This window comes from Nocardia sp. bgisy134, from assembly GCF_965341865.1.
Taxonomy (GTDB): Bacteria; Actinomycetota; Actinomycetes; order Mycobacteriales; family Mycobacteriaceae; genus Nocardia.
In genome coordinates, this window is the sequence record NZ_CBDQZP010000018.1 from 115,344 (window position 1) to 173,014 (window position 57,671).

51 protein-coding genes and 1 other RNA gene (2 of these 52 cut by a window edge) are annotated in these 57,671 nt (G+C 68.2%); 23 read left to right on the plus strand and 29 right to left on the minus strand.

What is annotated here, in order from left to right; genetic code table 11:
• A protein-coding gene (locus ACRWNM_RS27885; protein ID WP_431971073.1) for an alpha/beta fold hydrolase crosses the window boundary here: on the plus strand, nucleotides 1-272 show its 3' end. Its footprint begins 673 nt before the window's first position; 272 of the gene's 945 nt are visible here — the last part of the coding sequence; the start codon falls outside the window, past its left edge; the stop codon is at nucleotides 270-272.
• A gap of 40 nt (nucleotides 273-312) precedes the next feature.
• Entirely contained in the window at nucleotides 313-1,179 is an 867-nt protein-coding gene (locus ACRWNM_RS27890) for a fumarylacetoacetate hydrolase family protein (protein ID WP_431971074.1), read from the plus strand.
• A 53-nt stretch (nucleotides 1,180-1,232) separates the two neighbouring features.
• Here ACRWNM_RS27890 and ACRWNM_RS27895 read toward each other — a convergent pair whose 3' ends face one another.
• The 5 genes from ACRWNM_RS27895 to ACRWNM_RS27915 all read right to left on the minus strand — a co-directional run bounded on the left by ACRWNM_RS27895 (nucleotide 1,233) and on the right by ACRWNM_RS27915 (nucleotide 8,020).
• Nucleotides 1,233-1,454 carry a hypothetical protein gene (locus tag ACRWNM_RS27895; RefSeq protein ID WP_431971075.1) on the minus strand — a complete coding sequence of 74 codons (222 nt, stop codon included), beginning with the start codon at nucleotides 1,452-1,454 and terminating at the stop codon, nucleotides 1,233-1,235.
• Between the two features lie 82 nt (nucleotides 1,455-1,536).
• Nucleotides 1,537-5,052 (minus strand): indolepyruvate ferredoxin oxidoreductase family protein, encoded by a 3,516-nt coding sequence (locus ACRWNM_RS27900; RefSeq protein ID WP_431971138.1) that lies wholly within the window; start codon nucleotides 5,050-5,052, stop codon nucleotides 1,537-1,539.
• Nucleotides 5,053-5,080: 28 nt separating this feature from the next.
• On the minus strand, nucleotides 5,081-6,739 hold the full coding sequence (locus ACRWNM_RS27905) for an FAD-dependent monooxygenase (RefSeq protein WP_431971076.1): 1,659 nt from the start codon (nucleotides 6,737-6,739) through the stop codon (nucleotides 5,081-5,083).
• Entirely contained in the window at nucleotides 6,736-7,251 is a 516-nt protein-coding gene (locus ACRWNM_RS27910; RefSeq protein WP_431971077.1) for a VOC family protein, read from the minus strand. The genes ACRWNM_RS27905 and ACRWNM_RS27910 overlap by 4 nt, the downstream gene beginning before the upstream one ends.
• 256 nt (nucleotides 7,252-7,507) lie before the next feature.
• Nucleotides 7,508-8,020, minus strand: coding sequence for a TetR/AcrR family transcriptional regulator (locus ACRWNM_RS27915; RefSeq protein WP_431971139.1), 513 nt, complete (start codon nucleotides 8,018-8,020; stop codon nucleotides 7,508-7,510).
• A 171-nt stretch (nucleotides 8,021-8,191) separates the two neighbouring features.
• On the opposite strand from ACRWNM_RS27915, the gene ACRWNM_RS27920 reads away from it, so the two are divergent.
• Genes ACRWNM_RS27920 through ACRWNM_RS27930 form a run of 3 tightly spaced genes read left to right on the plus strand, consistent with a single transcriptional unit; the run spans nucleotide 8,192 to nucleotide 11,699 of the window.
• A complete protein-coding gene (locus ACRWNM_RS27920; RefSeq protein ID WP_431971078.1) occupies nucleotides 8,192-9,058 on the plus strand; it encodes a fumarylacetoacetate hydrolase family protein in 867 nt (288 codons plus the stop codon).
• Nucleotides 9,055-10,920: an acyl-CoA synthetase gene (locus ACRWNM_RS27925; protein ID WP_431971079.1), complete on the plus strand. Its 1,866-nt coding sequence runs from the start codon at nucleotides 9,055-9,057 to the stop codon at nucleotides 10,918-10,920. The genes ACRWNM_RS27920 and ACRWNM_RS27925 overlap by 4 nt, the downstream gene beginning before the upstream one ends.
• Nucleotides 10,917-11,699: an IclR family transcriptional regulator gene (locus ACRWNM_RS27930; protein ID WP_431971080.1), complete on the plus strand. Its 783-nt coding sequence runs from the start codon at nucleotides 10,917-10,919 to the stop codon at nucleotides 11,697-11,699. Before ACRWNM_RS27925 ends, ACRWNM_RS27930 begins: the two co-directional genes overlap by 4 nt.
• A 176-nt stretch (nucleotides 11,700-11,875) precedes the next feature.
• Here the strand turns inward: ACRWNM_RS27930 and ACRWNM_RS27935 are convergent, their stop codons facing one another.
• Entirely contained in the window at nucleotides 11,876-12,277 is a 402-nt protein-coding gene (locus ACRWNM_RS27935) for a hypothetical protein (protein ID WP_431971081.1), read from the minus strand.
• 417 nt (nucleotides 12,278-12,694) lie between these two features.
• Here ACRWNM_RS27935 and ACRWNM_RS27940 point away from each other — a divergent pair, with 417 nt between their 5' ends.
• Nucleotides 12,695-13,642 (plus strand): 3-carboxyethylcatechol 2,3-dioxygenase, encoded by a 948-nt coding sequence (locus ACRWNM_RS27940; RefSeq protein WP_431971082.1) that lies wholly within the window; start codon nucleotides 12,695-12,697, stop codon nucleotides 13,640-13,642.
• Between the two features lie 308 nt (nucleotides 13,643-13,950).
• Here the strand turns inward: ACRWNM_RS27940 and ACRWNM_RS27945 are convergent, their stop codons facing one another.
• From ACRWNM_RS27945 to ssrA, 3 genes are all read right to left on the minus strand, one after another.
• A complete protein-coding gene (locus ACRWNM_RS27945) occupies nucleotides 13,951-14,535 on the minus strand; it encodes an RloB family protein (protein ID WP_431971083.1) in 585 nt (194 codons plus the stop codon).
• Nucleotides 14,519-15,871, minus strand: a complete 1,353-nt coding sequence (locus ACRWNM_RS27950; protein WP_431971084.1) for an AAA family ATPase — start codon at nucleotides 15,869-15,871, stop codon at nucleotides 14,519-14,521. The genes ACRWNM_RS27945 and ACRWNM_RS27950 overlap by 17 nt, the downstream gene beginning before the upstream one ends.
• A gap of 414 nt (nucleotides 15,872-16,285) precedes the next feature.
• Nucleotides 16,286-16,654: a transfer-messenger RNA gene (gene ssrA / locus ACRWNM_RS27955) on the minus strand.
• Nucleotides 16,655-17,115: 461 nt separating this feature from the next.
• Here ssrA and ACRWNM_RS27960 point away from each other — a divergent pair.
• A complete protein-coding gene (locus tag ACRWNM_RS27960; protein ID WP_431971085.1) occupies nucleotides 17,116-18,420 on the plus strand; it encodes an ABC transporter substrate-binding protein in 1,305 nt (434 codons plus the stop codon).
• Between the two features lie 52 nt (nucleotides 18,421-18,472).
• Nucleotides 18,473-19,771: an ABC transporter substrate-binding protein gene (locus tag ACRWNM_RS27965; RefSeq protein ID WP_431971086.1), complete on the plus strand. Its 1,299-nt coding sequence runs from the start codon at nucleotides 18,473-18,475 to the stop codon at nucleotides 19,769-19,771.
• Nucleotides 19,772-19,845: 74 nt separating this feature from the next.
• Here ACRWNM_RS27965 and smpB read toward each other — a convergent pair whose 3' ends face one another.
• From smpB to ACRWNM_RS28010, 9 genes are all read right to left on the minus strand, one after another.
• Nucleotides 19,846-20,319, minus strand: a complete 474-nt coding sequence (gene smpB, locus ACRWNM_RS27970) for an SsrA-binding protein SmpB (protein WP_379051876.1) — start codon at nucleotides 20,317-20,319, stop codon at nucleotides 19,846-19,848.
• Between the two features lie 68 nt (nucleotides 20,320-20,387).
• Nucleotides 20,388-20,624, minus strand: coding sequence for a hypothetical protein (locus ACRWNM_RS27975; protein WP_431971087.1), 237 nt, complete (start codon nucleotides 20,622-20,624; stop codon nucleotides 20,388-20,390).
• A gap of 92 nt (nucleotides 20,625-20,716) precedes the next feature.
• A complete protein-coding gene (locus tag ACRWNM_RS27980; protein ID WP_431971088.1) occupies nucleotides 20,717-21,799 on the minus strand; it encodes a metallophosphoesterase in 1,083 nt (360 codons plus the stop codon).
• Nucleotides 21,800-21,909: 110 nt separating this feature from the next.
• Nucleotides 21,910-23,787: a DNA helicase RecQ gene (recQ, locus tag ACRWNM_RS27985; protein ID WP_431971089.1), complete on the minus strand. Its 1,878-nt coding sequence runs from the start codon at nucleotides 23,785-23,787 to the stop codon at nucleotides 21,910-21,912.
• A 118-nt stretch (nucleotides 23,788-23,905) separates the two neighbouring features.
• A complete protein-coding gene (gene ftsX / locus ACRWNM_RS27990) occupies nucleotides 23,906-24,808 on the minus strand; it encodes a permease-like cell division protein FtsX (protein WP_431971090.1) in 903 nt (300 codons plus the stop codon).
• Nucleotides 24,808-25,497: a cell division ATP-binding protein FtsE gene (ftsE, locus tag ACRWNM_RS27995; protein ID WP_431971091.1), complete on the minus strand. Its 690-nt coding sequence runs from the start codon at nucleotides 25,495-25,497 to the stop codon at nucleotides 24,808-24,810. Before ftsE ends, ftsX begins: the two co-directional genes overlap by 1 nt.
• 195 nt (nucleotides 25,498-25,692) lie before the next feature.
• A complete protein-coding gene (locus tag ACRWNM_RS28000; RefSeq protein ID WP_431971092.1) occupies nucleotides 25,693-26,550 on the minus strand; it encodes a mechanosensitive ion channel family protein in 858 nt (285 codons plus the stop codon).
• Between the two features lie 220 nt (nucleotides 26,551-26,770).
• On the minus strand, nucleotides 26,771-27,889 hold the full coding sequence (prfB, locus tag ACRWNM_RS28005) for a peptide chain release factor 2 (RefSeq protein ID WP_431971093.1): 1,119 nt from the start codon (nucleotides 27,887-27,889) through the stop codon (nucleotides 26,771-26,773).
• Between the two features lie 65 nt (nucleotides 27,890-27,954).
• Complete coding sequence (locus tag ACRWNM_RS28010) at nucleotides 27,955-28,812, minus strand: helix-turn-helix transcriptional regulator (RefSeq protein WP_431971094.1); 858 nt, start codon at nucleotides 28,810-28,812, stop codon at nucleotides 27,955-27,957.
• Between the two features lie 143 nt (nucleotides 28,813-28,955).
• On the opposite strand from ACRWNM_RS28010, the gene ACRWNM_RS28015 reads away from it, so the two are divergent.
• Both ACRWNM_RS28015 and hisN read left to right on the plus strand, forming a co-directional pair.
• Nucleotides 28,956-29,546, plus strand: a complete 591-nt coding sequence (locus ACRWNM_RS28015; RefSeq protein ID WP_431971095.1) for an NADPH-dependent FMN reductase — start codon at nucleotides 28,956-28,958, stop codon at nucleotides 29,544-29,546.
• Nucleotides 29,547-29,844: 298 nt separating this feature from the next.
• Nucleotides 29,845-30,630, plus strand: a complete 786-nt coding sequence (gene hisN, locus ACRWNM_RS28020) for a histidinol-phosphatase (protein WP_431971096.1) — start codon at nucleotides 29,845-29,847, stop codon at nucleotides 30,628-30,630.
• Between the two features lie 9 nt (nucleotides 30,631-30,639).
• Here the strand turns inward: hisN and ACRWNM_RS28025 are convergent, their stop codons facing one another.
• The 3 genes from ACRWNM_RS28025 to ACRWNM_RS28035 are packed head-to-tail and all read right to left on the minus strand — an operon-like array spanning nucleotide 30,640 to nucleotide 32,597.
• A complete protein-coding gene (locus ACRWNM_RS28025; protein WP_431971097.1) occupies nucleotides 30,640-31,167 on the minus strand; it encodes a GNAT family N-acetyltransferase in 528 nt (175 codons plus the stop codon).
• Between the two features lie 38 nt (nucleotides 31,168-31,205).
• Nucleotides 31,206-32,171: a Vgb family protein gene (locus ACRWNM_RS28030; protein WP_431971098.1), complete on the minus strand. Its 966-nt coding sequence runs from the start codon at nucleotides 32,169-32,171 to the stop codon at nucleotides 31,206-31,208.
• A gap of 60 nt (nucleotides 32,172-32,231) precedes the next feature.
• The gene (locus ACRWNM_RS28035) at nucleotides 32,232-32,597 is read right to left on the minus strand and encodes a MerR family transcriptional regulator (RefSeq protein ID WP_431971099.1); all 366 of its coding nucleotides are present in this window, start codon (nucleotides 32,595-32,597) and stop codon (nucleotides 32,232-32,234) included.
• A gap of 59 nt (nucleotides 32,598-32,656) precedes the next feature.
• Between ACRWNM_RS28035 and ACRWNM_RS28040 the strand changes: the two genes are divergently transcribed.
• Nucleotides 32,657-33,418, plus strand: coding sequence for an alpha/beta fold hydrolase (locus ACRWNM_RS28040; RefSeq protein WP_431971100.1), 762 nt, complete (start codon nucleotides 32,657-32,659; stop codon nucleotides 33,416-33,418).
• A gap of 2 nt (nucleotides 33,419-33,420) precedes the next feature.
• Here the strand turns inward: ACRWNM_RS28040 and ACRWNM_RS28045 are convergent, their stop codons facing one another.
• A complete protein-coding gene (locus ACRWNM_RS28045; protein ID WP_431971101.1) occupies nucleotides 33,421-34,995 on the minus strand; it encodes a glycosyltransferase family 39 protein in 1,575 nt (524 codons plus the stop codon).
• A gap of 256 nt (nucleotides 34,996-35,251) precedes the next feature.
• The gene (locus tag ACRWNM_RS28050; RefSeq protein WP_431971102.1) at nucleotides 35,252-35,542 is read right to left on the minus strand and encodes a hypothetical protein; all 291 of its coding nucleotides are present in this window, start codon (nucleotides 35,540-35,542) and stop codon (nucleotides 35,252-35,254) included.
• Between the two features lie 289 nt (nucleotides 35,543-35,831).
• On the opposite strand from ACRWNM_RS28050, the gene ACRWNM_RS28055 reads away from it, so the two are divergent.
• From ACRWNM_RS28055 to ACRWNM_RS28065, 3 genes are all read left to right on the plus strand, one after another.
• A complete protein-coding gene (locus ACRWNM_RS28055; RefSeq protein ID WP_431971103.1) occupies nucleotides 35,832-37,226 on the plus strand; it encodes an acyl-CoA dehydrogenase family protein in 1,395 nt (464 codons plus the stop codon).
• Between the two features lie 34 nt (nucleotides 37,227-37,260).
• A complete protein-coding gene (locus tag ACRWNM_RS28060; protein ID WP_431971104.1) occupies nucleotides 37,261-38,484 on the plus strand; it encodes an acyl-CoA dehydrogenase family protein in 1,224 nt (407 codons plus the stop codon).
• Nucleotides 38,485-38,664: 180 nt separating this feature from the next.
• A complete protein-coding gene (locus tag ACRWNM_RS28065; protein ID WP_431971105.1) occupies nucleotides 38,665-39,306 on the plus strand; it encodes a hypothetical protein in 642 nt (213 codons plus the stop codon).
• Between the two features lie 93 nt (nucleotides 39,307-39,399).
• Here ACRWNM_RS28065 and ACRWNM_RS28070 read toward each other — a convergent pair whose 3' ends face one another.
• Nucleotides 39,400-40,377 carry an acyl-ACP desaturase gene (locus ACRWNM_RS28070; RefSeq protein WP_431971106.1) on the minus strand — a complete coding sequence of 326 codons (978 nt, stop codon included), beginning with the start codon at nucleotides 40,375-40,377 and terminating at the stop codon, nucleotides 39,400-39,402.
• Nucleotides 40,378-40,616: 239 nt separating this feature from the next.
• On the opposite strand from ACRWNM_RS28070, the gene ACRWNM_RS28075 reads away from it, so the two are divergent.
• The 6 genes from ACRWNM_RS28075 to ACRWNM_RS28100 all read left to right on the plus strand — a co-directional run bounded on the left by ACRWNM_RS28075 (nucleotide 40,617) and on the right by ACRWNM_RS28100 (nucleotide 49,160).
• Entirely contained in the window at nucleotides 40,617-42,242 is a 1,626-nt protein-coding gene (locus ACRWNM_RS28075) for an acyl-CoA synthetase (protein WP_431971107.1), read from the plus strand.
• Between the two features lie 206 nt (nucleotides 42,243-42,448).
• Nucleotides 42,449-44,104, plus strand: a complete 1,656-nt coding sequence (locus ACRWNM_RS28080; RefSeq protein ID WP_431971108.1) for an acyl-CoA synthetase — start codon at nucleotides 42,449-42,451, stop codon at nucleotides 44,102-44,104.
• A gap of 134 nt (nucleotides 44,105-44,238) precedes the next feature.
• On the plus strand, nucleotides 44,239-45,963 hold the full coding sequence (locus ACRWNM_RS28085; protein WP_431971109.1) for a TerD family protein: 1,725 nt from the start codon (nucleotides 44,239-44,241) through the stop codon (nucleotides 45,961-45,963).
• 101 nt (nucleotides 45,964-46,064) lie between these two features.
• Complete coding sequence (locus tag ACRWNM_RS28090; protein ID WP_431971110.1) at nucleotides 46,065-46,628, plus strand: hypothetical protein; 564 nt, start codon at nucleotides 46,065-46,067, stop codon at nucleotides 46,626-46,628.
• Nucleotides 46,629-46,847: 219 nt separating this feature from the next.
• Nucleotides 46,848-48,317 carry a PepSY-associated TM helix domain-containing protein gene (locus ACRWNM_RS28095; protein ID WP_431971111.1) on the plus strand — a complete coding sequence of 490 codons (1,470 nt, stop codon included), beginning with the start codon at nucleotides 46,848-46,850 and terminating at the stop codon, nucleotides 48,315-48,317.
• A gap of 132 nt (nucleotides 48,318-48,449) precedes the next feature.
• The gene (locus tag ACRWNM_RS28100) at nucleotides 48,450-49,160 is read left to right on the plus strand and encodes a hypothetical protein (protein ID WP_431971112.1); all 711 of its coding nucleotides are present in this window, start codon (nucleotides 48,450-48,452) and stop codon (nucleotides 49,158-49,160) included.
• 116 nt (nucleotides 49,161-49,276) lie between these two features.
• Here the strand turns inward: ACRWNM_RS28100 and ACRWNM_RS28105 are convergent, their stop codons facing one another.
• The 3 genes from ACRWNM_RS28105 to galK form a co-directional block, all read right to left on the minus strand.
• On the minus strand, nucleotides 49,277-49,522 hold the full coding sequence (locus ACRWNM_RS28105) for a hypothetical protein (protein WP_431971113.1): 246 nt from the start codon (nucleotides 49,520-49,522) through the stop codon (nucleotides 49,277-49,279).
• A 12-nt stretch (nucleotides 49,523-49,534) separates the two neighbouring features.
• Nucleotides 49,535-51,232, minus strand: coding sequence for a sodium:solute symporter family protein (locus tag ACRWNM_RS28110; protein ID WP_431971140.1), 1,698 nt, complete (start codon nucleotides 51,230-51,232; stop codon nucleotides 49,535-49,537).
• 259 nt (nucleotides 51,233-51,491) lie between these two features.
• Entirely contained in the window at nucleotides 51,492-52,604 is a 1,113-nt protein-coding gene (gene galK, locus ACRWNM_RS28115) for a galactokinase (RefSeq protein WP_431971114.1), read from the minus strand.
• A 289-nt stretch (nucleotides 52,605-52,893) separates the two neighbouring features.
• Between galK and ACRWNM_RS28120 the strand changes: the two genes are divergently transcribed.
• Complete coding sequence (locus ACRWNM_RS28120) at nucleotides 52,894-53,367, plus strand: pyruvoyl-dependent arginine decarboxylase (protein WP_431971141.1); 474 nt, start codon at nucleotides 52,894-52,896, stop codon at nucleotides 53,365-53,367.
• Nucleotides 53,367-54,914 carry a diguanylate cyclase domain-containing protein gene (locus ACRWNM_RS28125; RefSeq protein ID WP_431971115.1) on the plus strand — a complete coding sequence of 516 codons (1,548 nt, stop codon included), beginning with the start codon at nucleotides 53,367-53,369 and terminating at the stop codon, nucleotides 54,912-54,914. The genes ACRWNM_RS28120 and ACRWNM_RS28125 overlap by 1 nt, the downstream gene beginning before the upstream one ends.
• Nucleotides 54,915-55,045: 131 nt before the next feature.
• Here ACRWNM_RS28125 and ACRWNM_RS28130 read toward each other — a convergent pair whose 3' ends face one another.
• Nucleotides 55,046-55,795: a DUF6319 family protein gene (locus ACRWNM_RS28130; protein ID WP_431971116.1), complete on the minus strand. Its 750-nt coding sequence runs from the start codon at nucleotides 55,793-55,795 to the stop codon at nucleotides 55,046-55,048.
• Between the two features lie 141 nt (nucleotides 55,796-55,936).
• A complete protein-coding gene (locus ACRWNM_RS28135; protein WP_431971142.1) occupies nucleotides 55,937-56,575 on the minus strand; it encodes a TetR/AcrR family transcriptional regulator in 639 nt (212 codons plus the stop codon).
• Nucleotides 56,576-56,756: 181 nt separating this feature from the next.
• On the opposite strand from ACRWNM_RS28135, the gene ACRWNM_RS28140 reads away from it, so the two are divergent.
• Nucleotides 56,757-57,671: the 5' portion of a flavin-containing monooxygenase gene (locus ACRWNM_RS28140; RefSeq protein WP_431971117.1), read on the plus strand. The gene runs 453 nt beyond the window's last position; only the first 915 of its 1,368 coding nucleotides appear in the window; its start codon is at nucleotides 56,757-56,759; its stop codon lies off the right edge, out of view.

Consider the following 57,671-nt stretch of genomic DNA (forward strand, 5'->3'; position numbering starts at 1 on the left):
GCAGCGGATTCCGCGGCGGCCTCAACGGCTACCGGGTGTTCCATCGCAACTGGGAGCTCACCGCCCCTTGGCACGCCGCCGCACTGCCCGTGCCCTGCGGCTATATCGGCGGCACCGCCGACACGGTGTTGCACTTCCCCGGCTTCCGTGCCGCGGCGGAGGCAATGGGGACGGCCACCTTCCTCGACGGGGCCGGTCATTGGATTCAGGCGGAGCGACCGGACGAGGTCAACACCGCACTGCTGTCGTTCCTCCAATCGCTCCCGAGCTGACCGACCCGCACTCACCGCAAAGCTTCGCCGAGGAGACATCATGCGTCTTTACACCACAGACCAGGGCATCGCCCGAGAGGACAGCACCGGTGTACTCACCGTGCTCGACCTCCCGTTCGCGGATGTGGGCGAACTTGTGCGCGGACCGGGGATCGAGCTCGCCGCGGCGGCACGGCCGAGACAGGTCGTGCCGCTGCACCGAGCGAACCTCCGCCCCGTTCTGCCGCGCCCAGGCAAGATTCTGGCGGTCGGCCTCAACTACCCCAGTCACGCCGAGGAAGCGCTGGAGAAGTTCGCCGAAGCCGGACGCCACGACGTGACGCTGCCGACCGAGCCCAATGTCCAAGTCACGGCCGGATCCGCGGCGGCCGCGCACGACGGGCCGATCGTTCTGCCCGCGGTGGCGCCCGGCCACGTCGACTACGAGGGCGAGGTCGGCGTGGTGATCGGCCACCGTGCCACCGATGTCGGCGCACACGAAGCATGGCGATACGTCGCCGGGCTGACCGTGGTCAACGACATCACCGCCCGCGACATCCAGCGCCGCGCGTACGCGGGCGACCCCATCGCCTCGATCGCGATCGCCAAGAGCTTCGATACGTTCAAGCCCATCGGCCCCTGCCTGGCAACGACCGACGAGTTCACCGAACCCCTCGACCTGCGTATCCGCACCTGGGTGAACAGTGAACTGCGCCAGGACGATCGGACGAGCAACTTCCTCCATCGGATCCCGGAGCTGGTCGCGTACCTGTCGCGCTATCAGACATTGGAAGCTGGAGACGTCATCGCCACCGGGAGCCCGCGCGGCGCGGGTCAGTTCACCGAGCGATTCCTCCGGAACGGAGATGTCGTGGACGTGGAAGTCGAAGGCGTCGGGATGCTCAGCAATCGCGTCCTGACAGCTTGACCGCGCCAACCAGACGGCCCGCCCGGCGTTTTGCCGTGGCGGGCCGCAGCCGATCAGGGCCCGAGAAACAACCGTTCACACGGCAGGCGCGGCAAGAGCCGACAGTCGTCGATAGCGTGCTGGATCAATTCGATCGTGCACCAACGCTTTTTCCGCCAATCACGGACCAAGTTGGGTATCGCCGCGACATCGGCCCAATAGTCGAATGCGATGTCGGCCAGCCAAATCCGCAGGTACACATCACTCTCGGATCGGAATCGCACTTCGGCGGTCATGCCTCACCGGCCATTCCGCCACTTCCACCGGCAACACCGGTGGAAGTGGCGCAACACCGCCAGGTCGACTCCGGACGAGGCACTACGCCACACCAACCACCGGTTGGGCGGCGCGGTAGGTGTCCAACAGTTCAGCCACTCGGGCGCGATAGCGATCGACATTCGCCAGCTTGATGGATTCGTATCCGCGAATCATGTCCGGCAGATCGGCGATTTCGACAGCCAGAGCATGGTTTTCGGGTCGCAGCTCCGCCAGCAGTTCCTCGACCAGCGCACGGTACTCGGCGATCAGCGCGCGTTCCTGCTTGCGCACTTCGGCCATTCCGAACGGATCGAACCTGGTGCCCCGGACCCGGCGCATGGCCGTCAGCAGCCGGTACACCGGCCGGAACCACGGACCGAGTTCGATCTTGTTCCGCAGGCCCATCGCCCGCAGGATCGGCGGGTGCAGGCGGTACGACATGCGGGCGCCGGGCCCGAACTCCGCTTCGATGGCCGCACGCAGGGCGGGGTCGACCGACAGCCGGGCGACCTCGTACTCGTCCTTGTAGGCCATGAGCTTGTAGAGGTACCTGGCAACCGACTCGGTGAGCGCGGTCGAACCGGGAATCCGCTCGTCTTCACGCCGCCGCACGTGCTCGATGAACCGACTGTATTCCCTTGCGTACGAAAGGCTCTGGTAACCGACGAGGTCGGGGATACGGACGGTGACCAATCGCGTCAACTCGGTCTCCCGACCGGACGTCACCTGGGCGATCACCTGCCGAACTCCGTGCGACAGTGCATGATTCGTGCGATCGACGGGTGACTTCTCCGCCACCGCGGCCTCGAAAGCCGCGGCATCCGCGACGGACAGACGGCCGTAACGGAACGCTTGAACGTTGGCCTCGACCTGCACGCCATTGAGGGTGATGGCGTGCTCGACATCCGAGGGTGACAGTGGCAACGAACCGGATTGCACTGCCGCGCCGACAAGCAGGAAGTTGGCGTACTGGTCCTCGCCGACCAAGGCGTGTGCCGCGTGACGGGCGTCGAGGAAGATCGCCTCGCGCGTCGTCGCACGCAAGGCGTCCCGGATGGGTCCGACGTCGGGGAAACCCACGGCGGTGTCGATGACCATCTGCCCGGTCGGCACCTCGCTGGTGGAGATCACCGCGGTGGTCCGTTCGGCGCTCGCCGCCGCCAGATGCCGTTCCTCGGCGGCGACCAGGATGTCGCATCCGAGATACAGATCGCACTCCTCGGCCGCCGCCTTCCCGGCCTGGTCGGTCGGGTCGGCGGAGATCTTGAGGTCCGAGACGACGGCTCCGCCCTTCTGCGCGAGGCCGGTCTGGTCCAAGGTGCGGACATGGCGACCGGCCAGCGACGCGGCGGTGCTGAGCACCTGCGCCAGCGTGACCACACCGGTCCCGCCCACGCCTGTGATGCGCGTGGTGTGGGTTCCGACGAGCGCGTATACCGGCTCCGGCAGGGCGTCGGCGTCGAGCAGCGGCGCCCCGGTCCGACCGGCGCGCTTCCCCGCGGGCGCCACGGTGATGAACGACGGGCAATCGCCCGACAAGCACGAGAGGTCCTTGTTGCACGAGGACTGGTCGATTCGCGTCTTGCGCCCGAACTCGGTGGCGACCGGTTGCACCGACAGGCAGTTCGACTTCTCGCCGCAGTCTCCGCAGCCCTCGCACACTCGTTCGTTGATCACGACTCGCTGCGCCGGCTCTGGCGCGAGCCCGCGCTTGCGTTTGCGCCGCAGTTCGGTCGCGCATTCCTGGTCGTGGACGAGCAAGGTGACACCGGGCGTGCCCGCGAGGACCTCTTGGGCTTCGATCAGCCGGTCACGATGCCAGACTTCCACTCTGCTTGGGAGTTTCGTTCTGCGATAGCTCTTGACATCGTCGGTGGTGACGATGATGCGGGCGACTCCTTCGGCGACCATGGCCTCGCAGATGGCCGGTACCGTCATCAGCCCGACGGCCTGCTGCCCACCGGTCATGGCCACGGCCGAGTTGTAGAGCAGCTTGTAGGTGATGTCGACTCCGGCCGCGATCGCGGCCCGGATCGCCAGGCTGCCGGAGTGGTGGAAGGTGCCGTCGCCGAGGTTCTGGATGAGGTGGTCGCGCTCCAGAAACGGCGCCATGCCGATCCATTGGGCGCCCTCGCCGCCCATCTGGGTCATCCCGGCCACCTCGCCCACCTGTTTGGCATCCATCAGCGTCACCATGGCGTGGCAGCCGATTCCCGCGCCGACGGTGGCCCCGGCGGGGACCTTCGTCGAGATATTGTGCGGGCAGCCCGAGCAGAAGTACGGTGTCCGGGTGACGAGCGGCAGCGCGATCGGACCACGACGGCGGCGCGACTTCCCCAGCCAGTCGTCGACCGTGGGAAAGCCACCGATTTCGGAGAGCCGCGCGGCCACATGGGTCGCGACGATGTCGGGATCGAATTCTCCGTCGGCCGGGAAAAGCGCTGCGCCACCGGGCATCTGCTTGCCCGAGATCGCGGGCGCGTCGGGCCTGCCGTAGAGCAGACTCTTCACCGCCGTCTCGATGAGTGCGCGCTTCTCCTCGACGACGATGATCTCGGACAGTCCGTCGGCGAACTCGTCGACGACGGTCGGCTCGAGCGGGTGGATCATGCCGAGCTGGAGCAGTCGCACGCCTCGCAGCGCCAGCTCGTCGTCGTCGAATCCCAAGGCGCGCAGGGCCTGCCGGACATCCAGGAAGGTCTTTCCGGCGGCGACGATGCCGACCCGGTCCGATGGACCGGACTGCGTGATGCGATTGAGCCCGTTCGCCGCGGCGTATCGGCGGGCGATCTCCAGGCGCGCGCCGTCCCGGCTCCGTTCCAGCACACCCAGCGCCGGTTGCAGGACCTGGCCGGTCACCTCGTGCCGGTACTCGGCGCCGTCCACGGTCAGGTCGGGAACGATCGGACGGACCCGGTCCGGGTCCACATCCACCGTTCCCGAACCGTCCGCGACGTTGGTCACCACCTTCATGGCCACCCACAACCCGCAGGCGCGTGACATGGCGATGCCGTGCAGGCCGAAGTCGAGCGCCTCCTGCGGATCGGCCGGATAGAGCACCGGCAGTCCGAGATCGGCCAGGAGCAGTTCGGAGGCTCCCGGCACGGACGACGACTTCGCCGCCGGATCGTCGCCGACCAGGGCAAGCACCCCGCCCTCGGGATGGGTGCCCATGAGGTTGCCGTGCCGAACGGCATCGGCCGCGCGGTCCAGCCCGGGGGATTTTCCGTACCAGATCGCGCTGACGCCGTCGACGCGCTTGTCGGATTGCATGGCGGCGAGCTGAGTTCCTTGCACGGCGGTCGCCGCGAGTTCCTCGTTCACGCCCGGTCGGAACACGATGTCGTGCCGGTCGAGCAACGCGGCATGGCGTTCGAGTTCGGTGTCGTATCCGGCGAGCGGTGAGCCCTCGTATCCGGAGATGAAACAGGCGGTGCGGCGCCCTGCTCGTTCGTCCGCACGGCGCAGATCCACGGGAATCCTTGCCAGCGCTTGGATTCCGGTGAGATGAACTCGCCCGTGTTGCACGGTATATCGGTCACGGGGTGACGCCACCGGCGCTGATTGATTCGTCACGACAGAGGAATTCCTAACGGAGAGACGGTCAAGAGACGGAGTGGGTCGCCCCGCACGCGGCGTCGAGCGCGACCACCAGGTCCCGGACGGGCGTGGCGGACATGCGATCCGCCCGCCAGGCGATGTGCCCGTCGGGGCGAACCAGGATCGCGCCGTCGTCGGGGATCCCACACAGGCCGGGTCCGGCGATCTCGAAGTCACGACGCGGAACGCATGCCTGGACAGGGACGTTCGTGTCGATTTCGCCGAGAGCGTCGCCCCAGGCAGCGCCGTCACGCCCGGTGATGAGCGTGAACCCCGGCACCAGGAGATCGTGCGTCGAGATCGTGACGCCGTCCTTGTTGATCCACGCGTGCGGGAGCCTGCCACCCTGAACCGCCACGGTGAGCGGGTCCGCCTGCGCCTCCGAGGGACAGCCGACGCCGTACACGTAGCCGATCTCGAGCTCGAGATAGTCGAAGTGGGGACGCTGCGCAGGGACGGACTCCGCCAATCGCTTTCGCTCGGCCGCGGCCACCGCCGGATCCCAGCTCTCGAGCCGGGCGGCGACGTCGATGGTGTTGGGCCCGATACCGGCATCGGCCATTTTCACCGCGTTGGCGATGCTGCTTTCCGCGTTGGCCACCGCGATGGGCCTGCGCTCGGATTCATAGGTGTCGAGCAAGGTTTCGGACGCCCAGCCGTTGAGCACCGCGGCCAGCTTCCACCCGAGGTTGTCCGCGTCGACCAGTCCCGTGTTCATGCCGAGACCGCCGGTCGGCGGAAATCGGTGCGCCGCATCGCCCGCGAGGAATATTCGCCCCTTGCGGTACTGCCGCGCCGTGCTCGCACCGAGGGTCCAGGTGCCGACCGAGCGGACCTCGACGTCGAGGTCGGGCGCGCCGATCCCGCCCCGGATCAGGTCGGCACAGCGCTCCGCGGTGTAGTCGGCCACCGACTCCCGAGCCGGGTCGTATCCGAGGTGGAACGTCCAGCGATCGCCGCCCATGCGGATGAACACGCCCGGGGAGGCGGTGTTCAGCACCCAGAACAGCAGGGCGGGATCTTTGTCCGTCCAGCGCGACAGATCGGCGTGAAAGTACACGTTGATCAGATGCCCGAACTCGGGAACGCCCTCGATCTCGATGCCGAGGCCGCGCCGGATCTTTCCGGACGCTCCTTCGGCGGCCACGACGTAGTCGACGCCGAATCGCTCTTCCCCCTCGCGGGTTTCGACGCGTACATCGACCGACTCGCCGAGATCGTGCACGGATGTGACGCGCGCGCCGTAGCGGACGTCGGCCATGCCCTGCCGGTGCACCGCTTCGAGCAGCCGCCGCTGCACCCGATCCTGCGCGCACGAGCCGACGGTGACCGGTGACGACCCGAGCCGTCTCGCGAGATGCTCCTCGGGTGCGTCCGCGAGGTCGATCCGCCCGAACTCCTCACCGGCGACGGTGTGCTTCCAGACGAAGCTGAGCCCGCAGTTCAGATCGACCGCGTCCTCGATGATCTCGTCGTAGATGCCCCAAAGGCGCAGCAGCTCCATCGATCTCGTGTTCACCACATGCGCGCGCGGGTGCGGATTGATGTCGTCGAACTGGTCGCAGACGATGCTGCGCACGCCGTGCCTGCCGAGCACGTACGCGGTCGCGAGCCCGACCGGGCCCGCGCCGACGATCAGGACCGGAATGTGTTCGTCGCTCACGGCCGGCTCACCAGCTCCGCGAACGGTTCGCCGGCCTCGAATCGGGCGATCAGCTCTTCCGGAACGAAGTCGACGCCGATCGGATTGGTGACGAAGGCGTCGGACTCGAAGAACGCCTGCGTCTCCTCGTCGGTGGCGAAACTGTCGATCTGCAACTCGATCTGGTTGCCGTCCGGGTCCTGGTAGTACATCGACATCGTCGGACCGTGGTTGACGGTCCAGAACGGCTGCACGCCATCGGCTTTCAGCCGCTTGTAGTTGTCGAGCAGGTCCCCGAGGGAGGCGTAGGTGAAGGCCATGTGGTGCATGCCGGTGTGCGCGTCGGTGGGCTGCTCCGACGCACCGGTCGCGATGAAGGCGACCCGATGGTGTTCGTCGTCGTAGGTCATGAACGCCAACATGTCGTTGGCGAAGGCCACGCGGCCTTCGAGCACGTGCAGGTACCAGTCGGTCATCTCCTGCAGCCGATTGGTTCGCAGCACGATGTGGGCGAGTTTGACGGGTGACGCCATCGTTGGCACCTCCGGACGGTGTGGCGAGAAGAGCTCTCTTGAATGTGACTCGAGACACGCTAGCGTGCTCATGAATGGCAGTCAAGAGCTGTCGCGGACCGATGCCCGCGCAGGACGGACACACCTAGGCGAACAGCCGGACGAACAAGTGCGGTCGACAAGATCGACGCCCCGGACAGCGGCGTCACACAGGCCCGGAACGCCTCGCGCCCGGGTGAATCACCGAACTAGATGGCCGCGACCAGCGGCGACAACATCAGCGAGCGGCTTTGGCGGTCGCGGAAGCGACCAGCGCGTCGGTCACCAGGTCGATCAGATCGCCGACCGGTCGATCCAGGCGGCGCGTGCTGACCAGGACCCCCTCGAACAACACGTGCCCCGCATCGGCGATCAGCGCCACGTCGGCGCCCTTGGGCAGCCGGTTCGTGATCGCGGCGAACAGGCGTTCCTCGAGCCATCGCTGGATCTGCTCGTAGGCGACCCGAACCGACTCCGAGTCCGCCATCCGCTCGTACGCCTCGCGATGCAGCGCCCGGTACGGCTGCACCGCGGCCAGCAGCCCGACGAGCTCGTTGCGCGGATCGCCGCCGAGCTCCGAATCGGCCTCCACGCTCTCCCTTGCGCTGGCGAAGATCGAGGTCAGCGCCGCGGCGAACAGGTCGTCCTTGGTCGGGAAGTACCAATGCACCGCCGCGGGCGCGATACCGGCGGCGCGGCCGACCGCGGCCACGCTCGTCCCCCGGTAACCGTTGGCGGCGAACAGTTCCACAGCGTGTTCGACGACCGCCGCTTCACGCTCGGCCTTCGGGATCTGCTGTCGATTCCTGGGCATGACGTGAGCTTACTGCCCCGCGAACACCTCTTGACTGCGCGTCATGACTGCTCTTAACTGTCAGACAAGAGCGGTGAGGTTGCCGCCATCGATCGCGGAGGTACCGAGATGCGTCTGTACACAACCAACGATGGAATCGCGCGCGAGGACCGGGCGGGCGTGCTCTCCCTGCTCGACCTGCCGCAACGCGATCTCGGCGAGTTGCTCGACGGCCCCGGCCTGGACGCCGCGCGAGCGGCCGGAACACTCCGCGACATCCCCTTGGACACCGCGACGCTCCATGCTCCGGTGCGCAGACCGGGCAAGGTCGTGATCGTCGGACTCAACTACCCCAGCCACGCCGAGGAAGCCTTGGCGGCGTTCGCCGCCATCGGCCGCACCGACATCGAGATGCCCACCGAACCCAACCTCCAGATCACCGCGGGGTCGGCCGTGACCGGACCGATGAACCCCATCGTCCTGCCCGGGGTCGCCGCCGCCGAAGTGGACTACGAGGGCGAGCTCGCCGTCGTCATCGGACGCGCGGCCACCGCTGTGCCGGTCGAGGACGCCTGGGATCACGTGGCGGGACTGACCGTCGCGAACGACGTCTCGGCGCGCGACATCCAGCGCCGCGCCATGACCGGCGACGCGGTCGCGTCGATCGGCGTCGCCAAGAGCTTCGACACCTTCAAACCGCTCGGCCCGTGCCTGGTCACCGCGGACGAGTTCACCGACCGGATCGACCTGCGTATCCAGACCCGAGTGAACGGCGAACTGCGCCAAGACGATCGAACGAGCAGTTTCATCCACTCGATTCCCGAGATCGTCTCGCATCTGTCGAAGTACCAGACGCTGCTGCCCGGCGACGTGATCTGCACCGGGACCCCGCGCGGCGCCGGACTGTTCTCCGGGAGTTTCCTGCGACATGGCGACATCGTCGAGGTCGAGGTCGAGCGGATCGGCGTCCTGACCAACTCGGTGGTCTCCGCGTGAACGCCGTAACCAACGACCTCGCGCAGGCCGGCCCCGGCATCGATCGACTCGGCGATGTGCCGCTCGCCGACCGCGATCTGCCCGCCACCACCTACGACTTGCTGGAACGATCCGCGCGACGGCACGGCGAGAAGCCCGCTCTCCATCTGCTACCCGGCGGAAACCGCTGGGACGAACCGGAGACCTGGAGCTACACCGAACTGCTTCGACGGACGACTCGGGCCGCGAATCTGTATGCCGCACTGGGACTCGAGCCCGGCGGCGTCGTCGGCCTCATGCTCCCGAACACCGGGACGACCTACGCGGCGCTGCTCGGGGCACAGGCCATCGGCATCGCCAACCCGGTGAATCCGATGCTCGCCACCGAACACATCATCGAGATCCTGCGTCTCACCGAGGCACACATACTCGTCGCGCCCGCGCCCGCGCTCGATCCCGTGAGCTGGGACAAGGCGTGCGCGGTGGCCGAGGCGCTGCCCTCGCTGCGAGCGCTGGTCTCCGTCGGCGGGCCGGTGCGCACCGCGCCGGGCAACTGGGTCGGCGATTTCGAACAACTGGCCGCCTCCCGGCCCGCGGACGCCCTCACCTTCGAGTACCGGCCGGGCGCATCCGACATCGCCGCCTACTTCCATACCGGCGGCACGACCGGAGTGCCCAAAGTGGCCCCGCACACCCACGCGAGCGAGGTCTACATCGCCTGGGCGCTCGGGCAGCACGGCGCATTCGGCGGTGACACCGTCGTGCTGACGGGTCTGCCGCTGTTCCACGTCAACGCCATCCTCATCTCCACCCTCGCACCCTTCCTGAAGGGCGGCACCGTGGTATCGCTCGGCAGCCTCGGGTTCCGGGATCGCGCGGCAGTGGCGGATTTCTGGCGAATCGTGGACCGCTACCGGGTCACGACCTTCTCGGCGGTTCCGACGGTGTACGCCTCCCTGCCCCCGGTCCCCAACGATGTCGACGTCTCCAGCTTGCGCGCCGGAATCGTCGGTGCGGCTCCGCTGCCGGGCCGGGTCCGGGCCGAATTCGAGTCCGCCACCGGTGTTTCGATGATCGAAGGCTACGGGCTCACCGAGGCGACCTGCGCGAACACCATCGGCCCGATGGTCGGCGGCAAACCGGGGTCCATCGGGCTTCCCCTGCCCTACCAGCAGGTCAAGGCCGTCCGAATCGGGACGGACGGACTTCCGTCCGGCGACTGCGGTCCCGGTGAGGTCGGCGTACTGGCGATCGAGGGCCCCAGCGTCTTTCCCGGATATCTCCGGCCGGGGCCGGACGGTCCCGCCCCGGATCCCACGGGTGTGATCGTCGACGGTTGGTTGATCACCGGCGATCTCGGCAGGGTCGACGCGGACGGCTTCGTCTATCTCACGGGGCGCGCCAAGGACATCATCATCCGCGGCGGCCACAACATCGACCCGCGCCTGGTCGAGGACGCGATGCTGGCTCATCCGGATGTCGTTGCGGCCGCAGTGGTTCCGTGTCCCGACGCGCATTCGGGCGAAGTCCCGGCCGCCTACCTCGTGCTTCGATCGGGCGCCGATCCGGATCACCGCGAGCTCAGCGACTGGGCCGCGCAGCACGCACCCGAACCGGCCGCCGTCCCGAAGTTCATCCACACCATCCCGGCCATACCGGTCACCGCGGTCGGCAAGGTGAACAAAGTCGCCCTTGCGCACGACTCGGTCAATCATGTTGTGCTGCGGGAACTCCGGGACGCGCGCCTGTCCGGCGAGGTGACGGTGACCGATCGCGGCGGCCGCGCACACGCACTGATCGACCTGAACGATGCCGTCCCGGACCGCCTCGGCGAACTCCGCGAACGCTTGAACGCCTACTCCTTCACGCACGAGATCGTATGACGACGAAGCCGCTCACCCACGCCGTCCGCGACGATCGAGCCGCGATCGACAAGGCGATCAGCCTGCTGGTCTCGTTTCGCGACCAGGCGAACACCGGGGTCGGCGTCAGCGAACTCGCTCGACGCGCCGACCTCAACAAGTCGACCGCGTTCCGGGTGCTGAGCATCCTCGAGCGCAACGGCGTGGTGGAGCGGGTCGGGACGAGCTACCGACTGGGGCCGCGGCTGCACGAACTCGGTCGCGGCGCCTACACGCCCGATCACGAAGCACTGCGAGATCGGTTGATCCCGTTCGTCACCGACGTCTACGAACGCACCCACGAAACCACGCATCTCGCGGTGCTCGTCGGCGCCGACGTGCTGTATCTGGCGAAACTGTACGGATACCGCCAGATACGGTCCCCCTCCCGGATCGGCGGCCGCGCGCCCGCCTACTGCACGGCGGTCGGCAAGGTCCTGCTGGCCTACGACAGCGACGCGGCAGCGACCGCGGCCGCCACGCTGCGTCCCTTCACCTCACACACCGTGACCGACGAGGCCGCGCTGTCATTGCAACTCGCACGCGTGCGTCGCGACGGAATCGCGTTCGACGACGAGGAAATTCAACGCGGGCTCAGCTGTGTGGCGGTGCCGATGTTCGGTTCCGCAGGCCGTCCAGTCGCCGCGCTGTCGATTGCGGGGGCTACCGGGCGCATCGATACCCGCCGGCATGTTCCGACCCTGCGCCGCGTCGCCGCCGCCGCGGGACAGATGTTCGCGAAGTCGAGCGGCGAGCTCTGAGTATCCTCCGTGACCGCCGCCGGAGCGCTCGCCCTGCCGGTAGCGCCACTGCGCCGAATCGGGGGCGGCGAGCAGCTCGCCGAGGCAGCCATGGAGCTTGCGCAGTAGGGCGCGCTCGGCGGCGGTGAGGGTCGGGTCAGGCAACCCCCGCGACGCCGCCACGGGCCGCTCGACGATCATGTGCCCGGAACGTGCTCGTTGTCGATATCGGCCGCGGTGACCCACGCCGGTTCCACCACGAGCAAGCCCAGCGACTGCCCTGGTACGTCGACGTCGACCACGTGCCGGTAACCGGCGAGCTCGGCGGCGGCCAGGCCGGCTTCGTCGCCCTTCGGAACCGCGAAAACCACACGCCGACAGTGCGGGTCGGCATCGAGGATCGCCGACGTCGCCGCGGCGAGCGCGTCGGTGAGAACCTGCGCGCTCGGCGCCCCGGTGATCCGAACCTCCACATCATGGGCGCCGACCGGGTACGCGACCCGCAGCCTGCCGTCGGCGCAACGCGCGACATCGACGGTCACCGGTGTGTTCGCCGGACCGGCCCACAATTCGTATGTCCCCCGTTGTTCCTGCGTCACCCTCGGCCCCTCCGGTCAGGGGTGGTCACCATCTGCGGATCCGGACGGGTCAACGAACCCCTGGGCGGACCGAGGGCGGTGCGCGGGGATTCGCCCGCTGCGCCGCAGGCATCGGAGGCGGCGGGTCGCATGGTGGTGGTCATGGTGTCAGACAACCGCCTGCGAGCGTGCTCATCCACAGCACGTTCCGCTGTAGGGAACGCGCGCTGTGGTCCGGCTGGGCTATCAGGGCAGGGTTGCGACCATGCTCGCTGCCACCGCAATTTCGCAGAGCGCCGACGACCCGCCGTCCGGTCTAGTGCTCGGCGAGATACCTGGAACGCCCGGATGGTTCGCGGTGATTCTTAAGGGTTTCATGATCGACGGCGCGAGGACCGGAAAATTCGTCGTCCATCCGGACCGGGAAGGAGCATGCTCATGACCGCCGCTCTCGTGGGACTCTCGCATTCACCCCTCATCGGGAAGAACGATCCGGCCCCGGACATTCTGCAACGTGTCTATGCGGAGATCTCCGCCACGCGCGCTTTCGTCGCCGAGTTCGCGCCGGATCTGGTCGTCCTGTACGCACCGGATCACTACAACGGCTTCTTCTACCGTCAGATGCCGCCGTTCTGCCTCGGGACCGAGGCGTATTCGATCGGCGACTTCGGTTCCCGAGTCGGCTCGCTCTCGGTCGACTCGGCCGCGGCGAAACAACTGGCCCGCGGTGCACTGGAGCGCGGCATCGATCTGCCCGTCTCCGCGCGTATGGCGGTGGACCACGGATTCGTCCAGCCGCTGGAGATACTGTTCGGCGGGATGGACCGCATTCCGGTCGTCCCGGTCTTCGTCAACGGAGTCGCCGCGCCGTTCGGTCCCCTTCATCGCATCCGCTCTCTCGGAACAGCTCTCGGTGCGGCCGCGCGGGAACTCGGCATGCGGGTCATGTTCGTGGCATCCGGTGGACTGTCCCACGACCCGCCGGTTCCCGTTCTCGAGAACGCACCGCGCCGCGTCGCGGACGCCCTCATCGATGGCCACCCGCCGACTCCCGAACAGCGGGCTCGCAGCGAGCATCGAATGTTGCAGGCCGGCCACTCCTACGCGGCGGGATCGACCACGATGATGCCGATCAACCCACGCTGGGACAACCTTGTCCTCGACACCTTCGAAGACGGCAGGCTCGCCGATATCGACGAGTGGACCCCCGAGTGGATGGGCGCCGAGGGCGGCGGCTCCGCGCACGAGGTGCGCACCTGGATCGCGGCATACGCCTCGCTGGCCGCGACCGGCCCTTACCGGATGACGTCACGCTTCTACGTGCCCATTCCCGAGTGGATCGCAGGCTTCGCCATCACCACCGCGATGACCCACGGATCGCGCTGAGAGCGACCTCCACCGTCGTCCGATCGGCAATCGGACATCCGAAAGACTCTGCACCACCACTCTCGCTTGGCCCGTGCGCGGTCTGGATATAGGCCGGACACCCACCCGGGCCCGTGGAACCCTGCAGCCAACCTGCTGACCGGCCACCCCAATTTGCCCGAAATCCGCTGATCAACGGCCAACAACCAATCCGAACCCGATCGCAGGGGCCGAAGGCCCGACGAAATATCGAGGCTGAATCCTTCCGCCCCGCCGTGAGACGAAGCCTCTCCCTCCGCGCCCGTCGAATCCGGCTCCGCCCGAGGTCGCTACCGCTCCGACGATTCAGGCAGCATAAGTTCCACCAGCTTCCACACACCCGTCGACGGATTGGCGCGATGCTCATCGCCGGCGTCCACGCTCCGCGACTTCGCGCGGCGCACGGCTTCCTCGACACCCTCGATGTAGTCCGCGAAACGGAGCGCAGACTTGTCATAGGCCGGGAGGTGCTTTTTGAGCCGCTTCTCGACGTCTCGAAAACCTGTCAGGGTGGCATCGCAATTCTCGAAATGAAGTAGCAGCCAGTACTCGAAACACGGATTCGACACCGCCAGATCAATTTTCGACGTCCGTGCCATTCGGATCGTTTCGGAGTAGTCGAACTCGTCGACGTCGAGAACGCACCAGATCTGGTCGTAGTCTGCGCGTTGCCTGGCCGCGAAGGCAACGACGCGCTTGGGATCCTCGGGGCGCACCGTCACCGCGGACTTGGTTGCCGGATTGCGCAGGTGTCGACGTAGACCGTGGAAGTACGCGGGCTCGGTGACTTCGCCGCCACACACGATCAGAATCAGCGTCACCGGATCGCGGAACGGCGCTCGTCGACGGCGCGAGTTCTCACGCCGGGTGGGCATGCCGCAAAGCCTCTGCGAGTCGATGGAAGTCGACCCGCGGGATCGCACCGAAACTTCCTCCGAGATAGCGACGTTCGAGATTGTGCTCGCTGCGCGGCTTGTAATCGGTCAACGGATACAGTGAGCTGGCCCCGTTCGCGTCCTTCTCGACGAACCACACCTGGTCGCGGCGCAGCAATCCATCGGGACGAACGACCGTACCGAGAAGGGAGGAGTCGTGCGTCGTCAGGATCAATTGCGCGCCATGAGGATTGGTCTCATCCGACTGGAACAGTTCGATCAGCGACGCGGTGAGCAGCGGATGAAGACTGGTGTCGATCTCATCGATGACCAGAACCCGCCCGTGATCGAGCGCGTCCAGAACTCCGGGCAGGATCTCGAGCCAGGCGATGGTGCCCGCGGACTCTTGCTCCAGCGGCAGCACGGCCCCTTCGCTGCCGTGATGAACGAATACCAGCGGAGGCAACGCGCGAGCAACTCTATCCCCGTACACGTCGTGCACCGCAGGAATCCTATCCGTCGAGTCATCGACTTGCGCTTCACTTCTCGAAGCGAACTCATCGAACATTTTCAGCCCTGTGATGTCGAGCCGTTGCCCGGGCGGGATGGAATCGAGCAGAGCCTCCGGAACAACAGGTGTATCGATGGCGGCAATTCCGAAGTCTGCTTCTTGAACCAGCTCCACCAGACGAGCCCCCTCCGCCGCCGTCCCACGAAGTAGAACGCCACGCAGGCGACGTGCGATCGCATCTGTCGAAGCACGTTGCCCGTCCGGAAGAATCAGCGTTTCACGGAACCAGCGGTGTACCGGCTGGAACATATCCGGCCTGGCCTGGGCAACAGCACTCAGGAACAGGGAATTCGGTCGGGTGAGCTCCTGCATGATTTTGAGCTGAGCCCGATGCTCGGCCATCACCGACCCCGAGCTGTACTCGTCCCCGGTCCGCTGGAACAGCACCCGCCTACGCTTCTCCGGATAGCTGAAAAGCCATTCCTCGAGCACCCGCTCGTTATCGACCGTGAACCCATACGTCCACGGAATTCCGTCGGCCACGATCTCGACGACGTAAGTCGACGCGACAGAGAATATGTGACTCGTCCGAAAGCTGTAAGGAGCGCGCGGAACACCTGCGAAGGGCTCCCACCGGGAGAACGACTGGGTCACCGCCCGCTGCATGAACCGGAGCCCATCCAACAGGTTGGACTTCCCAGAGGCGTTCGCCCCGTACACCGCGGCAACCGGAACCGCAGGCCGATCGTCAGCGGCAGGCATCAGCAGCAGCTCGTTCTCGTCCGCGAACGAACGATGGTTGCCGACCCTGAAGCTACGAAGCATCTGCCACCTCCCGACACCGAGTTGAAAGGCATTTTGGACAGTATACCTGCAAGATCTGCCCCGAAATGCCTCAGATATCATACTCAAGGCGATCCGATCGGCGGGGGAACGGCATCGACTAGGCAGCCCTGGAGTAGAGGCCCGCAGGGCGCGCAGCATTTGGATCGGCAGCCCTGGGGGTCATGGCGCGACATGCCAGTGGGTAGGCGGCCATGAGCTGGGGATCCGAGGCGGCATGGCACTGGGTAGGCAGCCCATCGGGTGGGGGCCCGGGGGTGGCGCGCCATTGGGTAGGCAGCCATGGGACGGGGGTCCGGGGGCGAAGCCCGCCGGGCGGGGTGTGGGGGTTGCACCCCCACAAACACTCAGCGGAACGAGCAAGGCCCATGCCCTCCATGGGCATGGGCCTTGCACTCGTGGAGCTGCCGGGAATCGAACCCGGGTCCTCCGCCGTGTCTTCAGGACTTCTCCGTGTGCAGTTCGCTGTGTCTCTGCTCGGATCTCTCGGTCACGCGAACAAGCCGAGATGACGATCCCAGTCGCTGTTAGATGTCCCGTCCGGCTCCGCGACCGAGTCGGACGGTGAGCCCTCTAGCTGATGCCGGCACCGGGACCGAGGGCATATCCCGGGCCGACAGAGACGCTATCGCTTAGGCAGCGAGAGCGTACTCGCGCTGATGAGAATCGGCGCTTAATTGGTTGCAACGACGCTTACGGTGGTCTCTTGCCTGCACCGACACGCTTCCCCTGAATCAACGTACGCAGTCGAAACCGTTCAGCCCCGTACGCGCCCGCACCTTGCGGGCTAGTAATGCTAACACTCACCAGACGTCGGATCATCCCGATTATTTGCGCGCCTAGCGGCTCATATCGATCAGGTGCGATCACGCTCGAGCCTGACCGGCCGGTTCGCGGCACGCTGTCGGGCAGGTGTCAACAAGTCCAACGGCCGCATCGACGGAACAGTTCCAAGAGATCGGCGCACCGCAGCGAGAGCCCCACCGCAGGAGGATGCACCGCTGGTGGACACCACCTCCGACCAGCCACGATTTGCCCCCCCACCTACCGAAACGGGCACCCGATCCACCCCGCCTCATACTGGTCAGTCGTCCGATTTGTTCACCCCGCGCCAGACGACGCCACGGCAACTGCGAAACCGCCTTCTTGCCGACCCCCTGACCGGTACTGTTCCTGTTCGGCCGTACCGGAATCGAGAGCGTCCGGTGGCTGCGACAGGAGCAATAATGGGCAACACCAGCAGGCGGCGTCGTCGTCTGTTCCACGCCGCGGCGGTTCCGATGATCGTCGGGCTCGTCTTGGCCGCGGCGTGTTCCACGCCGAGCGAAACCATTGGACCCGGCGTCACCAGCGCGCCGTGCCCGAACGCAATCGACAGAGACAAAGGCTGCATCTACCTCGGCGTGCTGTCCGATCTCGGCGGCGGGCCGTTCGCCGTGATCGGCAGGGCGATGCAGGACGGGCAGACCGCATTCTGGACCGAGGTCAACAAGGCAGGCGGCATCGGCGGCTACGAGGTCGACATCTCGACCTACGCCAGGGACACCGCCTACGATCCGCACCGACATCTGGAGGCGTTCCGCGAGATCCGGCCGAACGTGCTGGCGCTGGCCATGAGCCTCGGCACCGCGCAGACCCTCGCCCTACTGCAGGAGATGGACGCGGCCGACATCGTGACCTCGGCGGGCACACTGTGGTCGGGCTGGGAGTACCCCGAAGCCGACCTGAATCTGGTTCTGGACACCGGGTATTCGTACTGCACCGAGGCGATCATGGGTCTGGACTGGTTCGCCGAGCACCAGTACCGGCCGCACAATCTGGCCGTCATCGGGTTCCGGGGCAACTACGGCGGTGACTACTCGAACGGCGCGCTGCGCTGGGCGGCGCACAACAACGTGCTGGTCACGTCGCGGATCGACACCGGACCGAACGCCGAGGTCGGCAACCAGGACCGGCCGGTCGCCGAAATCCTCGCCAACCCACCGGACCTCGTGCTGCTGGCCACCGGGCCCGCCGAAAACGCCGAGATCGTAGGCAAACTCGTCGCGGCGGGATACAAGGGACGATTCCTCGGCTCGGCGCCGACCTGGAGCGGCGCGCTGCTGAAAACACCCGCCGGGCCGGCGCTCTCGGCGCTCTACAACTTCACTTCGCCGGTCGACGGCTGGGGCGGGGACAGCACGGGTGCGCGCAGGGCCCGCGCCGCCGCGCCACAGGAGCCGTCGAACTGGGGCTACAGCCTCGGTTGGGCGGTCTCCTACACGATGCGGGCGCTGCTCACGAAGGCGGCGGCGAACGGCCCGCTGAACCGGGTCGGCGTGCGCGCGGCGCAGACCGCGCTGACGGTCGATTTCGAGGGAATGGCGGCGCCGCACACCTACAACACAGGCGCACCGGATTACACCGCCCAGCGTGCCGTGATCGGCGCCCCCGATCCGTCCGCGCCGCTAGGCTCGCGCACGGTGGCCACCGACTACCGCGGACCGACCCTGCCGCAACTGCCGATGCACGGGCCGTGCGTCCGGCTGTGAACCGACCGACCACCGGGCAACGCATTTCCGTCTCCATCGAAGGAAGAGAACTTTGGGACCAATCCGCCGTCGCCGCAGGCTGTTCCGCGCCGCTGCGGCCGCGATCGCCTTCGGCTTCGCACTGGCGGCCTGTTCGACGGAGTCGACCGAGACGGGGCAAGGCGTCACCAGCGCGCCCTGCCCGCAGGCGGTCGACAAGAGCAAGGGCTGTATCTATCTCGGCGTGCTGTCCGACCTGGAGGCCGGACCGTTCGCCCCGCTCGGCAAGGCGCTCAACGACGGTCAGCTGGCCTTCTGGCGTGAGGTCAACAAATCGGGCGGCATCGGCAACTACGAGGTCGACATCACGACCTACGCCAGGGACACCGCCTACGATCCGCACCGGCACCGTGAGCAGTTCCGTCAGATCGAACCGCACGTTCTGGCATTGGCGATGAGTTTCGGTACGGCGCAGACGCTTTCGGTGCTGCCGGAGATGGACGCGGTGGACCTGCTGACCGGCGCGGGCACCCTCTGGTCGGGCTGGCAGTATCGCGAGACCGACCGGAATCTGGTGCTGGACACGGGATATTCGTACTGCACCGAGGCGATCATGGGCCTGGACTGGTTCGCCCAGTTCCAGTCCAGGCCGCGCACGCTCGCCGTCGTCGCCTTCCGCGGCAACTACGGCGGCGACTACGCCAACGGCGCACTGCGGTGGGCGTCGGAGAACAACGCGATCGTCACCGCCCGCGTGGACACCGGCCCGAATGCCGAGGTGGGCAACCAGGACGGGCCGGTCGCCGAGATCCTGGCCAACCCGCCGGATGTCGTGCTGCTGGCCACCGGTCCCGCCGAAACCGCCGAGATCATCGGCAAACTCGTCGCCGGCGGCTACGACGGCCGATTCCTCGGTTCCACCCCGACCTGGAACGGGGCCCTGCTGAAGACGCCCGTCGCGGCGGCGATCACCTCGCTGTACAACTACACCTCGCCCTACGACGGCTGGGACGGACGCAGCGTCGGCGCCCAGCATGCCCGCGCGGCGGCACTACAGCCGCCGACGAACTGGGGTTACAACCTCGGCTGGGCGATCTCCTACCCGATGAAGGCGGTGCTGAGCCGCGCCGAGGCGGAGGGCGATCTCACCCGCGCCGGTGTGCGCGGCGCGCTGGACGGGCTCTCGGTGGATTCGGAGGGCATGGCCGCCGTGCACAACTACGGCTCCGGCGAACCGGACCTCACCGCGCAGCGGGCGGTCATCGGCGTGCCCGACGCGAACGCGCCGATGGGGTCGCGGACTCTGTTGCCCGACTTCCGCGGGCCGACGCTGCAACGCGTGACGCTGCACGGACCGTGCGCGCGATTGTGAGACCGAACTGACGGAACCCCCGGCGCGATCCGCTCGATCGCACCCGGGGGTTCCCGTGTTCCAGGTCTACGATCTCAGCTCATGCCCTTGACGCGGCGGCCGAGCTCGCGAGTCACTTCGCGTTCGGCGGTCCGCCGAGCCAGATCCTGGCGCTTGTCGTAGTCCTGCTTACCCTTGGCCAGCGCGAGCTCGACTTTGACCTTGCCGTCGGAGAAGTACATCGACAGCGGCACCAGCGTCTGGTTGCCCTCGCGCGACTTGCCCACCAAGCGCTCGATCTCTCGCTTGTGCAGCAGCAGCTTGCGCACCCGGCGTGGTGCGTGGTTGGTCCAAGTGCCGTGGCTGAACTCCGGAATGTGCAGCCCGCGCAGCCACACCTCGCCGTTGTCGACCGTCGCGAAGGCGTCCACCAGCGAGGCCTTGCCCTCGCGCAGGCTCTTGACTTCGGTACCGACCAGCGCGATCCCGGCCTCGTAGACGTCCAGGATCGTGTAGTTGTGCCGCGCCCGGCGGTTGGTCGCGATGACCTTGCGCCCTTTTTCCTTCATAACGGTCAACTCTAAGTGACGCGGCAATCGTTTTATTCCAGCGCTGTGGCCGGTGCAACGCTGTGCGCTCAGCCGCCGGGCCGCAGCGCGATGTAGATCACGAGGACCGCGACGAAGGCGGCGAGCATGAGCAGGGTGGACACGCGCGGACGGCCGAGGTGCACGGGTGTGCGCCGACGACCCAGCCACACCGATTCCACCGCGGGATCCATCGGGCCGTGCGGCGCGGGGGCGGGAGTGTCGGGTGGCGGCGATCCACCGGACGTGTCGGAGCCGCCCTCGGGCGGGTCATCACCGGGTGCCATGCCTGCACGGTAACCGCCGGGGCGGAAATTTACCGGCGCAGCCCTCGGGGTGTTGTGATTCGGTGATGTGGGCTGTGCCGTCGGGCGGCGGTCTACGCCAGGCGACGGCCGAAGACCTCGGAGCCCACGCCCGTCGCCGGGTCCACAGCGACCACCCGCAGATCCACCGCGCTCGGGCTGAGGTCCATGACCATGAAGCCCAGTTGGTGGTAGTTCTCGTAGAGGGCGGGCGTCCCGGCGCCGCCTGGCGTCCGGCGCGGCTCGGCGCCAACGGTTTTCGCTGCCGCGCCGGACACCAGCTGGCGCGTGCCCTTGGCCGCCGCGGTGGGCTCGAGCACCTGGAGCGAGTGGTCGTGGCCGGAGAGGATGAAATGGCACTTGCCCACCACGTGGTCCTCGAAGAACCGCTTCACGTGCACGCCGTTGAGGGGTTCTATGGACAGGCCCTCGTAGTTGCCCGCGTCGCCGTGCGGGCCGTTGTTCAGGTACGGGTGGTGCGTGCAGGCGATCTTCCACGGTGCGGGTGATTCGGCGATCGCCCGGTCCAGCCAGGCGCGCTGCGCGTTCATGAATTCGCCGTCGACCGCCCAGTACGGCGCGAACAGCGGCGGCAGGTAGGCGGCCAGCGGGTTGAGGTCGAGCACGAAGAACTCGACCACCGGCCGTTCCTCCGGCACCCGGACGGAGTAGTAGCGGCTCGGCATCCACCAGCGTGGCGAGTTCGCGTGGTACTCGACCTCGTGATTTCCGCGCAGCAGCCAGCCGCCGTCGCCGCCGATGACCGAGCTGGTGTCGTGGTTGCCGAGCACCATCGCCCACGGGAAGTCCAGCCCGGTGTTCGGGTTCTCGAATTTCGTCGCGAACTGGACGTCGTCGCCGCTGTTCGGGCCGCTCTCGTAGATGTTGTCACCGAGGCCGAGCGCCAGCGAGAACGGTTCACGGGCGTGGAACGCCCGGGCGGCGTCCGCGACCGCCCACTGGGTGCGCGTGCCAGTGCCCGCGTCGCCGGTGACGAGCGCGCGCACGGCGCGATCGGCCGGGAGCCCGAACTTGGCGATCCCAGCGGCGACCGGAACCGCCTGGGCCGGCGTGAGACCGACCAGGGTGGCTCCCGCCGCGATCCCCGCGGCCCCCGCCAGCAATTCCCGACGACCGATCCCCTGCGCACCACTCATGCCGACCTCCGCGACTCCGATTTCCCGGACCATCCTGGCCCACGGCGGCGCGACAGTCGATCTGAGGGGTCAATATTTCACAGTCCGTGCACCCGGACGTGCGCATCAGGTCACTCGGCGGCGAGCACCTCGAGCACCTGCTCGCCGTACTTGGCGAGCTTGTTCTCACCGATGCCGCCGATCGCGCCCAGCTGCGCGAGGCTCGCCGGCTTGCGGGTGGCGATCTCGCGCAGCGTCGCGTCGTGGAACACGACGTAGGCGGGCACGCCCTGCTCCTTGGCCGTGGCGCCGCGCCACTCGCGCAACTTCTCGAACAGTGGCACATCGGCGGCGGCGAGGTCGGCCGCGGCGGCCGCCTTGCCCGGCTTGGCGGACCTCGACGGTTTGGTGACCCGCTCCGGCTCGCGACGCAACCGCACCTGGCGGCCGTCGAACAGCACCTCCTGGCTGGCCTCGGTCAGGGTCAGCACGCCGTAGTCACCGTGCACCGTGAGCAGCCCCTGCGCGAGCAGCTGCCGGACCACGCCGCGCCACTCGGTATCGCGCAGATCGGTGCCGATGCCGAAGACCTTCAGCTCGTGGTGGTCGTACTGAACGACCTTGGGGTTCGTCTTGCCGAGCAGAATGTCGACGACATGGCCCGCGCCGAAGCTCTGACCGCGCTCACGCTTGAGGCGCAAGACGGCCGACAGCAGCTTCTGCGCGGCGACGGTGCCGTCCCAGGATTCGGGCGGGGTGAGGCAGGTGTCGCAGTTGCCGCACGGCAGACCGGCCTGCCCGAAGTAGGCGAGCAGCTGGGTGCGACGGCAGGCCACGGTCTCGCACAGGGCCAGCATGGCGTCGAGGTGCAGTTGCAGCTGCCGACGGTGCGCGGCGTCCCCCTCGGAGGAGTCGATCAGCCTGCGCTGCTGCACCACGTCGTTGAGTCCGTAGACCATCCACGCGGTGGACGGCTGTCCGTCGCGTCCCGCGCGACCGGTCTCCTGGTAGTAACCCTCCACCGACTTCGGCAGATCCAGGTGGGCGACGAATCGGACGTCGGGCTTGTCGATGCCCATGCCGAAGGCGATGGTGGCGACCACGACCAATCCGTCCTCGCGCAGGAACCGAGCCTGGTTCGCGGCGCGGGTGCGGTGGTCGAGTCCGGCGTGGTACGGCACCGCGCCGACGCCGTTCTCGTTGAGGAAGGCCGCCGTCTTCTCCACCGAATTGCGCGACAAGCAGTAGACGATGCCCGCGTCACCGGCGTGCTCGGCGCGGATGAACTCCAGCAGCTGCCGGTCCGGGCGGTTCTTCGGCTCGATCCGGTATTGGATGTTGGGCCGGTCGAAACTGGCCACGAACCGGCGCGCCCCGCCCAGATCGAGGCGCTCGATGATCTCGTCACGGGTCTTCTCGGTGGCGGTCGCGGTCAACGCGATGCGCGGCACGTCGGGCCAGCGCTCGTGCAGCATCGACAGCCCCAGATAGTCGGGCCGGAAGTCGTGGCCCCACTGCGATACGCAGTGCGCCTCGTCGATGGCGAACAGCGCGACCTTGCCGCGATCGAGCAACTCGGCCGTCGACTCCAGCCGCAGCCGCTCCGGCGCCAGATACAGCAGGTCGAGCTCACCCGCGAGGAACTGGGCCTCCACCGTGCGCCGCTCGTCCGGGAACTGCGTCGAGTTGAGGAAGCCCGCGCGCACACCGAGCGCGCTGAGCGCGTCCACCTGGTCCTGCATCAACGCGATCAGCGGCGAGACCACCACGCCGACGCCGGGCCGCACCAGGGCGGGCACCTGATAGCACAGCGACTTGCCGCCGCCGGTCGGCATCAGCACCAGCGCGTCCCCGCCGGAGATCACGTGCCCGACGATCTCGGCCTGGTCGCCGCGGAAACTGTCGTACCCGAAGACCCTGCGTAGAACCTCTTGCGCCGCAGCGCTTTCGGCGCCCGCGGGGGCGACGGAGACGGTCACGTCGGCAGGGAGGGGTTCGGGGGGATTCACGGGGCCCATCCTACGAGCGACCCCCGACCACCACGCCGCTACATCGCGGTGGATCGGGCCGTATCGGCCGAGTTCTCCCCATGGGGATGAACGACTTTCCGCCTCACTCGTGGACCCGTCACTCGCGGACGTAGTACCGCAGGGTGCCGTAGGCCGCGACGGCCGCGACCAGGATGCCGACCGGCGCGATGGTCAACGCGACCGTGGCGATGTCGTCACCGGTGATCCGCGGGAACACATTGCTGTCGAACAGCGGTCCGAGCGCCCGGTCGATGACAAGCGGCCGGGCGAGGAGCAGCCCGAGGATCGCCAACACCGAACCCGCCAAGGCCGCGACCACGGCCTCCAGCAGGAACGGCAGCTGGGTGTACCAGCGCGTCGCACCGACCAACCGCATGATGCCCACTTCGGTGCGCCTGGTGAACGCCGCGATCTGCATCATGTTGGCGATCAGCAGCAGCGCCGCGAGCGCCATCACCACGGCCAGACCGAACGCCGCGTTGCGCAGGCCGTCGAACAGCCGAAGCAGCCGGTCGACGAACTCGCGGTCGTTGGCGACGGTGCGCACGCCGTTGCGGGCGTGGTAGGTGTCGTAGATGCGCTCGTACTGGTCGCCGTCGGTCATCTTGACCCGCATCGAGGCGGGCAGCGGCGTCTCCGAGATGTACTGCACCATCTCCGGCTGATCGGCGAAGAGCTTCTTCGCCTCGTCCAGCGCGGCGGCGCGATTGAGGAACTGGACGCTGACCACGCCCGAGGTGTTCTTCATGTCGGCCAGCAGCGAGCGGCACGGATCGGTAGCACAGTCCGGGTCGTTGGCGGAGATGTTCTCGTCGAGGTAGAAGCGCACCTCGAGGCGGCCGGTGAAGTACTGCTCGGTCTTGTCGGCCATCCGGACCGAGAGCAGGCCGCCGCCGAGCATGGCGAGCGACACCGCGGTGGTCAGGATCATCGCGACGGTCATCGTCACATTGCGACGCAGACCGGTGGCCACCTCGCTGAAAAGGAAACTCGCGCGCATTACCGATCTACTCCGTACACGCCGATCGCGTCGTCGCGCACCAGGCGGCCGTGGTCGAGCTCGACCACCCTCCTGCGCATCGAGTCGACGATGTGGTTGTCGTGGGTGGCCATCACCACCGTGGTTCCGGTGCGGTTGATGCGCTCGAGCAGCACCATGATGTCGAAGCTGGTGTCGGGGTCGAGATTGCCGGTGGGCTCGTCGGCCAGCAGCACCAGCGGCCGGTTCACGAACGCGCGGGCGATGGCCACCCGCTGCTGCTCGCCGCCGGACAACTCGCTGGGCAACCGGTCACCCTTGCCGCCGAGACCGACCATGTCCAGCACCTCGGGCACCGTGCGGTCGATGACCTGGCGACGCTTGCCGATCACCTCCAGGGCGAACGCGACGTTCTCCTGGACCGTCTTCTGCTGCAACAGCCGGAAGTCCTGGAAGACGCAGCCGATGCGCTGGCGCAGCTTCGGCACCTTGCGCCCGGGGAGCCGATCGACGCGGAAGTCCGCGACGCGGATCTCCCCGGCGGTCGGCGCCTCCTCTTTCAAGAGCAGACGCATGAAGGTCGACTTGCCGGAGCCGGACGGTCCGATGATGAAGACGAACTCGCCCTTGCTCACATCGACCGTGATGTTGTCCAGCGCGGGTCGCGTCGACGTCTTGTACGACTTGGTGACGTTCCGCATGGTGATCACGGGGAGCCAGTCTAACCAGCTAAACCCGCGCATCCACCCCAGAGTTGCAGCTACTGTCCGGCCTGCTCCGTATTCACCAGCGCCGGTATGGTGTTCACGACCTGAGTGATCCCGGTCGCAGCCGGTTGATCGGGCTTGACGAACAGGTACAACACGAATGTCGCGACCCAGGTCGCCCCCAGGATCGCGGTCGACTTACGTGGTTTCACTGATACCTTCCCGGCGCAAGGCCGCGGCCACTCGGACCCGCAGCTCACGTCCGACCTCGAACTGCTTACCCGGCAATGTTCGAGCAACCATTCGGATGTTCATCTGATCCATCGTGAGGTCGTCCACGCCCATCACGGTGGGTTCGTCGAGCAGCAGCGGCTCGAGCCTGCGGTCGCGGAACGCTTCGGCTCCTACCTTGTGCAAAATCTCGTTCACCCTGGTGATGTCGGCGCTGGCCGCCACCGGAACGTCGATCGCGGCGCGAGCCCAATCCTTGGACAGATTGGTCACTTTCACGATCTGCCCGTTCGGCACGGTGATCACCTCGCCGTCGGCGTTGCGCAGCGTGGTGATCCGCAACGTGACGTCCTCGACCGTACCCTCGGCCATCTCCGCGGATCCAGCCACGGCGATGCGAACTACGTCACCGAATCCGTATTGGCGCTCGGTGATCAGGAAGAATCCGGCCAGAATGTCCTGCACGATGCGCTGCGCGCCGAAACCGAGCGCGGCGCCGAGCACCGCGGCGGGCGCCACGAGCCCGGTCACCTGGAAGCCGAGCCGCTGCAACACCTCCATGCCGACCAGCACGTAGACGACGGTCAGCACGACCCAGGTGAGCACCTGGGCCAGCGCGTGCCGATGTTTGGCCGCCTCGGTCCGCACCAGCGCGTCGCTGCTGCGGAAACCCGCGTCGATCTTGCTGGTGACCCGGTCGCGCACGAACGTGGCGAACCGGCTGAACAGCATCACGCCCAGGATCAGCAGCACGATCTCCAGGCCGCTGGATCGCAGCCAGGCCGTGGAGTCCGCGGCGGACGCCGCCGCGATCACCTCGCCCATCCCGGTTGCCGTTTCACACCATCCGCAACACGCACGCCAGACAGGCTACAACGGAGTAACGACCGGGGCCGCGCGTCGCACCGGAATGCCACGCACCGCAAACTGATTCGCCTGCTCCCGTGTGCGCCAGCGGATGCCGCAACTTCTGAGCGGGTTCCGAGAACCAATTCGGCTCAGCCTTCGCGCATCCGCCGGCGGATGCTGCGACTTCTGAAACAGCTCACTGGTTCTGGCTTTCTCGCATGCGCCACCTGATGCCGGACTCGATGAAACCGTCGATGTCGCCGTCCAGCACCGCGGTCGGGTTGTTGACCTCGTAGCTGGTGCGCAGGTCCTTGACCATCTGGTACGGGTGCAGCACGTAGGAGCGCATCTGGTTGCCCCAGGACGCGCCCTCGTTGGTCTTCAGCGCGTCCATCTCGGCGCGCTCCTCCTGCCGCTTGCGCTCCAGCAGCTTGGCCTGCAGCACGCGCATGGCCGAGATCTTGTTCTGCAGCTGGGATTTCTCGTTCTGGCAGGTCACGACGATGCCGGTCGGGATGTGCGTGATGCGCACCGCGGAGTCGGTGGTGTTGACGCTCTGGCCACCGGGACCCGAGGAGCGGTACACGTCGACGCGGATCTCGGTCTCGGGCACCTCGATGTGGTCGGTGGTCTCGACCACGGGAAGCACCTCGACCTCGGCGAAGGAGGTCTGGCGGCGGCCCTGGTTGTCGAACGGGCTGATCCGCACCAGGCGGTGGGTGCCCATCTCGACCGACAGGGTGCCGTACGCGTAAGGCGTCTTCACGGCGAAGGTGGCGCTCTTGATGCCCTGGCCTTCGGCGTAGGACGTGTCGTACACCTCGACGGCGTACTTGTGCCGGTCCGCCCAGCGGATGTACATGCGCATCAGCATCTCGGCCCAGTCGGCGGCGTCGTCGCCACCGGCGCCGGAGCGGATGTTGACCAGCGCCTCGCGCTTGTCGTACTCGCCCGAGAGCAGGGTGCGGACCTCCATCGCCTCCACGTCGGCGTGTAGCGCGGCGCGTTCGGTGTCGGCCTCGGTGAGCGCCTGGGTGCGGGCCTCGCCCTCCTCGCCCTCGGCGAGTTCGTAGAGCACCGGCAGATCCTCGAGCCGCTGGCGCAGCTCCTCGACCCGGCGCAGCTCGCCCTGCGCGTGGGACAGCTGGCTGGTCACCTGCTGCGCGTGATCCTGGTTGTTCCACAGGTCGGGATCGGCCGCCTGGTGCTCGAGCTCATCGATGCGGCGGCGCAGTTCCTCGATGTCGAGGACCGACTCGACCGTCTTCAGCGTGGCGTCGAGTTCGGCGAGATCAGCGGAAACGTCAGGATGCACGATGTATTAGACTACCGGCCCCGCCGAGGCGGGAAAAAGCGCGCCCGCCGTTTGCGGGGGATGTCTCAGCCGGAGACCGCGCGCAGCTGCCTGGGGCGGCGGCCCGCCAGCGCGTCCAGCGCCGCGGCCGTGGCGTCGTCGGCGGGCAGGTGGACGATGAGCTGCTGGTCGTCGTCGGCGAACAGGTCGAGGGTTTCGTAGGCCAGGCGCAGCGAGCCCGCCACCGGGTGGGCGAGCCGGGTGATGCCGGTGGCGGCGGGCAGGCTGGGCACGTTCTCCACGCGCCGGGTGAACTCGTCGCCCGCGATCACCGTGAGTTCGTCGGCGAGCGCCGCGATGGCCGGGTCGGCGCGGAACGGACCCTGCTTGAGGGCCGCGACCCGCTGGTCGGCCACGTCGTCCCAGTCGGGGTAGACGAGACGGGCGCGCGGGTCGGCGAAGACGAAACGCGCCAGGTTGGCCAGCGGGTCGTCGTCGAGCAGGCCGGTCGGGCCCATCAACCTGCGGTAGCCCTCGGTGCACGCGAGCACCTCGCCGAGCCGGTTGACCACGACCGCGGCCGCCGGGTCCAGGTGATCGAGAACGGCGCGCACGGTCGGGCGCACCTGCCGCGTCGGCTGCGCGCCGCCCGTGCAGCTGAACCCGGGGTCGGCGGATTTGGTCAGGCGATGCAGGTGGACGCGTTCGCTCGGTGTGAGCTGGAGCGCGTCGGCCAGCGCCGAGAGCACCGGCGGCGAGGGATGACGGTCGCGCCCCTGCTCCAGCCGGGTGATGTATTCGACGCTCACCCCGGCCACGGTGGCCAGTTCGGCGCGGCGGAGTCCGGGGGTACGCCTGCGCGGACCCGCGGGCAGGCCGACCCGCGCCGGACTTACTGCCTCGCGCCTGCTCCGGAGAAACAAGCCAAGCTCGTTGTCGCTCACCCTCCGAACGGTACAAGCACGGCCCGCCGCAAGGGTGGCCCTGCCACTACCACTCTCCGCGCGGTCTACCAGTCCCACGCGGTCCGGCAGCAGATTGAGACGCGGCGGTCGCACCGACCGCACTCGATCGAAGGAGAGCAAACATGTCCGCTCTGAAGCTCGCGGTGATCATCGGCAGCGTCCGCGAGGGCCGGTTCGGTTCGACGGTGGCCGCCTGGTTCGCCGAACAGGCTGCCAGCCACGGCGGCTTCGAGGTCGACGTGATCGACCTCGCCGACGCCGACCTGCCGCTCGCGCTGCCCGCGGTCCCGCCCGCCATGGAACCGAACCCGCCGCGCCCCGAGGGCATGGTCGACCTCAGCGCCCGGCTGGCCGCCGCCGACGCGTTCGTCATCGTCACCCCCGACTACAACCGCAGCTACCCGGCCGCGCTGAAAGCCGCCATCGACTGGCACTTCACCCAGTGGGACGCCAAGACGATCGGATTCGTCGGCTACAGCGGAGCCAGCGGCGGCCTGCTCGCGATCGAGCACCTGCGGCAGGTCTTCAACGAACTGAACGCGCACACCGTCCGCGAGTACGTCTCGTTCCCGCGCTACTACCTGCTCTTCGACGAGGAAGGCCGGCTGCGCGAACCGAACGAACCCGCCGCCGCGGCGCAGACGATGCTCGACCGGCTGCACTGGTGGGCCGCCGCGCTCGCCGCCGCCCGGACGGCGTCGGTCGCCGCCTGAGGCGCTCGATCGAGTGCAGTGGGCGTGCAGGGTCTCCGGTCCGGTCGTGCGCATGCTGCCGACGGCGTCCGTCCGACAGTTCTCAGTAGGCGTACTTCCGCCTCCGGCCCGGCTGTGCGCGAGCCGACGACGCGCTCCGTCCGGCCGCGTCCGGCAGGCGCGCCCCGCCTCAGCCCGGCCATACGCGAGCCTGCGACGAACTCCGCGGCACAGTCCGTCGGGCGTGCCACGCTTCGGTCCGGCCGGACGCGGGCTGTCGACGGCCCGCGTCCGGCCGCGTCCATTAGGGTTTGCTGACGTGGCTGCTCACTCCTCTGACCTCGAACTCGCGTTGCGGCTGGCCGACGCGGCCGACACGATCACCAGGGCGCGGTTCGGCGCGCTGGATCTGAAGGTGGACGCGAAGCCGGATCTGACGCCGGTCTCGGACGCCGACCTCGCGGTGGAGCGGGCGATCCGCCAGATGCTGACGCACGAGCGGCCGGAGGACTCGGTGCTCGGCGAGGAGTTCGGCGGCGACGCGGAATTCCGCGGGCGCCAGTGGGTGGTCGACCCGATCGACGGCACCAAGAACTTCGTGCGGGGCGTGCCGATCTGGGCCAGCCTGATCGCTCTGCTGGAGGACGGCGTGCCGGTGGTGGGCGTGGTGAGCGCGCCCGCGCTGGCGCGGCGCTGGTGGGCGGCGGCGGGTTCGGGCGCTTGGACCACCTTCCATCCCGGTGCGCCCCACCCGATTTCGGTGTCGGCCGTCGCCGGGCTCGACTCGGCGAGCCTGGCCTTCTCCAGCCTGTCCGGCTGGCGCGAGCGCGGGATGCGCGAGGACTTCCTCGCACTCACCGACGACGTGTGGCGGGTGCGAGGATACGGCGATTTCTTCAGCTACTGCCTGCTCGCCGAGGGCGCGGTCGACATCGCGACCGAACCCGAAGTGTCGCTGTGGGATCTGGCCGCCCTCGACATCCTGGTCCGCGAGGCGGGCGGCGTCTTCACGTCGCTGTCCGGCACGCCGGGCCCGCACGGCGGCGACGCCGTCGCGACCAACGGACTCCTGCACGAGGCGGTGCTGTCCCGCTTCGCGCGCTAGACAGGGCGCCTAGGTCAGCAGCTTCTCCATCAACACGACGCGGTCGGTGCCGTGGAACTGCGGCGGCAGCGTCGTCTCCCGCAGCTCGGTGAAACCCTGTGCGGCGTAATACTTCCGCAGCCCGGGGTTGTCCGCGGCGGTATCCAGGCGCTGCCGGTCGAGCCCGCGCGCACGGGTGCGTTCGGCGCAGAACGCGAGCACCCGCGCGCCCATTCCGCGGCCGCGGTGGCCGGGCGCGACCATGAGTCCGTGCACGTACCCGGCCTCGAGCTCGCCTGCGCCCCAGAAGTCGGGGTCGTGCCAGACCAGCCGCACGGCCGCCACCACCTCACCGGTCGGCTCGCGCCGCACGTACCACTCGCCGCGGGTCGCCTCCCGCGCGAGGATCGCGACGGGGTATTCACCGGGTAGCCACTGCCTGATGCCGTTGGCGACCATCCAGCGCGCCAGGCGGTCGCGGAGGGCGATGAGCGGGGCGGCGTCGGCCGTGGTCGCCGGAACCATGTCGAGGGGTTCGAGCGTGTGGGAATCCACCATGCCAGCCAACCTACTGGCTGCGCGGGCGTCCGTTCCGGCTATCGCCGCCGTTCGTCGGCTGGAGTGAGGTCGAGCCCGGCCGGTGGACGCAATCGGCGCAGGGCGCCGTCCATGCTCGTCACGTACAGCGCCCAGCCGTCGCCCTCGCGCACGATGCGCACCGATGTCGCACCGTCCGGCGGATTGCGGAGCGGGCCAGGCTTGATCAGTCCGGTGATGATGGCGCAGGCCGCGCCGGTCGCGGTGTCGATCTTGTAGACGGCGCCCAGCGCGTGATCGGCGACGAACAGCTGACCGTCGCGGGTGGCCTCCATGTCGTCGGGCAGCGCGAGCAGCTGCGGAATGCCCGAGACGACGGTCGAGGTGCCCGGGGCGTCCAGCGGAATGCGGAAGATCTTCAGCTCCAAGCTGTCCGTGAACACGGATCGGCCGTCGGGCGCGAGCGCGAGTCCGTTGGTCAGCGGCAGCGGGGACCAGGTTTTGGTGTACTCGCCGGTGGACGGGCGATAGCGCGAGATGCCGGTCGGGGCGGACTTGATGCCGAGGGTGGTGAACAGCAGGTCCCCGTCGGGAAGCACCAGCAGGCCGTTCGGTCCGTTCAAGTCGGTCAGCAACACCTCGACCGCGCCTGTGTCGAGGTCGTAGCGCTGCAACGTGCCCGGCGGGGCGTCCAGGCCGTCGCCGGTCAGGTAGTACACCGAGCGTCCGACCACCCGCACGCCCGCGGGGTGATCGAGTCCGGTGAGCAGCGGTTCGAAGCGGCCGGAGGCGTCGACGTGGGCGAGGAATCCATCGAGGATGCCGGTGACGTAGAACCCGCCCGCGCCGTCGCTGTCGAGATTCTCCAGATTGCCCACGCCCGCGACCACGGTCTCCGCGATCCACCCCTGCGCGCACGACGCGGGCACGAAATCCGCTCGCACCGTGGGTGATCCGATCGTCAGTCCAGCCACGATCGTCAAGACCGCGGCGCCGAAGCGCTTACTCCCCATCCGTGATGGCATGCGGCATACGCTAACACCGCCGCACACCGAACGACCTGGTCGAAGACTCCTGCGCTGGAGTCACTCTCGGTCGAGCCAGTCCCGGATGGCGTCGCGCTGCACCTCGAGCAGGGCGCGCTGCCTGGTGAGTTCGGCGATCTTGCTGCCGAGCTCGGCGTAGCGCTGTTCGACGATGTCGAGCGACTCGTCACAGGGCAGCACCCACCGCGTCGGATCCGACATACAGGGCAGCAGACCGCGGCTGTCCTCGGTCGACATTCCGGCCGCGAGCAATTCGCGAATGCGGGCGACCCGCGCGGGCGCGTCCGCGCCGTAGGTGCGGTAGCCCTTCGCGTCCCGGCCGGGCACCAGCAACTCTTGTTCCTCGTAGTAGCGCAGCAGTCGCGGGGCCACGCCGCTGACGCGCGAGAGGTCTCCGATCAGCATGTGACTCCGCTCACTCCGGGTTGGCCTTCACATCCATGTGAATACCTAACTTCGGCGGCATGACAGCGATTCCCCTGACCACCACCGTCTCCGGCGCCGGGTCCGGCATCGTTCTCGCGCACGGGGCGAGCGGCTCGATCGCGAGCAATTTCGGCGGCATCATCCCGGCGCTGGCCGCGACGCACACCGTGGTGGCCTCCGATTACCCCGGCGACGACACCCGGCTCGACCTCGACGCACTCGCCGACGCACTGGTCGCGGCCGCGGTGGACGCGCGCGTCGAGACCTTCACCGTCCTCGGGTTCTCGCTCGGCACCGCGGTGGCGGTGCGGGCCGCCGTCCGGCATCCCGACCGGGTCCGCGGATTACTGCTGGCCGCGGGCTTCGCGAAGCCGGACAACCGCGCCAGGATTGCCGTCCAGGCGTGGCAGGATCTGCTGGATCTCGGCGACACCGAGACGTTCGCGCGGCTGTCGGCCCTGGTCGGTTTCTCGGCGGACCATCTCGGCTCGCTGCCCACCGCCGCTGTCGACGCGCTGATCCGGCAGACCGCCGCCGCCGTGCCCGGCGGGACGAGGCAGCAAGCAGCCCTCGTCGAAAACGTGGACACCACAGCCGATCTGGCGCGCATCACGGTGCCGACGCTGGTACTGAACGCCACCGCCGACCTGCTGATCGACCCGGCCAATTCGCGCATGCTCGCCGCGGCCATTCCGGGCGCGGAGTACGTCGAGATCGACGCCGGGCATGCGCTCATGGTCGAGCGGCCCGCGCAATGGTGGAAGGTCATCGACGAGTTCCTGCGCAGGCATCGGCTCTAGATTCAGCCGAGATGCTTTGCGCGCGGCCAGAGTTCGTGCCACGGCGCGCGCGGCTCGCGGCAGACGAACAGCGGCTCGCCCTGTTCGTCGTTGTCGATGCCGAGGCCGTTGTCGATGCGGCCCGCCGGTTCGACGACGGCGCACAGTTCGGCGAGTCGATCACGCTCGATGCCGACCATGAGCACCTCCGTGGCGGTGCCGGGCGGTGGGCCCCACCACCAGTAGGCGTTGTGGCCGGAGTGCGGTGCCGGCAGGTCATAGGGCGCGCCGAAGCGCTCGATCGCGCCCGCCTCGCCGTAGTTGGCGGTGAGCACGGCGACGTCACCACCCAAACCGGCACGGACAGCGCCGATTCGACGGACGAACTCCGGCCATCCGATGGTCTCCCCCGCGTCGTAGTTCACCGCGAGCACCGGCGACCCGGGCAGCGCCGAGACCGGGAGGATCGGAAGGAACAACACGGCCGAGCCGATCGCATTCACCGTCACGACCGAGCAGGCCGCCGCCCAACGCCAACGCCGCAGGCCGAGCATGCCTGCCAACGGCACCGCGCCCGCGGCGAGCAGGATCGGATACATCCCGCCCAGGTAATACGCCTTCCCGCCGGTCAGCAGGAAGACGACGAACAGCAGACCGTAGGCGACCGGGATAGCGCGATAGCGCGGCTCCCGCCAGAGCCGCCACAGTCCGTAGATCCACAGCGGCGTCAGCAGCGGACCCATCAGCCCGAATTGCAACAGTACGAACATGATCGGCGAATCGGACGTGCCGGACGAACCGCCCGCGATCGCCCGCCCGACGTCCCACTGCGGCCACCCGTCGCGCGCCTGCCACCACAGATACGGCAGCCAGAGCAGGGCCGCCAGCCCGACAGCCACGGGAAAGTACCTGGTCGCCAAGACCTTTCGCGGGCCGACTACGAGCAGCGCGACCACCAGCGCCGCGCCGGGAAAGATCAGCAGCGACTTGTTCAGCAGGCCAGCCCCCGCCACCAGCCCGATCGCAAGCCACCAACGGGGATCGGCGCGAAGGACAGCCGCGCCGTCGACGGCCGATTTCGCGGCTATGACCGCATCGGCGGATTCCACGACGGCAGGGTCCGCCGCGGCGACTGGGACCGAATATTGTGCGACCGTCACCGATTTCGCGCCTGGGCCGGGCCGAGCGGGGTAACGCAGCAACCGCAAAAGCAACAACCCCAGCACCGACCACGCCGCCAGATCGAACACCGCCGTGCTCAGCAGATGTCCCGCACCCTGCACCAGCGCGGCGCTCGCGACCGCCGCCGCGGCCAGCGCCCGCGCCGCGCGACCACCGCCGAATTCCCGGGCCATCAGCCCGGCGCAGACCACCACGAGGGTCGCCGCGAGCACGGCGGGTGCCCGCAGCAGCGGTAACGATTCGGGATCGATGGCCGCCATCGCCCTGGCCACCAGCGGCGTGAACGGCGGCTGATCCGCATAGCCCCACGCGGGATGCCTGCCCGCCGCGAGAAAGTAGAGCTCATCGCGGTGGTAGCCGTACCGATTCGAGAACGCGACCAACACGGCGGCGAAAACCCCCGCTACCCAGTACATCCGGCCACGATGACACAGCGCCGCGCATCCGGCCACATCACACGAACCCCGCGTCTCCGGCGACCGACGCACTGCGTACCGCAGAAATACAGCATCGCGAGGAAACACAGCGTCCCACACAGAGTCGCGAGAAACACAGTGTCTCGAGAGCACAGCGGCCCAAGAAACACAACACTCCGAACGGACGGCACCACCGCGGCCAGCCCCGCGGGACCCTCACATCATCCGACACGACGGTCCCACGGAGCCGTTTCCGTCAGGGCCGCGCCGAGCCGGTACCCGACCCCGACGCGGATCCGGATCCGCCGGAGCCCGAGCCCGCCGAGCCGGACGGGAAACCGACTTCGCCCGAACCGAGGTCGATACCCGTCCCCGCTTCACCGGAGCCGAAGTCCACCACCGGTGCGCCGGAACCGAAATCGACCCGCGGCGGCCCGCCGGGATCCACATCGATGGGCACCAACGGCAGACCCGGCGCGGCGATCGCCGCCGGTGCGCCCAACCCGACCGCCACCGCGAACCCGGCCACTACCACAAGCCGCTTCATGAACAAGACCTCCATCTCGGGGGCAGACAAACGTGCCGACACCGTAGCCGAATCCAGCGCATTGTGAAGTACATTCGTTTCACTACGTGGCAATCGTGAGCCGTCACGAAGAATCGGGCCCACACCTGGGATCGAGACGCGATTCGCGCACCGGAGCGTCGGCCACGGCCAACCTCCGGCAGCATCGGATCGACGGCCGCTCGACGGCCTTCTTACTCTGGAGTAAGATAGCCTTACTCAGGAGTAAGATAGCTGGGGCAAGACCTCACCCACCCACCCGAGAAAACAGGTGATGATGAGCACTCGAGACAGCGCAACGACGCGACGTCCAGACACGTCCGCCGTCGGCCTCAATCAGCCCAAGCGGGACTGGATGGGTGCCGCCATGCGGGCCATGACGACTCTCACCGGGTCGGAACTCGCCGAGAAGTACAACTTGCGCAAGCCGATCGAGCGGGTCACCTACGAAGGCACCAAGACCGGCTTCCGCACTCTGGGTGCGGCCACCCGCGCGTTCAACAAGATCGCGGGCGGCGGTGCGCCGAAACGGCTCGCGGACAACGAGTCGAAGAAGAAGGACCTCTTCGACATCACCCCGTCCGACGAGCAGCAGATGATCGTCGAGACGGTGCGCGAATTCGCCGCCGAGATCCTGCGCCCCGCGGCCTACGAGGCCGACCACGCCGCCAAGGCGCCGCGCGACCTGCTCGAGCGCGCGGCCGAACTCGGCATCACCCTGATCAACGTGCCCGAGGAGCTCGAGGGTGCGGCCTCCGAACGCGGCGCGGTCACCAACTCGATGGTCGCCGAGGCGCTCGCGCACGGCGACATGGGTCTGGCGCTGCCGATCCTGGCGCCGAGCGGCGTCGCTGTCGCGCTCTCCCAGTGGGGCACCGACTCGCAGCAGAAGACCTACCTGCCCGCCTTCACCGGCGAGAACGTCCCGCAGGCCTCGGTCGTGATCAACGAGCCGCGCGCGCTGTTCGACCCGTTCGCCTTGCAGACCAAGGCCACCCGTTCGCCGAGCGGCTACCGCCTCAACGGCGTCAAGAGCCTGGTGCCCGCCGCCGCGGACGCCGAGCTGTTCCTGATCGCCGCCGACCTCGACGGCCGCCCCGCCCTGTTCATCGTCGAGTCCGACGCGCCGGGCCTTGTCGTCGAGGCCGATCCGAGCATGGGTCTGCGCGCCGCGGGCATCGGCCGTCTGCTGCTCAACGACGTGGCGGTCGGCGCCGACGCCGTCCTCGGTGACGGCGACGCCAAGACCCGCGCGGAGGAGTACGCCGACGCGGTGCGCCTGGCGCGTCTCGGCTGGGCTTCGCTCGCCGCGGGCACCGGCCAGGCCGTGCTCGACTACGTGATCCCCTACGTCAACGAGCGCGAGGCGTTCGGCGAGCCGATCTCGCACCGCCAGGCGGTCGCGTTCATGGTCGCCAACATCGCCATCGAACTCGACGGCCTGCGACTGGTGACCCTGCGGGGCGCGTCGCGCGCCGAGCAGGGCCTGTCCTTCGGCCGCGAGGCGGCGCTGGCCCGCAAGCTGGCCACCGACAAGGGCATGCAGATCGGCCTGGACGGTGTGCAGCTGCTCGGCGGCCACGGCTTCACCAAGGAACACCCGGTCGAGCGCTGGTACCGCGATCTGCGGGCCATCGGCGTCGCCGAGGGTGTCGTGCTCATCTGACCGGCTTGTTCGTTCCTTCAGGAGACCTTCCACAATGATCAATCTCGAACTCCCCAAGAAGCTGCGGGCCAGCGCCAACCAGGCCCACCAGGTCGCCTCGGAGATCTTCCGGCCGATCTCGCGCAAGTACGACCTCGCCGAGCACCAGTACCCGGTCGAGCTGGACACCATGGCCGCCATGGTCGAGGGCCTGGCCGACTCCGGCACCCAGAAGATCGGCGGCGCCGCGGGCGGCCGCTCCGAGGCGTCCGATACACACGCCACCGAGCTGCTCGGAAACACCAACGGCGGCAACATGTCCGCGCTGCTGAACGCGCTGGAGACCTCGTGGGGCGATGTCGGCCTGATGCTGTCCATCCCCTACCAGGGTCTGGGCAACGCGGCCATCGCGGCGGTCGCCACCGACGAGCAGCTGAAGCGGTTCGGCAAGGTGTGGGCCGCGATGGCCATCACCGAGCCGTCCTTCGGGTCCGACTCCGCCGCCGTCACCACCACCGCGGTGCGCGACGGTGACGAATGGGTGCTCAACGGCGAGAAGATCTTCGTCACCGCCGGTCAGCGCGCCACCCACATCGTGGTGTGGGCGTCGGTCGACAAGAGCCTTGGCCGCGCGGCGATCAAGTCGTTCGTCGTGCCGCGGGACGCTCCGGGTCTCTCGGTGGCGCGGCTCGAGCACAAGCTCGGCATCAAGGCCTCCGACACCGCCGTGCTGCTGTTGCAGGACTGCCGGATTCCCGCCGACAACATCCTCGGCAGCCCGGAAGTCAACGTGGAGAAGGGTTTTGCCGGGGTCATGCAGACCTTCGACAACACCCGTCCGCTGGTGGCCGCGATGGCGGTCGGCGTGGCCCGTGCCGCGCTCGAGGAGCTGCGCGCCATCCTGACCGGCGCGGGTATCGAGATCTCCTACGACACCCCGGCGATCAACCAGCACGCCGCGGCGGCCGAATTCCTGCGCATGGAAGCCGATTACGAGTCCGCCTACCTGCTGTCGCTGCGCGCGGCGTGGATGGCCGACAACAAGAAGCCCAACTCGCTGGAAGCCTCCATGTCGAAGGCCAAGGCGGGTCGCACCGGCACCGACGTCACCCTCAAGGCCGTCGAACTGGCGGGCACCATCGGCTACTCCCAGCGCACCCTGCTGGAGAAGTGGGGCCGCGACTCGAAGATCCTCGACATCTTCGAAGGCACCCAGCAGATCCAGCAACTCATCGTCGCACGCCGGGTGCTCGGCAAGACCAGCGCCGAACTGAAGTGACGCGCTAGCGGCAGACACGGCGAAACCGGTGCGGGGTTGGGTGGCCCCGCACCGGTTTTCCGGTTTCGGGGTGGGGTTGTGGAGGGGGGTCGGGGATCGGCTAGGGTCTCGAGGGTTACCGCGATCTGCGGGCTGATTTCAGTAAGGGCTGTACCAAGGACTCTGGCAAGGAGATTGGTTATGCGTCGACTGAGTTTCAAGCGTCATCTCACTGCGGCAGCGGTCGTTTCGGCCGTTCTCGCGACGGTGTTCAGCGGAAGTGCAGCGGCGGAGCCCGAGCTTCCGACCGTGGATTGGGGCATCGCGGTGCAGAAACTGCGCGAGGCCGCGGAGGGCAATCCGATGGCGGAGGAGGCCATCGATCGCCTGCTCGCCATGCCGGGCATGATGCCCGCGAACAGCCGGGTCGCGCTGCCCGCCCAGCCGTTCCAGGTTCCGGCCCAGTCCGACATCGGGCGCGGTGAAGGGCCAGGCATGTACGGGTCGGGCATCGCGCTCGGCATCGACGGCTTCCGCCTCGGCTTCTTCGGCGGCCCCGGCACCATCTCGCCGAACCAGGGCGGCGCCAAGCTGGAAGCGCTGTGGGTCAATCTGTCCAACGGCCGCAGCGGCACCGAGGTGCTCTACGAGCACGAGGACGTTCCGGTGGACACCACCATTCGCTCCAGGGCGCTCGCCCTCGGCCCCGGCATGATCGTCTCGGCCGTGTACGGAACCCTGTGGCACCGTTGGTCGGTCCCGGTCAGCGACACCAACCCGGACGGCTTCCAGTACCAGCGCGGCACCATCTCCATCCCCTCGATGGGCGCCATCTACAACTGATCCCGCCGTGCGTCGCGGCGGCGACCGCCACGCCTCCGCGACGCACACCCGAGCCCCCGCCGCGCACAGCCGCGCCCCGCACACCAGTACTTCTCATGCCCGCCCCGAATCGCCTGTCTCGGCCTCGAATCGGCGGGCGGCCTCCGCCATCAGAATGCGATCGCGCCGTTCCTCGAACCGCGCGGCATCGCGCTCCAGCTTCTCCAGAAACGCGCCCAGCTCCCCCCGGAAACGTTCACCACGATCGCCGAAATCATTGCGGCCGAACACATTCCATTGGCGCAGCACCGGCATCAGCACGTCCTCCAGATGCTGACGCAGATCGTAGATGCCGTGTTTGGCGATGAGCACGGCGTTGCGCCGGAAGTCGGGCATGCCGATGCCGGGCATCTGGAACTTCCGCACGATCGTCGCGATCGCCTCCAGCGTCTGATCCGGCGCGAGATCCAATGCGGCACCGCACATGTTCCGGTAGAAGACCATGTGCAGGTTCTCGTCGGCGGCGATGCGTTGCAGCATCTTGTCCGCGATCGAGTCGTCACACACCTTGCCGGTGTTGCGATGGCTGACCCGCGTGGCGAGCTCCTGGAACGTCACGTACGCCAGGCCGTAGAGCACGTTGGTGTCGTCCCAGGTGGCGGGAGTATCGGCGCCTTTGGTCATGTGCACCATGCGCGCGCGTTCCAGCGCGACCGGGTCGACTCCCCTGGTGACCACCAAGTAGTCGCGCATCGTGATGCCGTGCCGGTTCTCCTCGGCGGTCCACCGGCCGACCCAGCTGCCCCACGCACCGTCCCTGGAGAAGTTCTCCGCGATCTCGCGGTGGTAGGAGGGCAGATTGTCCTCGGTGAGCAGGTTGACCACCATGGCCGCCTTGGCCACCTCGGACAGCCGTGACTGTCCCGGTGCCCAGTCGGCGCCGCCCATCGTCGCGAAATTGCGTCCCTCGCTCCACGGCACGTACTCGTGCGGGTGCCAGTCCCTGGCCGTCGCCAGATGCCGGTTCAGCTCGCGCTCGGCGACCGGCTCCAGCTCGATCAGCAATTCCAATTGGGTCAGATTCCTCGACACGCTTCTTGTCTCCTCCGGGCGGCAGCGTCTTCCAGCAGGTCGGTCAGGTGGCGAGGTCGCAGGTGCAGGACAACGGCGCCGCCCGGAGAGACCCGCGCCGGCTGAGCCCCGTCAGATGCCATTGTCCGCTTTGTCGGCTTTAAATGTGACCCATCACACGTTCGCTGCTACGGTAGGCATCCACATAGCCGAGTTCGCGTGGTCGAGTGCCCACGCGAAGTTCAGTGGAGGTGTTCGGATTGAGCGTGGCGCGTGCGCTGGAAACTGTGAAAGCTTTGGGGGTGCTCCGGTCTCGCGGAGTCAGCGATCCCAAGGCACCGCTGGAAACCCTGCGCACCATGAAGGAGACCAGGATCTACGGCCCGCAGGCCGCCCTGGTCCGGCATTCCGCCCGCATCGCGCCGGACCGGATCGCCCTCGCGGACGAACGCGGTGAGCTGACCTATCGCGAGCTGGACGAGCAGTCCACCGCCGTCGCCCGCGGCCTGCACGACGCGGGCATCACCGAGGGCACCGTGATCGCCGTGCTGGCACGCGACCACCGCGGCCTGATCATGTCGATGATCGCCGCGGGCAAGCTGGGCGCCCGAATCGCGCTGATGAACACCGGCTTCGCCAAGCCGCAGTTCGCCGAGGTGTGCGTCCGCGAGAAGGTCAAGGCGGTGCTGCACGACAGCGAGTTCCTGGGCCTGCTCGACGCGCTGCCCGAGGACCTGCCGCGCTACCTGACCTGGGTGGACGAGGGCGCCCAGCTACCGGAGGGCGCAAAGACCTTCGACGACCTGATCGCCGCCAACTCCAGCGAGCCGCTGCCCGCGCCGGCCAAGCCCGGCGGCTTCATCATCCTCACCAGCGGCACCACCGGCCTGCCCAAGGGCGCGCCGCGCACCAAGGTGACGCCGATGGCCACCGCGCAGTTCGTCGACCGCATCCCGTTCCAGAAGTTCGGCACGATGGTGATCGTCTCGCCGATCTTCCACAGCACCGGCCTCGGCACCTGGCTGGTGGGCACGGTGCTGTCCAACAAGATCGTGATGCGCCGCCGCTTCGATGCCGAGGCCACCCTGAAGATGGTGTCCGACCACAAGGCCGACATGCTGGTCGCGGTGCCGACGATGCTGCACCGCATGGTCGAGCTGCCCGAGGAGGTGCGCGCCAAGTACGACACCTCCTCGCTGAAGGCCATCGTGCTCGCCGGTTCCGCGCTGGCGCCCGAGCTGTGCATCCGCGCCGCCGAGGTGTTCGGCCCCGTGCTGCACAACCTGTACGGCTCGACCGAGGTCGCGATCGCCACCATCGCCAAGCCGGAGGAACTGGCGCAGGCGCCGGGCACGGTCGGCCGCCCGCCGATCACCTGCGACGTGCGGCTCTACGACGACAACGACCAGCTGGTCACCGACCGCAATGTCACCGCGCGCATCTTCGTGCGCAGCGGCGCCCCGTTCGAGGGCTACACCGACGGCAGGAACAAGCAGATCATCGACGGCTACATGTCGAGCGGCGACGTGGGCCACTTCGACGCCAACGGCCTGCTGATGGTGGACGGCCGCGACGACGACATGATCGTCTCCGGCGGCGAGAACGTCTTCCCGCAGGAGGTGGAGAACCTGCTGCTGGAACGTCCCGACGTGTTCGACGCGGCGGTGATCGGCGTGGACGACGTGGAATTCGGCAAGCGGCTGCGCGCCTTCGTCGTTCCCGAGCCCGGCCACACGCCCGACAGCGAGGAGCTCAAGGCCTACGTCAAGGACAACCTGGCTAGGTACAAGGTGCCGCGCGAGGTCGTTTTCCTGGACGATCTGCCGCGCAACCCCACCGGGAAGCTGCTGCGCCGGGTGCTCGTGGAGTACAAGATCGACGCCTGACCCGATCCGGGTCGCGAATCGGAGCCGTTGCGGCGCAACCCGATTCGCGACCCGATGGGTATCCGAAAGGCAAGACCGCCACGCGGTGAGATGGATGACACACTCGGTAACAGTTGCTTGCTATTGTTAGCACCAGCACTGGATCTCGAAGTTGCGGTCCACACCACCCCGAGTCCCGGTGGATGGGCCGCGGAAGGTTGTCCTCTATGTCTTTGTCCTTTCCCGCGCTCGGCGGATCCGTTCGCAAGGCCGGTGACCTCGCGCTAGGCGTGAACATCATGGTCAAGCGGGGCCTGTTCAACCCGCTGCGCCCTGACCACGCCGCCCGTTCGGCGTTCAACGTGCTGAAGTTCGGTCCGTTCGCCGGCGTCGTCATGCACGCCGCGCAGACCAGGCCGCACGCCGCCGCCATCGTGGACGAGCGCGGCGAGGTGACCTTCGGACGGCTCAACGAGCAGTCCAACGCCTTCGCGCGCGGGCTCGAAGCGCAGGGCATCCGGGCAGGCGACGTGGTCGCCGTGCTGGCGCGCGATCACCGCGGCATGGTGCTGAGCCTGCTGGCCGCGGGCAAGCTGGGCGTGCGCGCGGTGCTGATGAACACCGGCTTCGCCAAGCCGCAGTTCGCCGATGTCGCCACGCGCGAGAAGGTCAAGGCCGTGCTGCACGACAGCGAGTTCCTCGACCTGATGAGCGCCATTCCCGCCGAGATCCCGCGCATCCTCACCTGGGTCGACGAGAAGGACAACGCCGACCCGGCGATTCCGACCGTCGAATCGCTGTCCGCCGGCCGCTCCACCGCGCCGCTGCCCGCCCCGGACAAGCCCGGCGGCATGGTCATCCTGACCAGCGGCACCACCGGCACCCCGAAGGGCGCGCCGCGCGACCGGGTCAGCCCGTTCGCCTCGGCGCAGTTCATCGATCGGGTGCCGCTGCCCGCCAACGGCACCATGATCATGGCCGCGCCGATCTTCCACGGCACCGGTCTCTCCCAGTTCACCCTCGGCCTGGCGCTGGGCAATCGGGTCATCTTCCAGCAGCGCCGCTTCAACCCCGAGCAGACGCTGGCCAATATCGAGAAGTACCGGGCCGATTCGCTGGTGGTCGTGCCGACCATGCTGCAGCGCATCCTCGATCTCGACGACGACGTGCTCGCCAAGTACGACGTGCGCAGCATCAAGGTGATCTTCGCGGCGGGCTCGGCCATCGCGCCCGACGTGGTCACCCGCACGCTCGACCACTTCAACGACAGCCTCTACAACCTGTACGGCTCCACCGAGTGCGCGGTGATGACCGTCGCCACCCCGGCCGACATGCGCAAGGCGCCGACCACCGCGGGCCGCGCGCCCGTCGGCATCCGCATCGTGCTGCTCGACGAGAACCGCAAGCCGATCACCCAGCCGAACGTCACCGGAACCATCTTCGTGGACAACGGTTTCGCGTTTACCGGCTACACCGACGGACGCACCAAGGAGATCGTCGACGGCATGATGTCCAGCGGCGACGTCGGGCACTTCGACGCCGACGGCCTGCTCTACATCGACGGCCGCGACGACGACATGATCGTCTCCGGCGGCGAGAACGTCTTCCCGCTCGAGGTGGAGAACCTGATCGCCGGGCGCGACGACATCTTCGAGGCCGCGGTGGTCGGCGTCGACGACCGCGAATACGGAAAGCGGTTGCGCGCGTTCGTCGTACCAGGCCCGGAGTCCAAGCGCGATGCCCAGGAGATCAAGGAATACGTCAAGGCGAACCTGGCCCGCTACAAGGTGCCGCGCGAGGTGATCTTCCTCGACGAACTGCCGCGCAACGCTACCGGCAAGCTGTTGCGCAAGCCGCTGATCGACATGGAGATCGAGGGCTGAGAGGCACGAATACACGCTGATCGCCTGTGCGGCGCCCGTGTTCGACGAGCACGGGCGCCGCGCAGGCCGTCGACCGGCACCGTCGGCCCGTATTAGGCTTGCGCGCGAGGGCAATTCGAGGACAGGGGCGCGCGATGTCCAGTGTGATCGGTAAAGGTGGGAACGTCGCGCTGGGTGGCGGGCGATTGCACGTCACTGTGGCGCCCGCGGGCATCGATCTCTCGGTACTGTGCGTGCGCGACCACGGCAGGGTCGGCGACGACAGCGAATTCGTCTTCTACAACCAGCCCGTCTCGCCGGACGGGGCGGTGCGCCTGACCGACGGCGCGATCTGCATCGACCTACCGAGCGTCGGCGCGGTGACCGACCGACTGGTGGTCGCGGCGTCGGTGGACAATGGCGTGTTCGGCGGCATCTCGCTCGCGGTCCGCATCACCGAGGACGGCGGGCTCGCCCACGATCTGCCCATCACTGGACTGAGTTCGGAGACCACGGTCATCCTCGGCGAGGTGTATCGCAGGGCGAGCGGCTGGAAGCTACGCAACGTGGCGCAGGGTTACGCCAGCGGGTTGGCGGGGCTGGCAACCGATTTCGGGATCACCGTCGACGACGAGCCCGCAGCGCAGGCGACTCCGCCTGCCGCGCAGACCTTTCCGCCACCTGCCGCACAGCCCTTCCCACCGCCCGCCGGGCAATCCTTCTCGCAACCCGCCGCACAGCCCTTCCCACCATCCGCCGGACCGTCCGCGGGTGCGACCTCCCCGCCGCCCGCCGCACATCCTTTCCTGCCACCTGCCGCACATCCTTTCCCGCCGCCCGCCGGACAGTCCTTCTCGCCGCCCGCCGCCCCACCCGGCGGACCGTCCGCGGGTACGACCTCCCCGCCGCCCTCGTCACCGGCGGGTACGCCTCCCGCCCCGGTTTTCGGCCAGCCGATCGGCTCGTATCATCCTGCTGCGCAACCGCTTCCACCGCCGCCCGCCGCACCGCCGCCGATCCCGCCCGCACCGCCGCACGGGACGATGCCGCCGCCCCCGATGATGCCGCCTCAGCCAACAGCGCCGCCCCAACCGACAGCGCTGCCTCAGCAAACAGCGCCGCCCCAGCCGATGACGCCGCACCAACCGATGGCGCAGCCTCAACCGACAGCGCCGCACCAACCGATGCCGCCGCACCAACCGATGCCGCCTCAACCAACGGCGCCACCCCAGCCGATTGCGCCGCCGCCACCCGGCGTGAACTTCACCAAGGGCGCGGTCACGCTGACGAAGGACGCCCCGCCGGTGCTGCTGGAGAAGGCCCCGGTGATCCGACTACGGGTGGCCTGGGCCAGCGGCACCGACTACGAGGCCTACGCGCTGGTCGTGCTGAACACCGGCGAGGTGGTGCACGTGGCCACGTTCGACGCCATGAACACCCCGGCCACTCCGCAATATCGCGATCTGGTTCGTCATCTGGGCGACCGCGGCCGGGGCCACGTCCGCCGCGGCGGCGGGCATACCGAGGAGATCATCGAGGTCCGCTTCGCACCCGAGATCGTCGCGATCGTGCCGGTGGCGTACTCCGCGATCAACAACGGCACCGGATCGTTCTTCAAATACCGGGTCTCGCTCGCCATCGAGAACGGCGCCGACCAGGTGGTGATACCCGCCGATCAGGCGAAGAAGTCCAGCTGGATCTTCACCTGTGTGCCTGGCGTCGTCTACAACCGCCCCGAGGGCGTGCTCATCGAACGGCTGGAGCTCTACAGCAAACGGTTCTCCGAATCCCGGCCCGCGGTGTTCCTGCAACCCGACGGCCGGGTCGCGGTGCGGATGGACAAGGGCCCGATCAACCAGTTCAAGGCCGACCGGACCTGAGCCTCCCGAAAGCTTCCGGACGGAAATGCCTGGTCGAGACCGGTTTCCGGGAACTGGCCGACGTGGTCGGAGACCAGTAACACGTCCGTTATCATCAGCGGGTGAGTATCGAGTTCGACCGGTCGGCTGCGGGACGTCGCAGCGCCGTCGCGCGGCTGCGCGGCGGGTCGGCCGGGGCGATCTCGGGCACCGTCTCCATCGCGGCCCACGGCTGGGCCTCGGGCGGCATGGCCCCCGACAGCACCACCCTCGCGCTGCTCGCCGCGGCCTCGGCGGTCGTCGGCGCGCTCGTCGCCGGGCTCGCACCGTTGCGCGACACCGGGGCGGGTCTGATCACGGCGCTCGTCGGCGGTCAGCTGCTCGGCCACGTCGCCATGGGCTTCAGCTCCGGGCATCTGCATCACGGCGACACCCAGCTGACCCCGCAGATGCTGACCGCGCACATCGTCGCCGCCTGCATGGCTGCGGTCGTCATCCGCGGCGCCGAGGCTGCCTATCGGATCGGCACCGCCGTCCTGGCCCGGGTGCTGCCGGTGCGCCACCGCGTACTCGTCATCCCGGACGCGGCTCCGCTGCGCACCACCTACCGCGATCGCGTCATCCTGCGGATTCTCGCCGCCGAGACGCTGCGCACCCGGGGCCCGCCGCTCCTCGTTCACGTCTGATTTCACCCACACCCGGTGCACGAACGCGCTGTTCGTGTGCTGCCGCTGTTCCGCGTTCCGATGCGGGGCCGCCGCGCGCGTCCGGGCTCTCGCCCGCGGCGATGTCACACATTCCGTACGCCGAGCACTCCTCGGTGCTGCCGGCATGCGTCGCGCGCCGTCACAGCGCTGTTCTCGAGCGCACGCACCGGGTTCCAGAACCTCAGAAACGAAACGACCGTGAGCACAACAGAAACCATCACCCCCGACGCCGAATCCTCGGCGCCGCCACCCGAATCCGCCGGGCGCAAACCCGCGGCCCGCAACGGGCTGCAGGCGCTGGCCATGCGGCTGCACTTCTACGCGGGCGTCTTCGTGGCGCCCTTCATCCTGATCGCGGCCGTCACCGGCGCGCTCTACGCCATCTCCCCGACACTGGAGGCGTTCGTCTCCCGCGACCTGCTGACGGTCGAAGCGGGCGAAGCGGCCAAGCCGCTGTCGGAGCAGGTCACCGCCGCGGTGGCGACCCGGCCGGACCTGGCGCTCGCCGCGGTCTCGCCCGCGCCGGGACCCGAGGACACCACCCGGGTCATCTTCACCGATCCGTCGCTGGGCGAATCCGAGCGCCGCGCGGTGTTCGTCAACCCCTACACCGCGCAGCCGGTCGGCGAGTCCGTCGTCTACGGCAGCTCGGGAGCGCTGCCCCTGCGCACCTGGATCGACAGGCTGCACCGCGATCTGCACCTCGGCGAACCGGGCCGGATCTACAGCGAGCTCGCCGCCTCGTGGCTGTGGGTCATCGCGCTGGCCGGTCTGGTGCTGTGGTTCCGCCGCGTCCGCGCGCGCAGGCAGCGCAACTCGGCCGCCTGGCTGTTCGCCCCCGACCGCTCGAAGGGCGGCCGCGGCCGGACGATGAACTGGCACGGGGCCATCGGCGTCTGGATCCTGCCGGTGATCCTGCTGCTCTCGGCCACCGGCATGACCTGGTCCACTTATGCGGGCGACAACATCACCGAGCTGCGCAAACAGCTCAGCTGGACGACTCCCGCCGTCAGCACCGCCATGCCCGGTGCGTCCGCGCCCGACCACTCCTCGGGCGGCGACCACCACGGCGGCGGGCACGCACCGGCGCCGCAGCCCGCCGACCCGCAGACCCGCATCGCGCAGCTGGATCGGGTGTACGAGTCCGCCCGTGCCGCGGGCGTGACCCAGGCGGTGGAGATCGCGATTCCGGCGAAGCCGGACAAGGCGTTCGCCGTCAAGGAACGGCGCATGCCTGGCATCTACACCGTCGACGCGGTCGCGGTGGACGGTGCGACCGGCAGCATCACCGACCGGCTGGCCTTCGCCGACTGGCCGCTGATGGCCAAGCTCACCAACTGGGGCATCGCATTCCACATGGGATTGCTGTTCGGTCTGCCGAATCAGCTGCTGCTGCTCGCGGCGATGATCGGCCTGATCGTGGTGATCGTGTTCGGCTACCTGATGTGGTGGCGCCGCAGGCCCACTCGCGGTTCCCGTTTCGCACTCGGCCGGGCTCCGCGCCGCGGCGCGTTGCGCGCCAGCTCGCCGTGGCTCGCGCTGCCCGTGCTGGCCGCCGCGGTGGTCGTCGGCTGGTTCGTGCCGCTGGTCGGTCTGAGCCTGCTCGCGTTCCTGGCCGTGGATGTCGCGGCCGGGCTCGTCGGACGGCTGCGCGCCACCGCGTCCTGATCCCTTATTGAACACCGCGCCGGGCGGACCACCCCGGCGCGTCACTCAACGGCCTGCTGGTTCGTCATAGGTATGGCCGTCGTCCTGTCGCGCTCGCGACACCCCAGACAACACAAAGGAATTCACAGCACCATGAAGATCACGAAGTTCGCCGTGGCCGCCGCGTTCATGACCGGCGCGGTCGGTATCGCCGCTGGCACGAGCTCGGCCGCCCCGCTCGCCGACGCCGCCCCCGCCGCGATCAACTTCACGACGAACACCACGGAGACCTCCTCGATCGTCTCTATCGACGCGGGCTCGCTCATGGTCGAGGACAACGTCCTGAAGATCAAGGCCGCCGACGGCACCGTCGTCGCGGGAACCCCGCTCACCCTGCGCATCGACGAGTTCGAATTCCCCATCGCCGCAGACATTTCCGGCCGCACCGTCACGATGACCCCGCAGGTGTCCATGGACAAGGCCGTCTACAAGCCGGTCGCGCTGCCCTTCGAGGACAAGGCTCCGTGGAAGAGCGAATACGACAGGGAGAAGGACGCCTGGTCCCGCATGACCAGCACCATCAGCATGGGCGCGAGCATCGCCACGCTGGCAGGCGCCCTCGGTGGCGCGGCCGTCGGCTGCGTGCTCGGCGGCATCGTCGGCGGCGTCGCGATCGGCGGCACCATCGTCGGACTCCTCGGACCCTTCCTGCCCGCCGCCGCCGTCGGCTGCCTCGCGGGCGCGGTGGTGATGGGCCCGATCGGCGCCCTCGCGGGCCAGATCTTCATCACCGCACCGGTGGCGATCGGCGCGGCCATCCAGTACTTCACCACCATCAACTCGCCGTTCAACGCGGCCAAGTGAGCTGCTGAGAACACCCCCTTTCACCTGCGCGAACCCCGTTCGGCCGACGGCCGGGCGGGGTTCGCCGCGTCCTGGCCGCCCTGTTTGTCGGCCGCGGCCCTGGTTCCTGACCCGATTCACTCCGGCGGGGTCGGCTGGTCTTCGGTGCGGGCGGGTTCCGTGGGCTTGACCGGACGCAGCAGGACCCAGGTGAGGAAGGCCAGGGCGACGGCGATCATGCCTATGCCTGCCCAGAGGTTGACGTTGATGCCGCCGGTCTTGGCCTCCTCGGCGGCGGTGTCGTGGACCAGACCGGTGATCACCAGGACCACGCCGTAGCAGCCGAGCAGGGCCCCGACGATGGTGCGGATATCGAACAGCATGAGCGGTCTTCCTTATCCGACGAGGAGATTCAGGGCGATGACGAGCACCAGGGCGATCCCCGCGAGCAGGACGGGGCGCTGGTACCAGGGCAGCGTGTCGGCCTCCGGGTCGGTGCGCATGGACGCGGGGGTCTCCGAGTAGACCAAGCCGACGAGGTCGGCCGCGGGTTTCGGCTGGGTCACCTGGGTGACCGCGACGCTGACCAGGATGTCGACTACGAACGCCGTGCCCGCGGCCACGAAACTCGCTCCCTGACCGGACAATTCGAAGACTCCGGCCTCGTGCATGAGGAAAATGACGATGGCCGAACCGGTTCCGGCGACCAACCCCATCCAGCCCGCGGTGGGCGTCATGCGCTTCCAGAACATGCCGAGGATGAATGTGGCGAACAGCGGCGCGTTGAAGAAGCTGAACAGCGTCTGCAGGTAGTCCATCATGTTGCTGAAACTGCTCGCGATGAACGCCGTGAAGATGGCCGCGACCGTGGCGCCGACGGTGGCGACACGGCCTACGGTCAGGTAGTACCCGTCGGAGCGGTCCCTGATCACGTACTGCTGCCACAGGTCGAAGCTGAAGACGGTGTTGAACGCCGAGACATTGGCGGCCATGCCCGCCATGAACGCCGCGAGCAGACCCGCGAGCCCGACGCCCAACAGGCCGTTGGGCAGCACGTCTTTCATCAGATAGAGCAGCGCTTGGTTGTAGGTGACGTCGTCGGTGTAGTCCGGATCGGCCGTCACCGCCTGCTTGTACTCGGCCATCTGCGGCACCAGCACCGCGCTGATCATGCCGGGGATGACGACGATCAACGGAATGAACATCTTCGGGTAGGCGCCGATGATCGGGGTGCGCCGGGCCGCGGAGATGGAGTGCGTCGCCAGAGCCCTTTGAACCTCGACAAAATTGGTCGTCCAGTATCCGAAGGAGAGCACGAAGCCGAGGCCGAACACGATGCCGAGCACCGAGAGGAAGTCGTTGCCGAACCCGCTCAGCGCGTTGCCCGGCCACGACTCCAGTTGTTCCGCGCCGCCGGGTGACGCGGCCACCTTGTCCTGCAACCCATCCCAGCCGCCGACCTTGTGCAGGCCGACCAGGGTGAGCGGCAGCAGCGCCGCCACGATGACGAAGAACTGCAGCACCTCGTTGTAGATGGCGGCCGACAGCCCGCCGAGGGTGATATAGGACAGCACGATCACCGCCGCCACGATCACCGACACCCAGAGCGGCCAGCCGAGCAGCACGTTGACGATGGAGCCGAGTAGATAGAGGTTCACCCCGGCGATGAGGATCTGGGCTGTCGCGAAGCTGAGCGCGTTCACCAGGTGCGCGCCGGTGCCGAAACGCCTGCGCATGAACTCCGGCACGCTGCGCACCTTGGAGCCGTAGTAGAACGGCATCATCACCACGCCGAGGAACAGCATGGCGGGCACCGCGCCGATCCAGAAGTAGTGGAAGGTCGGGAAGCCGTACTCGGCGCCGTTGGCCGACATGCCCATGATCTCGACCGCGCCGAGGTTGGCCGAGATGAACGCGAGACCGGTGACCCACGCGGGCAGCGAACGTCCGGACAGGAAGAAGTCGATGCTGGACGACACCCGCTGCCTGGCCAGCAGACCGATGCCGAGCACGAACACGAAATACAGGGCTACCAGGGCATAGTCGACGGGTTCCGCGTCCAGCCGCAGGGTCGTGGCCGCGTCGAGACGCAGCGACGTCGCGCCGAAAGGGTCACCAGCGTGCGGCCGAACGGCGCTGAGGAAAGATGGATCGGCAAGCGGCACAGCGTCGTCCCTCCTGGCGTGAAACCGGGCGTCGAGCTAGGTCCTGCGTCGTGCGGTGTCCGTGACATCCACTGTGCGTGATTGTGCAGCACCGGTGGGGCACATTCGCGCACAAAATCTGGACGGTTGCTCAGCGAGTCCATCGGTCCGAGGATTCGCCGGAGCTCGAATCTCCCGAGCGCGGCGCTCAGGATTCCCGGCGCGCTCCGTCGGCCGGAACCACGGCGAACGTGCGCGGCTCGGGAAAGCCCGAGCGGGCGAACCGGTCGCCGACCGCGGCGGCCACCGCTTCGGTCCGCTCGCGGTCGACGAGCGCGATGGCGCTGCCGCCGAAGCCGCCGCCGACCATCCGCGCCCCGTGCGCGCCCGCGTCGAGAGCGGCCGCCACCGCCGTGTCGAGCGCGGCCGTCGAGACCTCGAAATCGTCGCGCAGCGAGGCGTGACCCGCGACCAGGATCGGCGCGATCTCGCGCGGATCCGCACCTCGCCGCAATTTCTCGGCAACCGCGACGACGCGGGCGTTCTCGGTGACCACGTGTCGCGCCCTGCGCCGGGTGACCGGGTCCGCGATCCGCACCAGGTCCGCCTCCGCGTCGACGTCGCGCAGCGCGCGGACACCGAGTTCGGCCGCCGCCGCCTCACACTGCGCACGCCGCAGCGCATAGCCGCCGTCCACCAGTTCGTGCGGCTGCCCGGTATCGATGACAAGGAGCTCGAGACCGAATGCGGCCAGGTCGAACGGGATCTGCTCGTAGCCTGCGGCGCCCGCGATGAAGCGGCGCACGTCGAGGAACAGCGCGTGCCCGGCGGTGCACAGCACGGCGGCCGACTGGTCGAGCACGCCCGTCGGGGCGCCCGCGTAGTCGTTCTCGGCAGCGCGGGCGATGTCGATCAGTTCGCGGTCGACGACGCTGGGCGCGCACAGATCACGCAGCGCGATCGCCACCGAACACGACAGCGCCGCCGAGCTCGACAGGCCTGCGCCGATCGGCACCGCGCCGTCGAGTTCCAGCACCAGACCGGGAACGGAATGCCCGCGCCGCACGAACTCGGCGACCACGCCCACCGGATATCGCGCCCAGCCCGGCAGCCGATCCCGCGCCGCGGCGAGCTCGCCGGTCCCGACCCGCACCGCTTCCCCCGGCCGCTGCCGTGACTCGACGCGGACGAGTCCGTCGGCGGTCGTCTCGGCCGCGCACCGTGTCACCAGGGGCAGCGCGATGGGCAGCACGAAACCGTCGTTGTAGTCGGTGTGCTCGCCGATGATGTTCACCCGGCCGGGCGCCACCCATGTCCGCACTGTTGCCTCGCTCTGTCGACTCGGAGCTCGCCCGTCGCGCCACACGTTACGAGACGTACCGCCCCAGCATCGCTTCCGGCCGGTGCGGGTGCGCGATTCGCAATCGTGCCGCACAGTCGAATTCGAAGCCACTATCAGGATGCAAAAGAGGCCGATAGTTTCGGGAGGGACACTATGATTCACAACACCCCACGCGGCGGCCTGCTCGGGCCGCAGTGGATCGATCGACTACTCCCGCCCTGGGCAGGCCGGAGCGTGACAACCGGCAGACCCCCGGGCGCCACTGACGATCGAGATCGGCGCGGCGACAGGGGTGAGCCCGACAGCGATGTCGGCCTTCGATGCGGCCCTGCGCGAGTTGGGAGTGGGTGATGCGAACTTGATTCGCCTGTCGTCGGTGATACCGCCGCGCGCCGTGCTCGAGCGCACCGCCCGAGTCCGCAAGCCGATCGCATGGGGTGATCGGCTCTCCGGTGTCGACGCCGCGCGGCACAGCTATTACGCGGGCTTCACCCTCGTTGTGCCAAGTGCACGACAAGGGGCTGTCTTCCATGCCATGATCAAATCAGTTGTCCAGATTTTGGTGGCCGAGCGCGCCGCGGTCGGCTGGGACATCTGCTCGTACAACAACACTCAGCTCTCGTTCGCCGACAGTATCCGCGCGGTGCTCGATGAGCAGACCGACGTCGAAGTCGCGGTGGAGGATTCACAGACGCACTACGCCGCACAGTTCACCAGGGACGGAGCGACCAAGGGGGGCTGATGGCATCCAGCGAAGAGCAGGCGAGCGACCGCGGCTACTGTACTGGAAACATCTGGTGCGTAGCGCTTCTAGGGGGTTGGACGGCGCTGATCTCGGTGCCGCTGGTGTTCGAGTCCCGTGTCCTCACCCTGTTGACGATGCTGGCGGTGGTCGCGGGGGCGCTCACCATGGTCGGCATCGGGCTGCGGCGCCATCGCCCCGCCCAGCCGCTGCCCTGGTACCTGCTGTCACTGTCGGCGGTGCTCTTCGCGCTCGGTACCACGCTGCGCGATTTCACCGACGACTCGATCAGCCCGCTCGACGACATCTGCACGCTGGCCGGGTATCTGGCCATCGGGGTGGCCGCCACGGTATGGCTGCGGCCCCGGCAGGTGCGCGGCAACTACGACCTGCTGCTGGACTCGGCGCTGATCGGGCTCGGCGCGCTGCTGGCCTCGTGGACCTTTCTCATCTCCCCGATCCTGCAATCGCGCGCGGCCACCACGACCACGCTGGTCGCGGCCGCCTATCCGATCCTCGACGCCCTGCTGCTGACCCTGGTCGCTCATTCGGTCGCCACGGCCACCCGCTCGGAGACGTCTCTGCGACTGCTGCACCTGGCCATGGTCGCCGTGCTGGTCGGCAATCTCGGCTACAGCCTGGAGACCGCGGGCACCGCGACGATAGGGCACGAAGTGCTGCTCACGCCGCTGCTGATCGCCTACGCCACGGTCGGTATCGCCGCGCTGCACCCCACCATGGCGAGCCTGGGCGCACCGCGCCAGATCCATCCGCACCATTCCCGGCAGCGCGCCTGCGCCATCGCGGTGGCGCTGATCGTGGCCTCGCTGGTGCCGGTGGTCGGCTCCAGCCTCGGCACGGTGGACAGGGTGGCGGTGTCCTCGCTGCTCGCGCTGCTGCTCATCGGCGTGCTGGTGCGCAGCGAACGGGCCATCCAGCGCAGCGCGCGCAGCGAGCGACGGGCTCAGTACCAGGCCGACCACGACGTGCTCACCGGCCTGCTCAACCGGTCGGCCCTGCTCCGGGTGCTCAACCGCAACAGCGCGCACTGGCGCGATCAGCCGTTGTGCCTGCTGTTCATCGACCTGGACGGCTTCAAGATGGTCAACGACAGCTACGGTCACGCCGTCGGCGACGAGTTGATCGCCAACGCCGCCTCCCGGATCCGGCGGGTGGTGCGCCGCGACGACGCGGTCGCCCGATACGGCGGCGACGAGTTCGTGGTGCTTGCTCCGCTGAACAAGCAAGGCGCGGCCGTGCTCGCCGAACGACTACTCGGGGCCTTCGTCCGCCCCTTCGAACTCAGCGCTGGCGAAGTGCCGATCACCGCGAGCGTCGGCATCGCGTGCGACAGTCCACGCGGCCCCGAGGCCACCGTCTACGACCTGATCCGAGACGCGGATTCGGCGATGTACCACGCCAAGGAGTACTCGCTCGGCTACGCCTTCCACGACGATCTGCGACACCCGCACCTGCCCGCGGGCCGCCCCGCCGCCGACAACCGATCCCGGACCTGGCGCTCCAACGCCGAGAGCACCGCGGTCTGACACGGGCACCACGCCTGACACAGCACCCTGGTCCGACAGAGCACCCCGATCCGATGCCGCGACCGTCGAGCAACCGCGCACCGCAGCACGATCCGGCACCGCCGAGCGACCCGCGCCGGGACGAGCCGGGCTCAGTCGGTCAGTTCCTCCAGCAGCCGCTTGGCCTCCTCGAGCTCGGCCCGCAACTGCTCGACCTTCGCCAGCTGCGCGCCCCGCGCCGCCTCGAGCACTCCGGAGACCACCTCGGCCACCTCCGGGTGCAGGATCTTGGCCGCCTGCGCGACCGCCGAACTGTTCACCGGGAGTCCACGCACCGAGCGCTTCTTGCCGTTGACCACCTCGACCGTCCACTCGCCGTCGGCCGTTCCGGACAGCGTCACAGTGACCTCGGCCGCCTTCGGCTTGCGCGGGGTCGCCTTGGCGGCCTTCGCCGCGGCAGCAGGCTTGGGCGCCGCGGCCGGACCGCTCGATTCCGCCACTGGCACAACGGGTTTCGGGGCGGGGGCGGCCGGAGCGGGGCTGACGGTCGGCGCCGGAGCGCTCGTCGTGGTCGACGGCTGGGTCACAGTGGAGTCCTTCCTGGTTGTCGACTTCGGCTGGCTGGATGGTGCGGTCGCCGCCTTGTCCCGCAGCGGCTTGGTCAACGTCACTTCGGCCGGAGAGAAGGACAGTACATCCTTCGAACCGGTCGGCCGCACCTGCAGGAAGTCGCCGTCGGACGGATCTCCGAGGGCGACCACCTTTCCCGAACGCCCCTCCGGCACACCGACGGCAGCGGCGGTGAACCAGACCATGGGCGGGCGACCACTCGCTATCTCCGCGGCGATCTGCTCGATCTCGGTGTCGGACAACGGCTTGAGCTTGGTTCTTGGCGACGGCATTGGGGCACTCCGAGCGGTCTTCGTTGGTGTCTGCGTGCACAGATGATGCCGCACGCCACCGACAGATTCACACGGCGTCGCGAATTCGCGCCGCCCGACCCCGGCTCACGGATCACAGCAAACGCGGGGCTACAGATGGTGCTACGTTGTGCGGCGCGCCGATTCGGGCGCTTGGAGGGCGGGGAACCAGATGTCGGTGAGCACCTCGGCGGCTTGGTCGGCGTCGACATCGATGGTGCCCTGCATCGCCCATCGGGTGAAGAACCGTTCCAGTTGCGCGACAAGCAGTTCCACGCGCAGCCGCGCCTCGTCCTTGCGCTCGGCGGGCCAGCGGGCCAGGTACGAGGTCATCGCGTTGGGCAGAGCCGCGATGCCCTGCCTGGCGATCTCGCGGAACTCCGGTTCCAGCGTGGTCGCCTCGTCCCAGGCGGGCAGCAGGTCCTTGTACTCGTGGAACCAGGCGATGGCCCTGGTCATCCAGCCGACGAAGGCCTCGCGCGTGCCGACATCGAGCACCCGGTCCAGATCCTCGTAGAAGTGCAGCGCGGTGGGCGCGGTGGCTTGCGCGGCGATCGCGCGCAGGATGTCCAGCTTGCCGGTGAAGTGCAGGTAGAAGGTGGCGCGGCTGCACCCGACGGCGGCGGCGATCTCCTCGACCCGCACCGCCGCGTACCCGTTGGCGCCGAACAGCGTCTTGGCGGCCTCCAGCAGTTTGGCCCTGGTCTGCAGCTTCTGTTCATCGCGCAGGCTCAGCCCTGCTGGGTTCGACTTGGTCGGCATGGTGAACGGTAACTCCGTCTCGTCGGGGCTTCCAGTAGACATACTGTCACTTACTAGACAGCCAGTCTAGCGAGTGTTAATTTGTTGCCTACGTCACTGCGGTGACGAACGGCTCCCGCGGTGTTCGCGGCCACCTCCCCGCGCCCACCGACGCCGGCAGCTCGAGACGAGGACATCGACTTTGACTCCACAACAACTCCCCCGGGTATGCGTCATCGGCGCAGGGCCGTCGGGGATCACTGCCGCCAAACGCCTGCAAGATCACGGCATTCCGTTCGACTGTTTCGAGGCGAGCGACGAGGTCGGCGGCAACTGGTATTTCAAGAACCCGAACGGAATGTCGGCCTGCTACCAGAGCCTGCACATCGATACATCCAAGTGGCGCTTGGCTTTCGAGGACTATCCGGTTCCCGCGGAGTGGCCCGATTTCCCGCACCACTCGCAGCTGTTCGAGTACTTCAAGAACTACGTCGACCACTTCGGCCTGCGTGACAAGATCCTTTTCGACACCTTGGTCACCGCGGCCGAACGACAGCCCGACGGGCGCTGGCTGGTGACCGCCTCCGACGGCCGCACCCGCGCCTACGACGCACTACTGGTGTGCAACGGCCACCACTGGGATCCCCGGTTGCCGGACTACCCGGGCGAATTCGACGGCGTGCTCATGCACAGCCACGCCTACAACGATCCGTTCGACCCGGTCGACATGCGCGGCAAACGCGTGATCGTCATCGGGATGGGCAATTCCGGGCTCGACATCGCCTCCGAGCTGTCCCAGCGCTTCCTCGCGGCGCGGCTGACGGTCTCGGCCAGGCGCGGCGTGTGGGTGCTGCCGAAGTACGTGCACGGCAAAGTGGGCGACAAACAGAGTGCGCCGCCGTGGATTCCACGCAAGCTCGCGCTGAAGCTGAAGCAGCGCTTCGTCCGCAAGTTCCGCGGCGACATGGAGTTCTACGGCCTGCCAGCGCCCGATCACAAACCCTTCGAGGCGCATCCCTCGGCCAGCGAGGAATTCCTGCACCGCGCGGGCTGCGGCGACATCGCGTTCAAGCCGGCGATCACCGCGCTGGAGGGGCCGCGCGTGCGCTTCGCCGAC

Coding starts and splice junctions, on each gene's coding strand:
- ACRWNM_RS28100 (WP_431971112.1), top strand. CDS start 48,450: ATGAAGATCACGAAGTTCGCCGTGGCCGCCGCGTTCATGACCGGCGCG.
- ACRWNM_RS28105 (WP_431971113.1), bottom strand. CDS start 49,522: ATGCTGTTCGATATCCGCACCATCGTCGGGGCCCTGCTCGGCTGCTAC.
- ACRWNM_RS28040 (WP_431971100.1), top strand. CDS start 32,657: ATGACAGCGATTCCCCTGACCACCACCGTCTCCGGCGCCGGGTCCGGC.
- ACRWNM_RS28015 (WP_431971095.1), top strand. CDS start 28,956: ATGTCCGCTCTGAAGCTCGCGGTGATCATCGGCAGCGTCCGCGAGGGC.
- ACRWNM_RS27910 (WP_431971077.1), bottom strand. CDS start 7,251: ATGGCGTCACCCGTCAAACTCGCCCACATCGTGCTGCGAACCAATCGG.
- ACRWNM_RS28065 (WP_431971105.1), top strand. CDS start 38,665: ATGCGTCGACTGAGTTTCAAGCGTCATCTCACTGCGGCAGCGGTCGTT.
- ACRWNM_RS28080 (WP_431971108.1), top strand. CDS start 42,449: ATGTCTTTGTCCTTTCCCGCGCTCGGCGGATCCGTTCGCAAGGCCGGT.
- ACRWNM_RS28085 (WP_431971109.1), top strand. CDS start 44,239: ATGTCCAGTGTGATCGGTAAAGGTGGGAACGTCGCGCTGGGTGGCGGG.
- ACRWNM_RS28030 (WP_431971098.1), bottom strand. CDS start 32,171: ATGCCATCACGGATGGGGAGTAAGCGCTTCGGCGCCGCGGTCTTGACG.
- ACRWNM_RS27940 (WP_431971082.1), top strand. CDS start 12,695: ATGACCGCCGCTCTCGTGGGACTCTCGCATTCACCCCTCATCGGGAAG.
- ACRWNM_RS27895 (WP_431971075.1), bottom strand. CDS start 1,454: ATGACCGCCGAAGTGCGATTCCGATCCGAGAGTGATGTGTACCTGCGG.
- ACRWNM_RS27950 (WP_431971084.1), bottom strand. CDS start 15,871: ATGCTTCGTAGCTTCAGGGTCGGCAACCATCGTTCGTTCGCGGACGAG.
- ftsX (WP_431971090.1), bottom strand. CDS start 24,808: ATGCGCGCGAGTTTCCTTTTCAGCGAGGTGGCCACCGGTCTGCGTCGC.
- ACRWNM_RS28060 (WP_431971104.1), top strand. CDS start 37,261: ATGATCAATCTCGAACTCCCCAAGAAGCTGCGGGCCAGCGCCAACCAG.
- ACRWNM_RS28035 (WP_431971099.1), bottom strand. CDS start 32,597: ATGCTGATCGGAGACCTCTCGCGCGTCAGCGGCGTGGCCCCGCGACTG.
- ACRWNM_RS28025 (WP_431971097.1), bottom strand. CDS start 31,167: ATGGTGGATTCCCACACGCTCGAACCCCTCGACATGGTTCCGGCGACC.
- ACRWNM_RS28125 (WP_431971115.1), top strand. CDS start 53,367: ATGGCATCCAGCGAAGAGCAGGCGAGCGACCGCGGCTACTGTACTGGA.
- ACRWNM_RS27890 (WP_431971074.1), top strand. CDS start 313: ATGCGTCTTTACACCACAGACCAGGGCATCGCCCGAGAGGACAGCACC.
- ACRWNM_RS27960 (WP_431971085.1), top strand. CDS start 17,116: ATGGGCAACACCAGCAGGCGGCGTCGTCGTCTGTTCCACGCCGCGGCG.
- ACRWNM_RS28135 (WP_431971142.1), bottom strand. CDS start 56,575: ATGCCGACCAAGTCGAACCCAGCAGGGCTGAGCCTGCGCGATGAACAG.
- ACRWNM_RS27920 (WP_431971078.1), top strand. CDS start 8,192: ATGCGTCTGTACACAACCAACGATGGAATCGCGCGCGAGGACCGGGCG.
- ACRWNM_RS27945 (WP_431971083.1), bottom strand. CDS start 14,535: ATGCCCACCCGGCGTGAGAACTCGCGCCGTCGACGAGCGCCGTTCCGC.
- ACRWNM_RS28050 (WP_431971102.1), bottom strand. CDS start 35,542: ATGAAGCGGCTTGTGGTAGTGGCCGGGTTCGCGGTGGCGGTCGGGTTG.
- ACRWNM_RS28045 (WP_431971101.1), bottom strand. CDS start 34,995: ATGTACTGGGTAGCGGGGGTTTTCGCCGCCGTGTTGGTCGCGTTCTCG.
- ACRWNM_RS27930 (WP_431971080.1), top strand. CDS start 10,917: ATGACGACGAAGCCGCTCACCCACGCCGTCCGCGACGATCGAGCCGCG.
- ACRWNM_RS28000 (WP_431971092.1), bottom strand. CDS start 26,550: ATGGGCGAGGTGATCGCGGCGGCGTCCGCCGCGGACTCCACGGCCTGG.
- ACRWNM_RS27975 (WP_431971087.1), bottom strand. CDS start 20,624: ATGGCACCCGGTGATGACCCGCCCGAGGGCGGCTCCGACACGTCCGGT.
- ACRWNM_RS28130 (WP_431971116.1), bottom strand. CDS start 55,795: ATGCCGTCGCCAAGAACCAAGCTCAAGCCGTTGTCCGACACCGAGATC.
- ACRWNM_RS27980 (WP_431971088.1), bottom strand. CDS start 21,799: ATGAGTGGTGCGCAGGGGATCGGTCGTCGGGAATTGCTGGCGGGGGCC.
- smpB (WP_379051876.1), bottom strand. CDS start 20,319: ATGAAGGAAAAAGGGCGCAAGGTCATCGCGACCAACCGCCGGGCGCGG.